37 protein-coding genes and 3 pseudogenes (1 of these 40 only partly in view) are annotated in these 55,073 nt (G+C 43.6%); 19 read left to right on the top strand and 21 right to left on the bottom strand.

All coding sequences use genetic code 11. From position 1 onward, the window contains the following. The 3 genes from rtxA to BCU75_RS11525 all read right to left on the bottom strand — a co-directional run. Positions 1 to 8,426: MARTX multifunctional-autoprocessing repeats-in-toxin holotoxin RtxA (gene rtxA / locus BCU75_RS11535; RefSeq protein WP_241905373.1), on the bottom strand; the 8,426-nt coding region annotated here is incomplete at its 3' end. 20 nt (positions 8,427 to 8,446) lie between these two features. After that, positions 8,447 to 8,908: an RTX toxin-activating lysine-acyltransferase RtxC gene (rtxC, locus tag BCU75_RS11530; RefSeq protein ID WP_076679266.1), complete on the bottom strand. Its 462-nt coding sequence runs from the start codon at positions 8,906 to 8,908 to the stop codon at positions 8,447 to 8,449. A 26-nt stretch (positions 8,909 to 8,934) separates the two neighbouring features. Then, positions 8,935 to 9,279: a peptide chain release factor 1 gene (locus BCU75_RS11525; RefSeq protein WP_076679267.1), complete on the bottom strand. Its 345-nt coding sequence runs from the start codon at positions 9,277 to 9,279 to the stop codon at positions 8,935 to 8,937. A 429-nt stretch (positions 9,280 to 9,708) separates the two neighbouring features. On the opposite strand from BCU75_RS11525, the gene BCU75_RS11520 reads away from it, so the two are divergent. The 7 genes and pseudogenes from BCU75_RS11520 (at position 9,709) to glpD (ending at position 21,301) form a co-directional block, all read left to right on the top strand. Beyond that, positions 9,709 to 11,832, top strand: a complete 2,124-nt coding sequence (locus BCU75_RS11520; protein WP_102473941.1) for a peptidase domain-containing ABC transporter — start codon at positions 9,709 to 9,711, stop codon at positions 11,830 to 11,832. Then, the gene (locus tag BCU75_RS11515; protein WP_198593417.1) at positions 11,829 to 13,190 is read left to right on the top strand and encodes an HlyD family type I secretion periplasmic adaptor subunit; all 1,362 of its coding nucleotides are present in this window, start codon (positions 11,829 to 11,831) and stop codon (positions 13,188 to 13,190) included. The genes BCU75_RS11520 and BCU75_RS11515 overlap by 4 nt, the downstream gene beginning before the upstream one ends. Before the next feature lie 86 nt (positions 13,191 to 13,276). Beyond that, positions 13,277 to 15,370, top strand: a pseudogene (locus BCU75_RS11510) (type I secretion system permease/ATPase); the annotation flags it as partial. A 587-nt stretch (positions 15,371 to 15,957) separates the two neighbouring features. Next, positions 15,958 to 16,812: an MIP/aquaporin family protein gene (locus BCU75_RS11505; RefSeq protein WP_076679411.1), complete on the top strand. Its 855-nt coding sequence runs from the start codon at positions 15,958 to 15,960 to the stop codon at positions 16,810 to 16,812. Between the two features lie 59 nt (positions 16,813 to 16,871). Then, positions 16,872 to 18,392 (top strand): glycerol kinase GlpK, encoded by a 1,521-nt coding sequence (gene glpK / locus BCU75_RS11500; protein WP_076679410.1) that lies wholly within the window; start codon positions 16,872 to 16,874, stop codon positions 18,390 to 18,392. A 293-nt stretch (positions 18,393 to 18,685) separates the two neighbouring features. Further along, entirely contained in the window at positions 18,686 to 19,471 is a 786-nt protein-coding gene (locus BCU75_RS11495; RefSeq protein WP_004732237.1) for a DeoR/GlpR family transcriptional regulator, read from the top strand. Positions 19,472 to 19,741: 270 nt separating this feature from the next. Continuing rightward, on the top strand, positions 19,742 to 21,301 hold the full coding sequence (gene glpD, locus BCU75_RS11490) for a glycerol-3-phosphate dehydrogenase (protein ID WP_076679408.1): 1,560 nt from the start codon (positions 19,742 to 19,744) through the stop codon (positions 21,299 to 21,301). Between the two features lie 119 nt (positions 21,302 to 21,420). Here the strand turns inward: glpD and BCU75_RS11485 are convergent, their stop codons facing one another. Then, on the bottom strand, positions 21,421 to 22,305 hold the full coding sequence (locus tag BCU75_RS11485) for a LysR family transcriptional regulator (RefSeq protein ID WP_065111555.1): 885 nt from the start codon (positions 22,303 to 22,305) through the stop codon (positions 21,421 to 21,423). 294 nt (positions 22,306 to 22,599) lie between these two features. Here BCU75_RS11485 and BCU75_RS11480 point away from each other — a divergent pair, with 294 nt between their 5' ends. From BCU75_RS11480 to BCU75_RS24735, 3 genes and pseudogenes are all read left to right on the top strand, one after another. Further along, positions 22,600 to 23,817 carry an adenosylhomocysteinase gene (locus BCU75_RS11480; protein WP_102473938.1) on the top strand — a complete coding sequence of 406 codons (1,218 nt, stop codon included), beginning with the start codon at positions 22,600 to 22,602 and terminating at the stop codon, positions 23,815 to 23,817. Positions 23,818 to 23,922: 105 nt separating this feature from the next. Next, positions 23,923 to 25,188 carry a NupC/NupG family nucleoside CNT transporter gene (locus tag BCU75_RS11475; RefSeq protein WP_102473937.1) on the top strand — a complete coding sequence of 422 codons (1,266 nt, stop codon included), beginning with the start codon at positions 23,923 to 23,925 and terminating at the stop codon, positions 25,186 to 25,188. 315 nt (positions 25,189 to 25,503) lie between these two features. Next, positions 25,504 to 25,724 (top strand): annotated as a pseudogene (locus BCU75_RS24735) (hypothetical protein); the annotation flags it as partial. Positions 25,725 to 25,910: 186 nt separating this feature from the next. Here BCU75_RS24735 and BCU75_RS11465 read toward each other — a convergent pair. From BCU75_RS11465 to BCU75_RS11435, 7 genes are all read right to left on the bottom strand, one after another. Beyond that, positions 25,911 to 26,147, bottom strand: a complete 237-nt coding sequence (locus BCU75_RS11465) for a YdcH family protein (protein ID WP_102473936.1) — start codon at positions 26,145 to 26,147, stop codon at positions 25,911 to 25,913. A gap of 647 nt (positions 26,148 to 26,794) precedes the next feature. Then, positions 26,795 to 27,490, bottom strand: a complete 696-nt coding sequence (locus BCU75_RS11460) for an aspartate/glutamate racemase family protein (protein ID WP_102473935.1) — start codon at positions 27,488 to 27,490, stop codon at positions 26,795 to 26,797. Between the two features lie 267 nt (positions 27,491 to 27,757). Next, on the bottom strand, positions 27,758 to 28,741 hold the full coding sequence (locus BCU75_RS11455; RefSeq protein ID WP_102473934.1) for an HAD family hydrolase: 984 nt from the start codon (positions 28,739 to 28,741) through the stop codon (positions 27,758 to 27,760). Positions 28,742 to 28,915: 174 nt separating this feature from the next. Continuing rightward, complete coding sequence (locus BCU75_RS11450; protein WP_102473933.1) at positions 28,916 to 30,181, bottom strand: RidA family protein; 1,266 nt, start codon at positions 30,179 to 30,181, stop codon at positions 28,916 to 28,918. Positions 30,182 to 30,357: 176 nt separating this feature from the next. Further along, on the bottom strand, positions 30,358 to 31,404 hold the full coding sequence (gene argF, locus BCU75_RS11445; RefSeq protein WP_102467059.1) for an ornithine carbamoyltransferase: 1,047 nt from the start codon (positions 31,402 to 31,404) through the stop codon (positions 30,358 to 30,360). Between the two features lie 126 nt (positions 31,405 to 31,530). Further along, on the bottom strand, positions 31,531 to 32,622 hold the full coding sequence (gene aguA, locus BCU75_RS11440; RefSeq protein WP_076679394.1) for an agmatine deiminase: 1,092 nt from the start codon (positions 32,620 to 32,622) through the stop codon (positions 31,531 to 31,533). Between the two features lie 16 nt (positions 32,623 to 32,638). Further along, positions 32,639 to 34,075, bottom strand: coding sequence for an APC family permease (locus tag BCU75_RS11435; protein WP_102473932.1), 1,437 nt, complete (start codon positions 34,073 to 34,075; stop codon positions 32,639 to 32,641). 399 nt (positions 34,076 to 34,474) lie between these two features. On the opposite strand from BCU75_RS11435, the gene arcC reads away from it, so the two are divergent. Further along, the gene (gene arcC, locus BCU75_RS11430; RefSeq protein ID WP_102473931.1) at positions 34,475 to 35,383 is read left to right on the top strand and encodes a carbamate kinase; all 909 of its coding nucleotides are present in this window, start codon (positions 34,475 to 34,477) and stop codon (positions 35,381 to 35,383) included. Between the two features lie 146 nt (positions 35,384 to 35,529). Beyond that, positions 35,530 to 36,156, top strand: coding sequence for a TetR/AcrR family transcriptional regulator (locus BCU75_RS11425; protein WP_102473930.1), 627 nt, complete (start codon positions 35,530 to 35,532; stop codon positions 36,154 to 36,156). Between the two features lie 73 nt (positions 36,157 to 36,229). On the opposite strand, the gene BCU75_RS11420 is transcribed toward BCU75_RS11425, so the two are convergent. From BCU75_RS11420 to BCU75_RS11400, 5 genes are all read right to left on the bottom strand, one after another. Continuing rightward, positions 36,230 to 37,705, bottom strand: coding sequence for a DUF1254 domain-containing protein (locus BCU75_RS11420; protein ID WP_102473929.1), 1,476 nt, complete (start codon positions 37,703 to 37,705; stop codon positions 36,230 to 36,232). A 12-nt stretch (positions 37,706 to 37,717) separates the two neighbouring features. Beyond that, on the bottom strand, positions 37,718 to 38,395 hold the full coding sequence (locus tag BCU75_RS11415) for a hypothetical protein (RefSeq protein WP_102473950.1): 678 nt from the start codon (positions 38,393 to 38,395) through the stop codon (positions 37,718 to 37,720). Positions 38,396 to 38,465: 70 nt separating this feature from the next. Next, the gene (locus BCU75_RS11410; RefSeq protein WP_102473928.1) at positions 38,466 to 40,004 is read right to left on the bottom strand and encodes a sulfatase-like hydrolase/transferase; all 1,539 of its coding nucleotides are present in this window, start codon (positions 40,002 to 40,004) and stop codon (positions 38,466 to 38,468) included. Positions 40,005 to 40,190: 186 nt separating this feature from the next. Continuing rightward, complete coding sequence (locus tag BCU75_RS11405) at positions 40,191 to 41,087, bottom strand: LysR family transcriptional regulator (protein ID WP_102473927.1); 897 nt, start codon at positions 41,085 to 41,087, stop codon at positions 40,191 to 40,193. Between the two features lie 17 nt (positions 41,088 to 41,104). Continuing rightward, entirely contained in the window at positions 41,105 to 42,256 is a 1,152-nt protein-coding gene (locus tag BCU75_RS11400; RefSeq protein ID WP_102473926.1) for an anaerobic sulfatase maturase, read from the bottom strand. Positions 42,257 to 42,498: 242 nt separating this feature from the next. Between BCU75_RS11400 and BCU75_RS11395 the strand changes: the two genes are divergently transcribed. The 3 genes from BCU75_RS11395 to nfsA all read left to right on the top strand — a co-directional run bounded on the left by BCU75_RS11395 (position 42,499) and on the right by nfsA (position 46,141). After that, positions 42,499 to 43,899 carry a DUF1254 domain-containing protein gene (locus BCU75_RS11395; protein ID WP_102473925.1) on the top strand — a complete coding sequence of 467 codons (1,401 nt, stop codon included), beginning with the start codon at positions 42,499 to 42,501 and terminating at the stop codon, positions 43,897 to 43,899. 188 nt (positions 43,900 to 44,087) lie between these two features. Further along, positions 44,088 to 45,200, top strand: a complete 1,113-nt coding sequence (locus tag BCU75_RS11390) for an OmpP1/FadL family transporter (RefSeq protein WP_102473924.1) — start codon at positions 44,088 to 44,090, stop codon at positions 45,198 to 45,200. A 218-nt stretch (positions 45,201 to 45,418) separates the two neighbouring features. Next, positions 45,419 to 46,141: an oxygen-insensitive NADPH nitroreductase gene (nfsA, locus tag BCU75_RS11385; RefSeq protein ID WP_102473923.1), complete on the top strand. Its 723-nt coding sequence runs from the start codon at positions 45,419 to 45,421 to the stop codon at positions 46,139 to 46,141. 107 nt (positions 46,142 to 46,248) lie between these two features. Here nfsA and BCU75_RS11380 read toward each other — a convergent pair whose 3' ends face one another. Both BCU75_RS11380 and BCU75_RS11375 read right to left on the bottom strand, forming a co-directional pair. Further along, positions 46,249 to 47,778 carry a phospholipase D family protein gene (locus BCU75_RS11380; RefSeq protein ID WP_102473922.1) on the bottom strand — a complete coding sequence of 510 codons (1,530 nt, stop codon included), beginning with the start codon at positions 47,776 to 47,778 and terminating at the stop codon, positions 46,249 to 46,251. Positions 47,779 to 47,984: 206 nt separating this feature from the next. Then, positions 47,985 to 48,554: a TetR/AcrR family transcriptional regulator gene (locus BCU75_RS11375; RefSeq protein WP_102473921.1), complete on the bottom strand. Its 570-nt coding sequence runs from the start codon at positions 48,552 to 48,554 to the stop codon at positions 47,985 to 47,987. A gap of 60 nt (positions 48,555 to 48,614) precedes the next feature. Between BCU75_RS11375 and BCU75_RS11370 the strand changes: the two genes are divergently transcribed. The 3 genes from BCU75_RS11370 to BCU75_RS11360 all read left to right on the top strand — a co-directional run bounded on the left by BCU75_RS11370 (position 48,615) and on the right by BCU75_RS11360 (position 50,305). Further along, positions 48,615 to 49,181 carry a dihydrofolate reductase family protein gene (locus BCU75_RS11370; RefSeq protein ID WP_102473920.1) on the top strand — a complete coding sequence of 189 codons (567 nt, stop codon included), beginning with the start codon at positions 48,615 to 48,617 and terminating at the stop codon, positions 49,179 to 49,181. A gap of 127 nt (positions 49,182 to 49,308) precedes the next feature. Further along, complete coding sequence (locus tag BCU75_RS11365; protein ID WP_102473919.1) at positions 49,309 to 49,806, top strand: hypothetical protein; 498 nt, start codon at positions 49,309 to 49,311, stop codon at positions 49,804 to 49,806. Between the two features lie 208 nt (positions 49,807 to 50,014). Next, a complete protein-coding gene (locus BCU75_RS11360) occupies positions 50,015 to 50,305 on the top strand; it encodes a putative quinol monooxygenase (RefSeq protein ID WP_076679371.1) in 291 nt (96 codons plus the stop codon). Between the two features lie 120 nt (positions 50,306 to 50,425). Here the strand turns inward: BCU75_RS11360 and BCU75_RS11355 are convergent. Continuing rightward, positions 50,426 to 50,869: pseudogene (locus BCU75_RS11355) on the bottom strand (LysR substrate-binding domain-containing protein); the annotation flags it as partial. A 225-nt stretch (positions 50,870 to 51,094) separates the two neighbouring features. On the opposite strand from BCU75_RS11355, the gene BCU75_RS11350 reads away from it, so the two are divergent. Continuing rightward, a complete protein-coding gene (locus BCU75_RS11350; protein ID WP_076679369.1) occupies positions 51,095 to 51,736 on the top strand; it encodes a response regulator transcription factor in 642 nt (213 codons plus the stop codon). A gap of 49 nt (positions 51,737 to 51,785) precedes the next feature. Here BCU75_RS11350 and BCU75_RS11345 read toward each other — a convergent pair whose 3' ends face one another. Both BCU75_RS11345 and BCU75_RS11340 read right to left on the bottom strand, forming a co-directional pair. Then, the gene (locus BCU75_RS11345; RefSeq protein WP_133148291.1) at positions 51,786 to 54,311 is read right to left on the bottom strand and encodes a carboxypeptidase-like regulatory domain-containing protein; all 2,526 of its coding nucleotides are present in this window, start codon (positions 54,309 to 54,311) and stop codon (positions 51,786 to 51,788) included. A 171-nt stretch (positions 54,312 to 54,482) separates the two neighbouring features. Further along, on the bottom strand, positions 54,483 to 55,073 hold the 3' portion of the coding sequence (locus BCU75_RS11340) for a fimbrial biogenesis chaperone (RefSeq protein WP_076679366.1). The gene runs 222 nt beyond the window's last position; the window shows 591 of its 813 coding nt (coding positions 223-813); its start codon lies off the right edge, out of view; its stop codon occupies positions 54,483 to 54,485.

The raw sequence follows: 55,073 nt of genomic DNA, 5'->3' as shown, positions 1-55,073 counted from the left end.
TCAAGAATCCCCTGCATGGTGGTACTATCACCAACTGTCGGCTTATAACTCGCTAGTGTGCTGCCATCCATCACCACCACGCGGTTGAAGATCGCTTCACCTGCGTCGTTTTTAACCAGCTTGTAGCTTTGAGCCATGTTCAGATCGGACTTACCGAAGAAACGCGTTAGGTAAGCGCCAAATTTCTCTGCTGACGAGAACTCAACGATGCCAGCATTTGGATCATAGAAGCCGTAAACACGTTCGTCACCTGAGCCTTTTGCCCAAGCCGCCATCGCGTGATCCGGAGCATCAAGTTCCAACAACACAGGTTTACCGTTAGCTGATACATCGGTGATCTTCTCAACCACACCGTTTACGGTCAGCGCTTGTTTCCCTTCCAGCTTTTCCTGCCACACTTTCATCGACGTATCATGCATTGGATTCTTCGCATGAATAGCCGCTAAGCTGCTGAGCAACTTGCTTGCATTGACTTTTTCACTGTCTGAGTAAAGCGTTGGATTGCTCAGCACCGCCGCCGCAGAGTACATCTTCTCCAGCAGTTGTCTTGCAACGCCGACTTGACCATCGTTTTCTAGCTGTTTAGCGACCAGAACAAGTTTAGAAAGGGGATCACAGCGTCCACCAAAACCGTCGTTCGATAGGTTCAACAGCATTAACTGTGGCGCAAGTTGCTCGGTCGCTTTCGCATCCACCACTCCAGCAGAGGCAATCTCACGGAACAGTCGGTTGTACTTCTCAGATTTGTTCTGGAACGTCACTTTCAGTGCACGACTTTCGATTTCCCAAGCAAGCGCACCTTTTTGCTCTGCACTCCAGTTGCCTTTAACAAACAGATCCACCAGTTGCTTGATACTCATATCTGAGTGGAAGCCATCAACGGTGTCTTTCGCATGGTCGTTTTTGTAACCGTTTAGGAAATCTTTGGTGGTACGAATGTCTTTCGATTTTCCTGGTACGTTAGTATCCGGTTTCAGCGCGTCGCCATAGCGTTTAAAGTCTTCCTGTAGTCCTTTAAGCACTTCGCCCGTATCTACCGCCGTTTGTGTTGACGTGCTCGTCTCATTACTTTCGATATAAGGCGCGGTAATTTTTGCCCATTTATCAGCATACTGCGTCATCAGCCATTCGGCTTTGTGATTCGCAGAAGCACTGGATTTAGGTTTTTTAACTGGCGGCTGGCCTTTACTTGCCCGATACTCTTGATACCAAGCATCGAAATCATCACTGCCACTAACCAAAGCGTTCACTTCAACAACGATGGCTTTACGGCTTGCAGAGTCAAAATGATCAAGTGCCTTCACATCAACTTTTGCCGTGGATTCGGTTTTAGGTACAAATTCACTTAAAACGCTCGGCACGCTGCGGAACTCAAACAAGATAGCTGGTTCAGGCTGCTGCACACTTCCTGTTGTAGCGTTGTTGATGCCATGCCCTGCCACTTCACCGCCATACTGGAAGTATTCAAATACGCTCTTGGCAAGGCTTTCTGAATATGAACCTTTCAGCTTCTCAATGATTTGTTGTCTCACGTATCGTGAGTCATCTGCACTTAGAAGTTCCAGCATTTTGACAGGCTTAGTTCTTGGCAAAATCTCCCAAGCATTTTTCACTTTCGGATCGGTTAACCCTTGAGCGTTTGGAGAGAAACCCTCAGATGCAGGATCCCAATCATTGATGTAGATGCCATACTCTTTGGCCAGATCTGCAGTTTTGGAATAGACCGATGTGAGATAGGCATACACGTTTTGCGCAGCCGCCGGATCATCTAATTTGTGTTCATTAGAGTTGGCTAAAAACTCATTTCTAAGTCCCGACTGATACCACGGTGCAGATTCCAAAAGTTTCACTTCGTCTGACGATCCTGTACCAAAATCTTTAGCACTAACCGCCATAGAAGCCTGTTGACCGCTAGGTGTCATACCAATCGTCTGACCTTGGGCTTCAATTGATATACCATTGCCAGCAGCAATCAAATGGTTAGAGTTTGAGATAGCCAAGGTAAAGCGACCATCCTCACTTACTAGGTTGGACAAGCTTTTATGATTTGATTGATTAATGTGGCTGGTAAACTCCTTTGCCAACCAAAGCATCGCATCTTTACGGCTCTCAACAGCAACTTTATCTCGGGTTTCGCTCGGATAAGTGACTAACTCAATCGTATGTGTCTGCCAATTACCAATACCTTTGATGTCAGTAATACCAGCGGGATTAGTGTAGCTGCCCTGATTCATGTCTTTCGTCAACATGAATAGAGGGTTACCCTCTGAATCATAGACATAGCCAAACTTCTGTGTAGAGTTACTAGGTAAAGCGACTACCAACCCTGACAACTCATTTTCAATACCAATAGAAGTAGTCTCAAAGTGACTTCCAAATTCAGGGACAATGACAGCTCTAGGTTTCGGTCGCCCTTCTTGCCTTCCGAGCCCCTCTAGCCCAACACCTGAAATACGAATATCTTTTCGGTTTACATCTTGTGATGCTCGATCTGAAACAATGATGCTATCGGCATTGCTCTCAGTGAACAGAGAAGTAATTGAGCTTCCAGTATTTTTAGAACGAACACCTGCATTGATTTGTAGTCGATTGACGGCTTGAACCGCACCGTCTAGCGCTTCTTGTTCTTGATCGGTTAATCCTTCGCTGAATCGACCGTCGGCACCCTGTGGATTTACCGTATCGACATCACTACTTATCGTTTCTTCATTTTGAATAGAGTGATTTGCATTAGATAAGCCGCTGCCTGAGGCACCTTGACGATCAGGGCGATCATTTTCATTTTGCTTAGAACCTTTGGCGTCCGCTTTTGCTTGACTTGCTTTATTTTCAGCATTTCTTGCATCACTATGACCACGAGCTTCAGCGTCTCTAGCTGCATCATTGGCATTCAATTCAGCTTGTTTAGCTTCATTAGTTTTCGTGGTAGCTTCTGCTTTACGCGCATCAGCATCGGCTTTAGCGTTCGCTATATCTTGCTCTGCCCCAGCGCGATTCTGTTCACCTTTGGCAACACCTGCTTCTGATTTTGCCACCGAATCTTTGACGTTCTTTTGACTATCTTCATAGCTCTTTTTCGCAGCAGTGATCTGCTTACCAGAAACTTCTTTGGCTTTATCTAATTGAGTTTGAACATCATCTAAAAGACCTCCGGCAAAACGCTCACGCCAATGGTCACCAGATTCGCCCATATATTTAGCTTTGTCATCGAGTACTTTAAGGCCTTGAGCCATTGCCGTCAGGTCTTTAGTTACCGCTTCAGACTCTTCGTTTACAGCATCGCGCTGCGCTCGACCGTTGTTCTCTAATGCTTTTTGATCGGTTGATTCTAATTGAGCCTGAGAACCCGATACAGCTTCAAGTTGTTTCTGTTTTTCTTGTTCTAAGCGCTGGCGATCAGCTTCCGCTCGTTCTTTGTCAGACATTGCATTTTTTGCAGCTTGATTTTGCTCTGCACTATCGGCAATAGTGTTAGCTTCGTCAGACATCTCATCAGGTTGATAAGATAGTTCGGATACCTGCAGTGGAGTACCAACGGTTTCGATGATCGCTTCAGATTTCGCCACAACATTATCTAAAACATAACCTCGCCCATCGTTATGGCCAGTACCTTTAAATTCTATTTTGTTACTGCCGGAGTTTGCAGTCAATTTCAGTATTTTGTGTTGCCAAGCGGTCTTATCACCAGAGGTTGAGAATACAACATCACCGTTCCAGAGAACCTCTATGCCTTCGTTGCTTGAAATACCCGCACGTCTTGCGAAATCAAAGCTAACAGCAATGACTTCACCTTCAGTTAAGGCAGATAAATTTTGAAAAATACTAGTATTTTTATCTACATCTAACTCAGTGACACGAGAACCATGGCCACCATTGCTTACACCATAAGCTTTCGCTGAGTGCACAGCTTCAATGCCATGTGTTGACTCCCAACCATGACCATTTTGTTCAAAGTCGCCATTGACGATTAAGTTAGGGGCTTCTTCATTCTTTGAAGAATCTTCGATGTTAGTTTCATTTTTAGTAGTAACAGTAAGTTCTTTTGTTTTACTTAAAGAATCTTCGATGTTGATATTTTCTTTCATGTTACTGAGATCAGGTGCTTCAACGTTCGTCACGCTTCCACTTAAACTGTCTTTTAAGTCGGAGCCTACTTCTTCGATCTCATCCAGCTCAAAACCATCAAGTTTTGTGATTTCAGATGTTGCAATCTCCCCTAGTCCTTTTTGAACGCTTGATGACGAAGCTTCATCACCTTGAACTAGGTAATTAATCGCTTGGCTACCACCGACTCCAAGAAGAGTTTGTTTAATATTGTCAAACAATGTCGATAGTTTGTTGCTGCTGGTGTTGCTAGACGCGACAGCTAGGCTATAAAAATCACCGTTACCCACTTTAATAGCAACGTTATTTCTAGCATAAGAAGCATTGATTCCTAAACCGTCACCTACGTGAACATTCACGTTTGCTTTGCCTTTCATTACCGAAACATTGAGGCCATCGCCCACTTTAGTGTTGACGTTATATTTGCCCCATGAAACGTTAACTGAAGTACCATCACCAATTTTGGTGTTGATATTCGCATCAGCATAGGTCGCCGTCACACTTAAACCATTACCCACGGTTGTCGTAATATTGGCTTTACCTTTCGCTGCAGTAACCTGAATACCATCGCCGACTTTAGTGACAATATTACCTTTGCTCCAAAGCGCGTTGAAGCTATCACCGTCACCCACTTGAGTAACAATATTCGCTTCGCCTTTCGCCAAAACGACATTACGGCCATCACCCACTTTCGTAATGATATTCGCTTTAGCCCAAGAACCGGTATAATCATCGCCATTACCGACGTGTGTGATTACGTTCGCCTTACCTTGAACCACAGAAACTTCTTGACCATCACCCACCTTTGTAATGATGTTCGCGTCACCTTTGGCGAAGTTGTATCGGTCACCGTCACCAACATGAGTGAGGATATTCGCATGTCCCCAAGCCGCATTGACTCCCAGCCCATCGCCCACTTTAGTGACGATGTTTGCTTTACCTCTAACTAAACCGACAGTCGCACCGTCACCAATATGGGTCATGATATTACCCACTTGCGATATCAGTAAACCAACGGTGGTTCCTTCGCCAACTTTTGTTAAGATGTTACCTTTACCTGCCAGTAAGGCTGCAGTTGTTGCATCACCAACATGGGTCACTACGTTTGCTTTGGCAACTGCGACAACACCCATAAAGTCATCACCGACTTTAGTTATGATGTTAGCTTCACTTAGGGCTAACACGCCAGTCAGGCCGTTACCTACGTGAGTCATAATGCTTGCTTTACCAAACATCGCGGCTAAGGTTGTTCCGTTACCCACTTTCGTCATCACGTTTAGTTCGCCAACAAACAAGCCTATACTTGTGTCATTACCAACGTGAGTATAGATATTCGCGTTACCGATCATTAACGCAGCAGTTAAGTCATTACCCACTTTGGTCATGATACTGGCTTGGCCAAGCATTGCAGCAAACGTGCTGCCATTACCCACATGGGTGAATATATTTGCGTTACCTACCATCGCGGCTAGCGAGGTACCATTCCCCACTTTGGTCGCGATATTACCTTTCGCTACCATTAATGCGACTGTTGTGCCGTTACCAATATGCGTAAAGACATTCGCTTCCGCGACCATAAGCGCCAATGCATCATCATTACCAACTTTGGTAAATACATTGCCTAGGCCACCCATTAATGCCCATGCATTCTCTTCACCAACATGAGTGAATATATTGCCTACGCCGATCATAACGGCAATTGAATTGCTGTCGCCGACCTTGGTAAATATGTTACCCGCAGCCCCCATTACGCCAAGTGTTTGGCCATCGCCCACATGAGTCAGTACATTGCCGATACCCAACATAATGCCAGTAGTATCACCATCACCAACCTTGGTTAGAATATTTGCTCCACCAACCATAACGCCAGTTGTTGTGCCATCGCCGATATGCGTAAGTACGTTAGTGCCTCCTCCCATAACCGCAAACGCGTCACCTTTGCCCTTTTTGGTCAGAATATTGGCACCGCCAAGTGCAACTGCTGTCGTGTTTGATGTTGTCGCATCATCACTAATATGAGTAATGATATTGGCACCACCAAGCATACCCGCTGTTAAGTCATCATCACCGACTTTAGTTATAACATTCGCGCCGCCAACAAGTACTGAAGCAATATCGCCCTTACCAATCTGCGTCATGACATTAAAGCCACCACCCGCTAGCCACAAACCGTTACCAGACCCTATTTGAGTGTGCGTGTTGTAGCCACCTAGCATAGCCAAACGGCTATTTCCGTTGCCTTTGTGAACAGAAACATTGCCATAAGCAAGTAAGTGAGCGAGATATTCACCATCACCGATACGAATCAATACGTTGACTGCACCGCCTGCATAAACATCCATTTTGCCTTGCTTACTCTGATGGACTAATACGTTAGCCAGGCCAGCACCACGGAAAATGAGGTTGCCTTCATCGCCACTTTTAACAATAACGTTAGCCGCGCCACCGCCAATAAATTTGGTATCACCAACTTTAGAGCTGTGAAGAACAACGTTAGCAATGCCTCCACCATTAAAATGAACATCACCAAGGGTAACATTGGACTTGATAACGTTACCGCCACCTACTCCAGTAAAATGAACATCCCCAGAGCTTTTACCGCTACCGGTCGCTGGCTTAAACAAGTTTTGATCGGTGTACTCGTCGATATCGGCCACAGTTTCGCTAGTGCTTCTTACCGCGTTCACACTGTAATGCAGATCGCTGAGTGAATAGGCTCCAACACCCTGCGATTTATACTCACTTGAAGACGGTATGTACTCATCAGCCAAGTCGGGAACCTTCGTCCCAAATTCGTCAAACCGATAAGAACCTCGAGCGCGATATTGTAAGCTCCCTGTTTCCTTATCATTCCTAAGTTCAACTGTCACAATTTTAGTATAGCGCCCAAATACTTTGGCAAATATATATGTATTGGGTAGCACATTTGATTTAACACCAGTTACATCAATTAGGCCCTCGCTGATTGCGTAACCACTCATTTTTGCGTCTAATAAAGTAATATCTTTCGCGTCAATAAGCGCACCTTCAGCATAAGTAACCCATTCATGCTCTGTGAGGTCTTTTTCAATACTTTGAATCGTAACCACTTGTTGATGTTCGAGTTCGATATTAGAGAGGGTGTAACCGCCATTGACTGGATTTGACTCAAATCCACCTGAACCAGAAACATCGGAGCGAGCAAGGCTAGCTAAATGATTTCCACGCTTATACCAAGCTTCTGAGTAGTACTTAAGATTTCCAGTTTCCGAGTCGTTATAGAGACGAATTTTATTAATTTTGGTGTAAGTACCATCAGCGATAGCAAACAAGTAAGTATTTGCCTCTCGTTCTGATTTTATTGCCTTAACAGAATGGAACTTATTCCCGTTACCAATCGATAACCCATGCATTTGTGCAGCAGTCAGAACGATCTCACTGGCATTGGCATTGGCTAATCCTTCGCCTTTGAAATCGTTACCAGACCCTTTACGGGTAATCTTGTTGTATGCTCCGCCGCCAGAGAAATGAATATCACCGTGTGCCACATCAGAGTAAATACTGTTGTATCCACCAACACCTACAAAACGAATGTTGCCACATGTTTCCGCATAAACATCATCCGATTGTCGCGTACGTTCAATGCGGTTTGATGCGCCCGCTCCCACGAAAGTGATATCACCGACTTTACCTTTGCGAACGAGATGGTTATCGGCACCCGCCCCACGAAAAATGATATGACCCGTTTCCACTCGCGAGCTAATGCTGTTAGCAGCACCAACACCATTAAATATCACATTACCGCGAGAGCCCTGGTATTGATTGAACCAAGTTCGATCAAGTTTGTTACCGGCACCTGCACCAGTAAAAGATAAGTTACCTTGGTTTGTTTCATGCCAAAGGCTGTTATAGCCACCAGCACCACCAAATGTCACATGACCACTTAGGCCTTTACGAGTTATCCCATTATATGCAGCAACACCGCCATAATTTACGTCACCGCGATTACCCAGATGATCAATAGAAACTCCGCCAGCAGCGCCAACGAATGAAACGTTTCCATCGCCGCTTTTGTCAATGTCCGCATACCCGGCAGCACCTGTTACATTTAGGTTGCCAACAGAATCTTCTACTCTTAGATATGCAGCACCACCTACTACCGTATCATTCCCGCTGCCCGTGTAAACCGTCGCCCCAATTGAACCGATAGTGACGTAATCATCACCTCCACGAGCGTATATTTTGCCGCCAAAACCGATAGCAGCAATTTTATTGTTACCTTCATCGCCGGAATAATTCCCTGTAAAGAAGTATTCAACACTTCTCCAAAATGGTTTTCCCATAAAAAAACTCTAATTTAAGGTTAAATAGAAAACCACTGTACCTTTCTGATACAGCGGTCATTTTGAGCGTCGACCTTGCCACGGACGGTACAAACTTTCTGCCCTTTCCACGGAAGGAATACTCGACGTCGAAGATCATTAACGACCTCTCGACCATGTCCGAATGGCGCTATCATCTCTGGAATATAAATATGTTGACCGGATCGCCAGTCAGATAGAGAGATTTCGCGAGTCCCTGATAGCAACTCATCTCGGCTCGGCTCAGACAAAAACGCCCAATTACAAAATGCAATTGGGCGTCCTTGTTCATCTTCGTAATAGCAAAACTGGTTTAGCTCAAACGCAGGCATAATACGTTGCTGCCATTCAGCAACAACATATCTTCGATGAAGAGGCGAGTGCTGACTTAGCAGCATCACCCCACCAATCAATTTCTGAATTTGCGCTAAGGTAAGATTTGCTGATTGATGCGTAATAGACATATGCCCTATCTCACCGAATACAGCTATTATTTAGCTTTAGAAGCTCTCTTCTTTGGCGCAGGTTTTTCTTCTGTTTGTACTTCTTCAACCTGGTCAACACTAGGCTCACCTGAAGGTAAAAAACCTGCAGCAACCAGCTTGTCAAATTCAGCTGACATGCGAGGGTCTTCGAGCATGTTTTTAACCATTGAAACCATATACATGAAACCAGAAGCTGGCATATGAACCACTTGTTTAAGTTCAAGGTCATCATCATTTTCAGCCATTACGCCGCTAGCCATATTTTTTTGATCTTGACCTACGAAATAAAGAGAAAAAACACCCTTATTGTAATTAACACTAGATACTGTTTGAACAAATTTCTCTGTCATAAATTCCCCGAATTATTTTGTATAAAAATTAGCGGGGTGTTTTCTAACAAAAGAAAGCACCCCGACAACAAGCAAAAAAAGGTTTGATATTAGGCTCAAACCCAAAGATATAATTGTATTTATTATTTTTCGTAAAATATGCTACATCTTATAATATGAACTATCAACAACAATACTAATGAATAGTAGAGTATTCATTCTAAAATCAGATATTTCATATCAATGATGTTATGACAAGCATGAAGTCACTCAAACTATCATTATTAACTAGATTTAACTTTATATTAACTATTTAGCTCAAATTATAAACACAGCCGAACTATTTTCTAACCAGATCTATTTTTTAATTCTTGATTGAACGTTATAAAAAGTGGTGATAGCATGCCGAACTTTTAAAAATGCTGTAAAAACATCAGCTAAGAAAAACCTATGACTGAAAAAGAAAACCTTACGCTGGTATGCATACAGTTTTATTTAAATATTGTTGGTAACAACGAAAATAACAATCCAGACAATACTAAATTAGATGAAGCTAATAAATTAGATAAAGACAATTCATTAATAGATAATATAAAAATAATACAACATAAAAATGGAGTTAAAATTTCCACAAAGCATTCTAGATTTAAGGAAATAAAAAAAATAAAAACTCCTGCCATTCTATTTGACAGTCAAGATTCACCGTTTATTTTAGCTAAATCTAATAAAGATAAATGTTTAATACAAAGGCCTAATAAAGAGGCTCCTGAAGTAATTTCTTATAACGAACTCAATTCAATTTGGAACCACAAATGGATAGAGATAAAACAAGCTCAATCACGTTTTGATATCACATGGTTCATTCCTGAGTTTCTAAAGCACAAGAAAATACTGGGAGAGATTTTCTTATTCTCTTTTGTGCTGCAAATACTCGCCTTAATCTCACCACTATTCTTCCAGGTTGTTATGGATAAAGTGCTCGTACATCAGGCTTGGTCAACTCTTGATGTGCTTGTTATAGGACTTGTGATAACGGGAATTGTCGAGGTTATACTTCGCGGCTTACGTGAGTATCAATATGCACACACAGCCAATAGAATTGATATTCAATTAGGGCTTAAGTTAGTAAAGCACTTGTTTGGCCTTCCTTTGATGTTTTTCAAAACACGCCAAGTAGGAGCCATCGTAACTCGAGTGCGTGAGCTTGATACAGTGCGAGAATTCTTAACAGGCTCAATGTTTACTTTAACGGTCGAGTTCTTGTTCATGTTTGTCTTTCTCTACGTCATGAGTTTGCTTTCACCTCCTCTCACGTGGCTATTTATTGCAACCATCCCTCTTTATGTATTTCTCGCTTGGTGGCTTACACCTCGAATGCAAGCGGCGGTAGAAGAGCAATTTACGCACGCCGCTGCAAATACCTCTTTTCTCACAGAGACAGTAGCTGGCAGTGAAACTCTAAAAAGCTTAGCCGTAGAGCCTCGTTTTGTTCGCCGTTGGGACGATCAAACGGAAAAAATGGTCTCTACTGGATACGTGGTTCAGCAACTCAACAACCGATCCAACCATATCGTGCAACTCATCCAGAAAGTAACAAGTGTTGGAGTTCTGTGGTTAGGGGCAACAGAAGTACTGTCATTGGAAATGACTATCGGCCAACTGATCGCTTTTAATATGATGACAAACCACATCGCCCAGCCTTTATCTCGTATGGTTGAGTTATGGGGGCAATTTATTCAAACGCGTGTGGCACTAGAAAAGTTGGGAGACATGCTCAATTTACCTGTGGAGCAGCACACAGGGAACGATACGATTGCATTCCAAGGCGCGATTTCGTTCAAAAACATCCTATTTCGTTATCAACCAGATATTCCACCAACCCTAGACAACTTATCGCTTGAGATCCAAGCAGGTGAAACATTAGGCGTTGTAGGAACGTCGGGATCAGGGAAAAGTACTCTAGCTCGATTGCTGCTACGACTCTACAGCCCAGAAAAAGGGTTAATAACGGTTGATAACACACCACTAAATCAAATTGGTATTCAGCAACTGCGCCAACAAATCGGCATAGTTCTCCAAGAAAACTACTTATTTAACAAAAGTGTTTGCGAAAATATTGCCCAATCAAAGCCCGAAGCTAGCTTAGAGGAAGTTATCGAAGCGGCGAAACTCTCTGGAGCTCACGAATTCATCATGAAGCTCCCAATCGGTTATGACACGATTTTAGCCGAAGGTGGGCAATCTCTTTCAGGCGGGCAGAGACAACGGCTTGCGATTGCGCGGACCCTACTTTCAGACCCCAAAATTATGATCCTGGATGAAGCCACAAGTGCACTGGATGACGAATCACAAGCGTTGATTCAATCCAATATGGCAAATATCGCGAAGGGCCGTACGGTCATCACTATCGCTCACCGATTATCCACCGTACGAGATTGCGACCGAATCATCGTTCTACACCAAGGTAATATCGTCGAGCAAGGTAGTCACCAACAGTTAATCACATTGGGCAAACAGTACAAACAATTGTGGCAACTTCAGCAAGAGCTCAAGCAAGAGGATTCAAACGCATGAAAAGTGTCATCAAGCGATTTCTGGCCATATTTAAAATAAACCAGACGACTGAGAAGCATTACGAATTTTTGCCTTCGCACCTCGCCTTGTCACAACGTCCCCCTTCACCATTTGCTCGAATAACGGCTATCACGCTCAGCTTGGGAGTCGTTGCTGTATTAATTTGGGCGTATTGGGGGAAATTAGATATCCAAGCGACAGCTACCGGGCGTTTCGTTGTCTCTGGCCGCTCACAAGTGATTCAATCTTATGAACAAAGCCGGGTTCTCTCTATTCACGTAAAAGATGGACAGCGAGTGACAAAAGGCGCGCCGCTTCTTACTCTTGATACCTTAGGCATCAATCAAGACATTACCCGTTTAATCACTCAATCTGAATTTCAGACTAATGACCTAATTCGATACCAATCTTTGAATAGTGGCCTACCACTATCTAAGGACCTATTGTTTTCGACCTTACCACTCGAACAACAAGCGTTGATCAATGAAAATTTCTTGAGTGAAAAACGTGAATATGAGTCGACCCTCGCAAGTATCAAAGCTGAAATGCAGGTCAACAAAACATCACAAGCAGCTCGTCAAAGTGACATCAACGCATTAATTCAGTTAACCGAAAATATTAGTCAGAGACTCGCGGCACGAAAAACGTTGAACCAAGTAAAAGTCATTGGACACGTGGAGTACCTAGAGCAAGAAAAAGAGTTGTTGGAAGTTCAACGTCAAGTGTCGCAACAACGTGCTGATTTAGAGGTTCTAAAATCGCAATACCATAGCCTTGAAGAAAGGTTGACGGGGTTCAAAGCACAAAAACACAGAGAATGGCTCGAAAAAAGAAAACAAGCGAAATTGCAACTCGTTGGGTTAGCTCAGGAGTTGTCTAAAGTTCGTGAACGTGAACAGTTAGAAATCATCCGTTCGCCCGTCGATGGTACCGTTCAGCAACTCAGTATTTACACGCTAGGGGCCGTACTTCAACCAGCACAAAATTTAATGATTATAGTCCCTGAAAATGCGGTACAGCAGGCAGAAATACAAATTCTCAATAAAGACGTAGGCTTTATTTACCCAGGACAGTCAGTGACAGTCAAAGTGGATGCATTTCCATACACTCGTTACGGTACTATCGAAGCAGAGCTATTGAGCATTTCTCGTGACTCTATTACAGACGAACGCTTGGGGCTCGTTTTCCCAGCCCAAGTTAAGCTCCTGAATAACAACATATTGATCAACGGTAAAAGTATTGAATTGACGCCAGGCATGTCCGTCGTTGCGGAAATAAAAACGGATAAACGTCGTGTCATCGACTATCTGCTGAGCCCAATACGTGAATACCAAGCAGAATCGCTGAGAGAGAGATAAGTATGGATATGACCTTATCAACAACGGGAAATAGCGCTTCTACAGCTCAAGATGCCTCTATCAATCAGGACGTTTCTATCACACAAGATAATTGCGGAATCGACGCCGTCGTTTATGCGGGTAACTATTTCCACAAAAAATCGACCAAGACACAGCTCAAGCATGCTTTAGGCGTCAATCATTCCAATTTAAATGACTTGGAAATAAGGGAAGCTGCAGATTATATTGGCTTGAAAAGTCAAGTGACAAAAGTAAAATCAAACGAGCTAGATACCCTTCCACTGCCCGTGTTAATTGAAATCGACAACAGCTGGAAAGTGCTCACAAAATCAGCTGATGGTTCCTCTCTTTTATATGACCCAGCCACTCAATTAGAGCAACCGAGTGAACTTAGCTCGAGTAGTTACTTATCGACGTACAAGGTAATGTTGGTCGCGGATGAAAGACTAAGCAGCAAAGAGGTAAAATTTGGCCTTAGCTGGTTTGCCCCCTCGATTTGGCGTCAAAAGAGCCAAATGCGAGATGTGTTTTTTTATGCTACTGCCCTACAAATATTTGCACTGGTCAGCCCTATGTTGTTTGAAAATGTCATCGACAAAGTGCTAGTCGGCCGCAGCTTATCCAGCTTACATGTGCTCGCCATAGCGATGCTTGCTCTTGCCATTGCGGAGCCTGCATACAGTTACTTGCGCAATACCGTATTTGGCCATCTCGCAAGTCAAGTAAATGCAGAGCTATCAGGACGCCTTTATCGCCATTTAGTCGGGCTCCCCCTCAATTACTTCAAGCAGCGTCAGACAGGGCAAATCATTGCTCGTGTTCGTGAAATGGCTCAAATTCGCCAATTTTTGACCGGCTCGACGTTGATGTTATTGCTCGATCTCATTTTTGTTACTGTCTTTCTTGCGGTTATGTTCCATTACGCCAAGACTCTGACTTGGTTAGTAATCGGTTCACTTTTTATCTATTTCTTACTTTGGCTTATAGCTGGTCCAATCATAAGAAAGAAAGTGGAATCAGAATACGAATCGGATGCCGATGCCACAACCTTTCTAACTGAAGCGGTAACAGGCATTGAAACCATTAAAACCACAGCAACTGAACATCGATTTTTACATCAATGGCAACATATCCTCAGCCAACAACTGAACCGTAGCTTTGATGCTCAAAAATCAGGACTCATTGCAGGGCAAGGCATCGGGCTAATACAAAAACTGACTGCAGCGCTGCTCCTGTGGTGGGGAGTCAGCGAAGTACTAAACGGTGAGCTCACTCCCGGGCAATTAGTGGCATTCAATATGTTGGCCGGCCACGTGACTCAACCAGTACTTCGACTTGCGCAAATATGGCAAGACTTCCAGCATACTCTCATTGCACTAAAGCGAGTGGGCGATATTCTTGATGAACCAAAAGAAAATGGTAAGCAAGGACTCGCTTCTGTTCCTGAACTCAATGGAGGTATCGAATTTAATAACATTCGCTTTCGTTACCACGAAGACTCTCCCGAAGTGTTGGCCAACTTATCGTTAGAAGTAAAACCGGGGCAGTTTATCGGCATCACCGGGCCATCGGGCTCAGGAAAAAGTACCATCACCCGGCTATTGCAACGCTTGTACGTCCCTCAACATGGTCAAGTTTTGGTCGACGGTATGGATCTCGCGATAGCCGACCCTGTTTCTCTACGTCGTAACATGAGTGTGGTGTTGCAAGAAAGTATTCTCTTCTCAGGGAGCGTTGCAGAGAACATCCGCCTAAGTCAGCCTCAAGCCACTGATGAAGAAATGCGCCACGCTGCGCAGCTTGCTGGTGCTTTGGAGTTCATTGAAGAACTTCCTCACGGGTTTAATCAGCCCGTAGGGGAAAAAGGCGGCTCTCTATCTGGCGGCCAGCGTCAACGTATTGCGTTAGCAAGAGCCCTACTCGTTAACCCTAGGATTTTACTTCTTGATGAAGCAACGTCAGCACTCGACTATAACTCTGAAGCAGCCATCATGAGCAATATGGAGGAGATCTGCCAAGGACGAACCGTAATTAGCATCGCACACCGCCTTAACACCATTCGTCATGCGGATAACATTCTGGTTCTTGACAAGGGCCAAGTCTGTGAAAGCGGAACTCACGATAAGCTGGTTGAGAAAGAAGGGCTCTATGCCAAACTCTGGAAACAACAAATCGGTTAATAGAACCATCGTATTGATTACGAAAGAAAATCGAATTTGGGCCGAACCTGAACATCTGTATTTGATTCGTTCAATATCAAACATCGTCCAATAACTAGAGTCTCTAAAATCTCGCGTAGACAATTAATTATAACTTGTAGCTAATCAACTACGACAAGTTCAAGCCATGAACTTACGAAAATTAAACTGCCAAACTACACCGTAGTTGGCAGTTTATTCATTTATGCATATATGTTCATTTGTTAACGCCCTTGTTACATAGCAAAAACATCACACAGCTCTCCCTTATTAAGTCTAATTATCCGCCACTCACGAAGTAGCATCACAAATCCGAAAACAAACTCCTCGTACCAGTTGCGCATTCATTTACATATAGGTAGTTTGAGCGGCTTCGCAACCTATCAATTCGAGCAATGACGTTCATGCGAGCATCTTTTCCGAGCAAAAGTGTTCGGATTAACATTTCAAGTGACTTTAATTAACAATTTCATGCTCAAACGCTCACTTTTTATGTTCGTTTATTTTCGAGTTCGCAAATATATGCACAATACACGTGCTAGATAAGCAAAACTAAAAAGGACTCGAACATGACAACAAACAAACACCCTTCTTTATTTGGGCAATGCTTGGCTGAATTTATCGGCACAGGATTACTCATATTCTTTGGCGTTGGCTGTGTGGCAGCACTGGTACTAACCGGTGCGACATTCGGACAATGGGAAATCAGCATCATCTGGGGCTTCGGTGTTGCGATTGCAATTTACTGTACTGCCGGTGTTTCAGGCGCGCACATCAACCCTGCGGTGACCATTGCTTTAGCAATGTTCCACGGTTTTGATAAAGCGAAAGTGGTGCCTTACATCATTTCACAACTGCTTGGCGCTTTCTGCTCTGCAGCATTGGTTTACAGCCTTTATAGCAACCTATTCACTGATTACGAAATTGCACACAACTTCGTACGCAGCAGCCAAGATGCACTATCAACAGCAGGTATTTTCTCAACATACCCACATGCTTCACTTTCTTTCTTTGGCGCTTTTGCTGTGGAATTTGTGATTACTGCTGTTTTGATGTTCGCTATCTTAGCGTTAGGTGATGAGAACAACGGCGCATCGCGCGGCGCAATGAACCCTCTACTTATTGGTGTATTAATCGCGGTTATTGGTGGCTCTTTAGGTCCACTGACTGGCTTTGCAATGAACCCTGCTCGTGACTTCGGACCAAAACTGTTCGCTTACTTTGCAGGTTGGGATTTCGCACTAACAGGTGCTCGTGATATTCCTTACTTCATCGTACCAATCCTTGCTCCGATTGCTGGTGCATGTTTTGGTGGTTGGTTGTACCCACGAGTTATCGGTGCTTACCTTCCAGTTGAAGGCCAAGGCTGCACAATTCCAAACCAATGTGAAACAGAAGAAGAAGCTGAACAAGCTCAAGCTTAATACCTAAGCGACCTTACATTTACTAAAATATAAATAACGAGACAAAAAGGATTCTTACCATGACCGAGCAAAAATACATTGTTGCCCTAGACCAAGGCACCACAAGTTCTCGCGCTGTAATCCTCGATCACGATGCAAACATCGTTAGCTCTTCTCAAAGAGAATTCACTCAGATTTACCCTAAAGCGGGTTGGGTTGAGCACGATCCAATGGAAATCTGGGCAACTCAAAGTTCTACATTGGTTGAAGCCCTAGCGAAAGCAGGCATTCGCAGCGATGAGCTAGCGGGTATTGGTATCACCAACCAACGTGAAACCACCATTGTTTGGAACAAAGAAACTGGCAAGCCGGTATACAACGCAATCGTATGGCAGTGTCGCCGTACAGCAGACATCTGCGAAGACCTTAAAGCACGTGGCCTAGAAGACTACGTACGTGACAATACAGGCTTAGTCCTTGACCCGTATTTCTCAGGTACCAAAGTAAAATGGATTCTAGACAACGTTGAAGGTGCTCGTGAAGACGCTGAAGCCGGCAAACTATTGTTCGGTACAGTTGATACTTGGTTGGTTTGGAAGATGACTCAAGGACGTGTTCACGTTACGGATTACACCAATGCGTCACGTACTATGTTATTCAACATCAATGACCTATGTTGGGACCAAAAGCTACTTGATGAGATGGGTATTCCGTCAGTCATGATGCCAGAAGTGAAACGCTCTTCTGAAGTCTACGGTCAAACGAACCTTGGTGGTAAAGGCGGTACGCGTATCCCAATCGCTGGTATTGCAGGTGACCAACAAGCCGCACTTTACGGTCAAATGTGTGTAGAAGCAGGCCAAGCTAAGAATACTTACGGCACAGGTTGTTTCCTTCTAATGAACACAGGCCAAGAAAAAGTAACGTCTAAAAACGGCCTACTAACAACGCTAGCATGTGGTCCTAAAGGCGAACCTGCATACGCACTTGAAGGTGCGGTATTCATGGGCGGTGCATCTATCCAATGGCTACGTGATGAAATGAAGTTACTGGCTGGTGCAGAAGACTCTGAGTACTTTGCGACGAAAGTGGACTCTTCAAACGGCGTTTACGTGGTTCCTGCATTTACAGGCCTAGGTGCACCCTACTGGGATGCTTATGCTCGTGGTACGATTGTTGGCCTAACTCGTGGTGTTAACTCTAACCACATCATCCGTGCAACGCTGGAAGGTATTGCTTACCAAACTCGTGACGTACTAGATGCGATGCAAGCTGACTCAGGCATCAAGCTAGCGAAACTACGTGTTGATGGCGGCGCAGTAGCGAACAACTTCCTAATGCAATTCCAATCAGATGTGCTTGATACCGAAGTTCACCGCCCTGAAGTAACGGAAGTAACTGCTCTGGGTGCCGCTTACCTTGCTGGTCTAGCTGTTGGTTTCTGGGACAGCATTGACGAGCTTCAAGACAAAGCTGTTCTTGACCGCACGTTCATGCCACACCACGACGAAGAGAAGCGTAACCGCCGTTACAAAGGCTGGAAGCGTGCTATCAAGTGTGCACAGGTTTGGTCTGAACTGCACGATGACGACGAAGAGTAACACTGAGTATTCAACTAATCGCCAGTCATCAACCGTTGACCTAAGAACTCAAGCAACCTAATCGTTTAGATTGCTCGAACCCTCAGTAAACGAAACTAAAAAGAGCACTATTTTGTGCTCTTTTTTGCGTTTCAGGCTCAAATTCCATGTTTTGAGCAGCGTTTTTGCGGTTTAGACATGATTCCTTACCATCATTACTTCTCTCTTTTCATCAATTCGAGCACAATAGCGCGAGGTGATATTTAGAATTAAGTGCGCTAAAACACAGCAGCGCGCAGGGAGTGGTAAGTAAAGTGAAGCAAATACCAAGACACCAGCAGATCGTCGACCTGGTAAAAACACAAGGATATGTGAGTACCGAAGAGCTAGTAGAGAAGTTTGATGTCAGCCCACAAACCATCAGACGAGACCTCAATGAACTTGCCGATAGCAACAAAATTCGTCGCTATCATGGTGGTGCAACCATTCCTTTAAGTTCAGAAAACACCTCTTATAACACGCGTAAAGCGCTTAACTTCAACGAAAAAGACGTTATTGCTGACGAACTGGTTAAGCACATCCCTGATGGTGCAACCTTGTTCGTTGACATCGGTACCACGCCAGAATCGGTCGCGCGTGCACTCAACAAGAACCACAAACAACTACGAGTTGTCACCAACAACATTAACGTTGCAAGCATCCTTCTGCCGAACCCAGAGATAAAGGTTATCTTGGCGGGTGGCGAAGTGAGAAACCGTGATGGCGGTATTGTGGGCGAAGCAACACTCGATTTTGTGAAGCAGTTCCGCCTCGATTTCGGCATATTGGGCATCAGCGGCATCGACTTTGATGGTTCACTGCTCGACTTTGATTATCATGAAGTTCGAGTGAAGCAAGCCATCATAGAAAACAGTCGCAGCATCTTCTTAGCCGTCGACCACACTAAGTTTGGCCGCAATGCGATGGTTAAGCTCGGCAATATCTCTCAAGCGCACATGGTATTTACCAACAAACAACCACCAGAAGAGATTCTCAACATCCTTAAAGATTCAGCAATACCATTAGAAGTGATCGATACCGCTCGTCCTGTGAGCGAATAACGCAACACAAGTGCTCGGTAAAGACACTTTCTTAAATGAATCACAATTCTTTATAAAAAAGTTAAAAAAGTTAAACTTGCTCACTACCAGTGTCGCATCTATGCTCGAATTAGACTTATTTGAACCTCTGCTTTCATAATCAGAGGTTTTTTTATGCGTAAATCACAGAAAACGCGCATAAACGAAAATAATAAATGACCGCAAACGAAAGTTCATATAGGATTCAACTATGTTCTAAAATGCTCGTTCGCTCAGAAAGAGGTCAAAACTATGAGTGCTCAACAAAATAATTCAAACAACAGTACATCTTCCACTTTAGACTTGATCGTGATTGGCGGCGGCATCAATGGTGCAGGCATCGCGGCAGATGCAGCAGGTCGTGGTCTAAACGTTGGCTTATACGAAGCAAATGATTTCGCGTCTGCGACGTCTTCTGCTAGCTCAAAACTTATCCACGGTGGCCTACGCTACCTTGAACATTACGAATTTCGTTTGGTTTCGGAAGCACTCGCTGAACGTGAAGTGCTGCTAAGAAAAGCACCTCATGTTGCTCAGCCAATGCGTTTCCGTTTACCTCATCGACCATTTTTACGCCCAGCTTGGATGATTCGCTGTGGCCTATTCCTTTACGATAACTTAGGTAAGCGCACCACTCTTCCTGGAAGTAAAACAGTCAACTTAGCAAAATCAGGTCTATTGAAACCAGAAATGAAGACAGGCTTCGAATACTCAGATTGCTGGGTGGATGATGCGCGTATGGTATTGCTCAACGTGTTGGCAGCTAAAGAAAACAACGCTGAAGTACGTAATTACTGCCGTGTTGAAAAAGCGCACCGTGAAGGTGGTGTTTGGCATGTAACGATCCTAGATGTCATGACAAACCAACGTTTTGAACGTAAAGCAAAAGCACTCGTAAACGCAGCCGGCCCTTGGGTTAAGCAGTTTTTTGATGATGGATTGGAGCAGGCTTCGCCGCGTAATATTCGTTTAATCAAAGGCTCACACATTGTTGTGCCGCGTATACACGACGAACCACAAGCGTACATTCTGCAAAACAAAGACAATCGCATTGTGTTCATGATCCCTTACCTAGACAAGTTCTCTATTATCGGCACCACCGACCTTGAATACAAAGGCGACCCACGTGAAGTTGCCATTGATGATGTCGAGGTGGATTACCTGATTGACATCGTTAACCAGCACTTTGTTAAACAGCTCGGTCGTGAAGACGTGGTTTGGACATACAGTGGCGTAAGACCGCTTTGTGACGACGAATCTGATTCACCACAAGCGATCACTCGTGACTACACGCTGGAGTTAGACGCAGAGCTGGATCAAGCACCACTGCTTTCGATCTTCGGTGGCAAGTTGACCACTTATCGTAAACTTGGCGAAGCGGCACTTAAGAAGCTTGAGCCACATCTAACCAACATGGGGGCACCTTGGACAGCCAACGACACGCTTCCAGGTGGTAACTTTAGTTGCAGCAGAGAACAGCTTGCGAAGATGATCCACACTAAATACCCTTGGGCATCTGAAGCGCTATTGCTTCGCTACGTGACTCAATTCGGTACTTACACTTGGAAGCTACTGGAAGGTGCCAATAGTGAAGCTGACCTTGGCACCCAATTCTCAAGCGAGGCACATGGTGTTTATCAAGTTGAAATCGATTACTTGATCAATCAAGAGATGGCGATGACTGACGAAGACATCTTATGGCGCAGAACCAAACTTGGCCTGTACATGAAAGAGTCAGAGCAGCAAGCCGTGACTGATTACCTGAAAGAGAAGCTACAAAGTAAAGTAGTGAGCTTTTCTCAAGCAGGTTAACCGTTAAGGTTCTGAAATTGTTGATCCTTTAAAAGATCTTACACAAAGCTTAGTGTCCCCCGCACTAAGCTTTTTTTCTTCTAATCTTCTAATCTTCTAAAAAGCTGATTATCGAGTGACTACTCTGCGAGCAAATGATCAATAAAAGTTCTCACTTTATAAGGTGGAACAACGGTGCTTGGGTACACGATATAAAGCTCTGTTGACCAAGTGTAGTTTTGCAACAAACTGACCAATGCTCCCTTGGCTATGTAATCTCGAACAAGGAAATCAAGCGCACAAGAGACTCCAACCCCATTTTTAGCCATCTCAACGAGCATTGCTTCGGAGTCCGAACGAATCGTCGATTTGAGCTCAACAAATTCATGTGAATTATCTGAGTAATTAAATCGCCACTTATCTTTGGTTAAACAACTGCGGTAGTTCATGCAACGATGTTGCTTTAAATCGGAAGGGACTTGTGGTTCTCCGAACTCTCGCACATAGCTAGGGGAAGCGACGACCTGGGTACCAATATCTTTAATTTTACGGCATTTATATGTGCTATCTGGCACCGCACCAATGTGAAAGGCAAGATCGATTCCCTCGTTGAGTAAACCGCTCAGCGTATAGCCATACGTCAGTTCCAACTCTAAATGAGGGTGCTGAATCATGAATTGAGAAATCTTGGCCATTAACTCATGATCGTGTTCGAGTACAATAGGTAAACGAATCTTAAGCGTACCACTCAAGGTTTCGTTTTGCTGATCAAGCGCATCGTGACAATCTTTAATATCATCAATGATCTTCACATATTTTTGATAGAGAAACTCACCCTGTTCTGTCAAGGACAACGTCCTCGTGGTGCGATGAATCAGCGTACATTGCAGCTCATTTTCCAATTGCTTAATCTGTTTGCTGACCACAGATTTTGATAACACTAGTTCATCTGCCGCCATGGAAAAAGAATTGTATTTCACAACCGTATAAAAGGTCACCAACAGGTTCAGATTTAAACTTTTCATTGCATTTCTCTCCACACATTCCCTTCATTATAACAAGCCAAAAACAGTTGTATGCGAAGCTAACTGCAGGATTGTTCTTCTGTGGAAACCAACTATTTCTGTAGATGCACAATGTTATTTCATTCTTGTTAAAATTTTTTAAATATAATAATCAATAAGATAGATAGTAACAGTTGAGATCCGTCACGTTATCGTTTCCGTGAAGAAACACTCTTTGCGATTAACTTTATTTTTCTTCTTGCTGCGTTGTTCCATTCTGAAGGCAACAGAGATCATCGCAGACAGGAAATACCAATGACACAACACAATCACATTACACATGATGTAGCAGATCTAGACCTAGCTCCTCAAGGCACAAAGAGAATTGATTGGGCGCGAGCACACATGCCAATCATGCATAGCCTCATTGAACGTTTGGAACGCGAGAAACCCTTTGCAGGGCTGACTATCGGCATCTGTTTACACGTAGAGGCAAAAACTGGCGTCTGGATGGAGGCGTTAACCAAAGGTGGCGCTAAGGTGGTTATCACTGGCTCTCCAGGCTCAACACAAGATGAAACCGCCGCCGCGTTGGTTCGCGACTACGGAGTGCATGTCTTCTCTCGTCGTGATGAGAGCTTCGACGATCATGTTCGTTACTGCCAAAATGTTCTCAGCTTTAACCCTGACATCATCGCCGACAACGGTGCCGACCTTCATGAACTTGTCTTTACCCACCCTGAATTCACTCACCTCCAAAAGACATTGATAGGTGCTACGGAAGAAACAACGACGGGCGCTAACCGTTTGAGAGAAGACTTCAACTCAAACAAATGGAGTACCTTAATCATCAACGACACTATGTCGAAACGTATTATCGAAAACCGCTTTGGCGTCGGTTCATCTGTGATTGACGGCATTATGCGCGCAACCAACATTATGTTGCACGGCAAGAAAGTGGTTGTGATTGGATACGGCTACTGTGGCTCAGGCACAGCACAACGTCTGCGCGGTATGGGGGCACACGTTACCGTGGTGGAAAGTAACTCGCTAACCAAACTAGAAGCGCACATGGAAGGCTTTTATACCTCGACGCTTGAAAAAGCACTGCCCGATGCCGATATGGTGATCACCATTACCGGTCGCGACAACACACTGCGCAAAGAACATTTCGAGCTGATGCGAGACAAAACCATCATCGCGAATGCAGGCCACTTCCAACGTGAAATTAACCTTTCACAACTGCAAGAACTGAGCTCTAGCCAAGACAAAATACGCCCTCATGTCACAACGTATCACTTCAAAGATCAAGATAAACAATTGTTCGTTTTATCAGATGCCAACCTCGTCAACCTATCTGCAGGAGACGGTAACCCCATTGAAATTATGGACCTAGGGCTCGCACTGCAAACCCTAAGCCTAGAACGTATCGCGTTAAACGCTCAATCCTTAACTCATACTCCGCAGCCTGTTCCTTTTGATATCGAAATGAAGGTTGCTGAACTCGCGTGTGAATACTGGATTAACCATTAAACGCACTATTTAACCTAAGGCGGTACGTTATTCAATAATCAATTATTAGCCCGAAAACACAGCCCTACACTGTGGTGTACCGCCAAGTAATGAAAGGAATTTATCATGCAAATTGTATTCAGCCTACTTGGAATGCTGGCCTTACTCGCTATCGCTTATGGTCTTTCGATGAACCGTAAGTCCATCAACTTTAGAACGATTCTTGGCGCGTTCGCGATCCAATTTATTATTGGTGCTTTCGTATTGTTTATCCCCATAGGAAAAGACGTTCTTCAATACGTCTCTACTGCGATCAATGCCGTACTCGGCTTTTCAGCCGATGGCATCAGCTTTCTGTTTGGAGGCCTCGTCAGTGACAAGATGTTTGAGGTCTTTGGGGGCAGTGGTTTCATCTTTGCTCTTCGTGTGTTGCCCGTAATTGTATTCTTCTCTGCTCTTGTTTCCGTTTTATATTACCTTGGTATCATGCAACTCTTTATTCGCGTTCTTGGCGGTGGTCTTCAAAAAATCCTTGGCACGAGTAAGTTCGAATCCATGTCGGCCACGGCCAATATCTTTGTCGGCCAGACAGAAGCGCCTCTTGTTATCGCCCCCTATATTAAACACCTAACTCGCTCAGAGTTATTCGCCGTGATGTGTGGTGGCCTTGCATCGATTGCAGGTACAGTGCTAGGCGGTTTCGCAGCGATGGGCGTGAATATGGAATACTTAATTGCGGCTTCATTTATGGCAGCTCCCGGAGGTCTGTTGTTTGCCAAAATACTATTACCAGAATCGGAAAACGTATCCGATTTAGGAGTAAAGCGTAATGGCAAAAACATTGAAGAATCATTACAAGTTGCCAAACCGAGTAACGTGATTGATGCCGCAGCGGAAGGTGCATCTAATGGTGTTGCTCTTGCCATCAACGTTGGAGGAATGCTCCTCGCTTTCATCGCGTTAATTGCTTTGCTTAATGGTATTCTCGGTTTACTTGGTGGGCTGGTGGGCTTGCCTAACTTGTCATTAGAATTGATGCTCGGTTACTTATTCTCTCCTCTTGCTGTAATCATCGGAATCCCACTTGAAGAGGCGTTTGATGCTGCGACATTTATTGGCCAAAAACTGGTTCTCAATGAGTTCGTCGCTTACGTCAACTTCACCGAATTCTTAGTCAACAACCCATTATCAGAACGTACAACCGCTATCATTACCTTTGCTTTGTGCGGGTTTGCCAACTTCTCTGCAGCAGCAATGTTACTTGGAGGCTTGGGTGCGATGGCCAAAGAGCGACGTTCGGAAATATCTGGATTATGTCTGTACGCAATTCTTGCAGGCACGCTCTCTAACTTAATGAGTGCAACAATTGCGGGATTGTTCCTGTCACTTTAGCGTCTATCATCTAACTTCTAATTCTTATAACGATTAGAGAAAGGTTTTATAAGGCTCATAAAGCTTTTCTCTCATTTCGAATGATCACTCCTCCCCCCTACTTCGTTAATAACAAAAACTAAATAATGCTTTATGTATCCCGTTAATTATCAACTTCACAAAAGGCTGCTGTTCTTTATCTCAACGAAACATCACACTTAAAAACGCTCACGATGTCATCAAGTTAATAAGGAATCTATTCTATGCTCTATGCAAAAAGTTATTCTGATTACTAATTCTACTGATGGTATCGGCTTCGAAACGGCAAAAGCACTAGGCCCAATGGTTGTTGTGGTCAATCCGGCTTCACTACTAGGTAGTAAAATAGTCAAAGATGCCTACGGAATTGCTGGCGGAAAGTACTTCGGTAATGAAACATGTTTGCTAACCCACATCCAGAGGCTATTTACGATGATAAATCTCAACAAGTTGCCACTAAAATTAAAAAAATTATTGCGAAAATCTTGTTACAGATAAACAGAATTTTATCCCTTTAAGCTTAGCAATCGCTGATACCAAAAAGCCCCGCATTGTGTAATGTAGAACTTTGTTAATGCAGAGCCTCGCCGTAAATCTACTTTTGTTCCCAATACAGTAGGTTTCAACTCCTCTATATTGTTGAGTCAAAAACAAAAAAACTCCCGAAGGAGTTTAATTATTTAAAACGATAGCACTTCGATTAACTAATCTGATAAACGAGCATGCAGTGAATCTTTAAGCTCAGAACGCTCATGTTTTAGTTGGTGCATCGAGCCGTCATCAATGGGTGAATCTTTCAGCTCTAGTTTACGAATCTCTTTATCAAGGTTGTCGTATGTCTTCATATCTTCTGCAAAGCCATCGTCAGTTTTAGCAAGCTCAGCAATTTTGTCTTTCATTTCAGGAAATTCGTGAACAAGAGAGTGATTTTCACCTAGCATAGAAACCTCTTAAGTTGAGTAAAGTGATTGGGTTAGTCTTAAACACATTCACTATTTACCTTAGCAAGTGGTTAAAATAACAAATGAGATCCAGTACACAGCCTAGAATATAGACAGTTCAGATTCGAAAATTTATAACATACACCCAAAAAGTCAGTCGTTTACATAGAAGAAAAAGCCTCACGGAATCGCAAGACTTTTTAGGGGGAACTCTTTATAAAAATAGTAACAAAAGTGATAATAAGAGCAGCTAAAAAGGTGGTTACGCAAAAAGGATTAGCTACTGCACCCTCTGGTATCTATTTTATTCATTTGATCATGTGAAGATGTATCAGAGCCTGTTGATTGGCACCCTGCCACAAACAATAGCGTTACAGATAAGATAAGCCATTTCATAATTAATCCTCTTTGGGTCATGACTAAAAGCATAGTGCTTGTAAGCGAAGATAGCTCAGTTATTAACTAAAGCCTTACCTACCGATAAAGCCTTGGTTAATGAACAAAGCATCGCTTCATTAATTAACGACCTGTCTTCGTGCAAAAAACTTTCATTTAACTGAATAAAAATCACACAAGAATTAAAAATGACAGGAACACTCCCTAAGTTAGGAGCCTGCGATTAGCCTCAGCTTGCTGAATCCATGTTGCTAATCTTTGGTCGCCAAACGCACCGCTGCCTCTGCATGTATAGCAGTGGTATCAAATAATGGCACATCAGTGTGTTGCTGTTGAATCAATAAGGCTATTTCGGTACAACCAAGAATAACCGCTTCAGCACCTTGTTGGCTTAGCTTCTCAATGATTTTACGGTATACAGATCGAGATTCTTCTTTTACTTCACCTCGACATAACTCTTGATAGATGATGTTGTGAACTTTTACTCGGTCACTCTCATCAGGAGTCACAACATCGATACCGAATTTATCGGTTAAACGCCCTTTATAGAAATCTTGTTCCATGGTGAAAGCTGTACCGAGTAATCCGACTTTCTGTACACCCTGTTCAAGTAGCTTCCGCGCCGTGGTATCAGCGATATGTAGGATAGGAATCGTGATCTTCTCTTCGATCTCAGGCACAACCTTATGCATGGTATTGGTACAAATCAGGATGAAATCAGCCCCGCCCTTCTGTACCGATAAAGCCGCGTCCGATAAGATGTCAGCCGTCTCCGCCCAACGACCTTGATGTTGCAGCTTTTCTATCTCATCGAAGTTCACGCTGTACATACAAATTTTTGCAGAGTTAAGTCCACCGAGATTGGCTTTAACACCCTCGTTAATGGATTTGTAGTAGCTCATTGTCGACTCCCAACTCATCCCACCAAGCAATCCGATCGTTTTCATATTTCTATCCCTTTATTTTTCGACTACCGATTAAACCGTCATGAGTTAAGAACTTATAGTACGTTCTTGCTCAGAGCGAGACATTAAGCCTTGCTGCTTTCAATGCTATTACTTTTAATGGCATAGTTTTTAATGACATTGCTTTTAATTGCATAGCTTTCAAACCGTTCATTCCCAAAAACTTCCGTGAACAAAAACCTCCGCTCACAAAAAAGCTCGAATTAAAAACCCGAGCTTTTGTGCTTTTGACCAAAGGTAAATTAGGCGTTAGTACACCTCACACCAATCTGACTTCATATCGATCAGCGTCCAATCATCTCTGGAATTCGCTTCGTCTAGCGCCTTATCCAACTTACCAACGTGAGACTCACGATCGTACTGCCACTCTCGCTCGGCATCAGTATGATGAACGATCATTGCCATTGAGTTTGGTTGGCTTGTTGCCCACTGCATCATCGCTTGGTCACCGTCTGAGTTACCTACCGCTAAAATAGGTTTTTTGCCAATAATATGCTGAATGTTAGTGACCTTTCCGGCTTTATCATCAATGGTCAAAATGGACGAATCTTTAGTAACCGTCGGCTTACCATCGTTGTAACTGTAGTTGTATTTAAGCGCGCTACCGATGATTTGTTCTGTAGGAATATTGTAAGCTTGTGGAGCCCAAGCTCTCATGAAATCAACGCCTCCGCCTGACACAATGTAAGTCTTAAAGTTATGATCTTGCAGGTAAGTCAGCATTTCTTTCATTGGCTGATAAGTCAGATCTGTATACGCTTTATTGAAGCGTTTATCTTTTGCAACCGCCAACCATTGTTTAACGTCTTGTTGGTATTGTTCAACTGTCATACCAGAATGTGTCGCCATGATGATTTTCAATAACCCTTCTTCACCGCTGCCAAGAACGCTCTCAATATCATCTTCAAGTACAAATTTAAACGGTGCTTCCGTTGTCCATTCAGGGTGCTCAGACGCCATCTCTTTTACACGGTCTAATGCAAAGGCCAACTGGAAGTAGTAAGGCTTTTCAGACCAAAGCGTACCGTCGTTATCGAACACGGCGATGCGATCTTCAATTGCCACATAAGTTTTGGATTCAGCTTTGGTAGCTTGGCTTACAAAGTCGACGATGGCGGACTTACTGTCACTGTCTTTCCAAGAAGGCAACAATGTAGGATCACAATCTTTAGCAAAAGATGAAAAAGAAAAGCTAGATAATATCGCGAAAGACAAAAGAGTTATTTTCTTCATAGCACTACCATGTTGTTGAATTAATTAACGGGTTTAATTTAATTCATCCTAGTTGGTCTACTCTGATTTTCCACTTATGGACACTATAACCAATACTCATGTTGTCATTAGGCCTATCGTAAAAAAGGGTTGGCCTCACAGCCAACCCTCGTTTTCTAATGCCAGATAGTAAGCTTAAAGGCTCGGTGGAGTCCCTTCACCATTGGAAGCAATCGCATCGATTTGTACCAAAGCGCCCATCGGAATATCAGACACACCGATAACCGTGCGCGCAGGCAATGGGCCTTCAAAGTAATGCGTACAAACGTCATTGAGCACATCTAAATCAGCCATATCTCTTAATTGGATATTAAGCTTCACGATGTCATCCATGACATGACCAACACTCTCAATCACTTCTTTAATGTTATTCAAGCACTGCATCGCCTGCTCTTTAGCACCATGTGTCACAATTGCACCTATTCGAGCGTCAAGCGGCAGCTGAGCAGAGATATTGTTGTAATGAGAAAAAGCCACGGTTTGCGTTGAGTGTTCACTGATTGGCGCAGCTTTGGTATTGTTCGCCTTGATCACGATGCCATGTCGATCTTCAACCGCTTGTGGTGGAGTTCCATCGCCGTGTGACACAGTCGCATCCATTTGCACTAACGATCCCATCGTTAAGCCTTCAACAACCGTCACCGAGCGTGCTGGCATATAAGCGACAGTCCTTGCAATCGCAGAGTCAGGGAAGAAGGTGGTATACACTTCATTGACGGCAGCAAGGTCATCAAGGCTTCTCACATGGATATTCACCTTCACGATGTCATCAAGCGGTACATCAACATTTTCCAGTATTGATTTAATGTTTTTGAGGCATTGAATCGCGTGCTCTTTTGCTCCACCAACAACGATGTTGCCCGATTGTGGGTCAATAGGTAGCTGAGCTGAAATGTGATTATAGTGAGAAAAAGCAACCGTCTGAGTCGATAAAGAACTGACTGGTGCGTATTGAGTATTTCGCGCGATTTTAACTAGCTCACACGCCGCTTGTGGGTAAGTGCCTTCATCATTCGAGATCACCGCATCCATCTGCACTAAAGCACCTTCTAACGGCAATGCAGAAACCGAAAGCACGGTACGAGTTGGGAAATATCCATGGAAGAATGATGAATACACTTCATTAACCGCATCGATATCCTGAATATTCTTTAGGTACACATTCACTCTCACGACATCGAACATACCGTGGCCGAGACTTTCGACAATCGCTTTAATGTTAGTCAGACATTGCTGAGCCTGTACTTTCACATCACCTAAAACTAACTCTCCTGTTTTAGGGTTCACCGGTAGTTGAGCTGATAGATTGTTGTAGTGAGAAAATGCCACGGATTGAGTTGAGAAAGGGCTCAATGGTGCATCTTCAGTATTTCTTGAAACTTTAATAATATCGGCACTCATGTCGATACATCTCCTGTTTGAGTATTGATGTCAGATAGAGCCAATCGGCCACGTGTTTATCGACACTTCAAAAATAAAAGGCAAAAAATAGCTGAACCAACAAATCGAGAACAATACTGGTTCAGCTTAATTCAGAGCTACACAGTGGAGGTTCTTACACCCCCACAAATAAACCTCTACAGAGTGCTTAGGAAGCTGCTGATTTTTTCTTCGTGATGCTTAACGGTTTCTTGTGTTGGGATAACCGCATCTTTGTGTGTGAAGTACACTAGAATCGCCATCTGAGCAGTGAGTCGGTTTTCGGCTTCATCGAACGCCACTGAGTATTCACTTTCTAGTGCGCCGCGAGTTACTTCTTCTTTGTCATTTGCAGGTAGGCAATGAAGCAGCATTGCACCTGGGCGAGCTTTAGCCATTAGCTCTTCAGTGATCACATAGTTAGGCATGAATGCAGCAAGACGCTCTTCTTTCTCGTCCATTTGAGTCACCCAGTAAAAGCTATCGCCGTATACCACATCACAATCACTAATACGTTCTACATCATCAGTTATTTCAATCGTGCCGCCCGACTCTTCACAGAAGTTCAGTGCCATATCGATCCACTCTTGCTCCATGTGGTATTTCTTAGGACCAATTTGCTTAAAGCCCATACCGTACTTAGCACACGTCAGCATCAATGAACGACACACATCCGTCGCATCACCCATGAATGCCAAGGTCAGATCAGACAGCTTACGTCCATCAGTGATGTGTTCTCTGATCGTGTAGAGATCCGCCAGCATTTGAGTTGGATGGAAACGCGTATCAAGGCCATTGATCACTGGCACTGTCGACATTTTTAGTAGGCCATCAAGTGTTTCAGGGCTATTGGTACGAGCCATGATGATGTCGCACATACGAGACAACACACGTGAAGTATCATCAATCGATTCTTTACCGCCTAAATGGATATCTTTTGGTGACAAGAACAACGCGTGTCCACCCAACAGTGTTGCGGCGACTTCAAAAGAGACGCGAGTACGTGTAGAGCCCGCTTCGAAGATCATGCCAACCGATTTACCTTTGAACAACGGCGGAATTGCATTGTCTTTTCGCGCTTGTTTTAGGTGAGTCATCAGTTCCATCATGTTATCCATCTCTTCGACAGAAAAGTCTTTCATAGACACCATGTGCTCAAGATTTTTTTTGTTCAGTTCAGTTGCGCTAGAAGAAGGTAATTTCATAATCAGTTCCTATTTATCATTAGTTTGCACGTTTTCTTTTGAGTAGATCTCGTGCTTATTGAGTTACATACTTTGGATTTAATGCGTTTCTTTTTTGCTTATCTTTATTCGAGTTATTGCTTCAAATTAAATGCTTGGTACCTGTTGAGTGATGCAATGAATGTTGCCGCCTCCCAGCAAGATTTCTCGAGCAGGAACGCCATTCACGTCGTACCCAGGATAGATTTTTTCCAACATGCCAATCACATCGTTGTCGTAACGTTGATCGAGCAGCGGCAACACAATCTGATTATTAGTAATCAAATAATTTGCATACGATGCCGCCAATCGTTCACCCGCTTCACGCTCCATACCTTCAGCAATATCGATCCCTGCAGCTTCTTCAGCCGACATATACAAAGGTCCGGGCATGGGTAATTTGTGTACCTTGATTTGGCGTCCTTTTGCATCGGTTTGGCTTGTGATGTAGTCGTATGCTTCACGACTAATCTCATATTGAGGGTCACTTTCATCATCACACCAGGTCAACACCACTTCACCAGGCTTAACAACGTGAAGAATGTTATCAACGTGGCCGTTGGTTTCGTCGTTATACAAACCACGCGGTAACCAAATCACTTTCTCAACATTAAGGTGTTCGCAAAGTACAGCTGTGAGCTCTTCTTTGGTCATGTCTGGGTTTCTACTTTCGTGTAACAGACACTCTTCAGTGGTATAAAGCGTACCTTCACCATCAACATGGATTGATCCACCTTCTAAGACGATCGGCGCTCGATATCTTGCATCGCGAACGGTTTCACACATTTTTTGTGCTACTTGGTTGTCTCTGTTCCAAGGTGAGTACAACCCGTCCACAAAACCGCCCCACGCATTAAACTCCCAATCAACACCACGACGTTCACCCTCGTCATCAACAACATAGGTAGCGCCAATATCACGCATCCACGAGTCATCTGTAGAAACTTCCAAGACACGAATGTCTTCAGGTAAACGAGAAACGGCATTGTCATATTGAGCAGAGCTCGCCAACATCGTTACCGGTGTGGTTTGGCTGATTTGTTTCGCGACATCTGCAAACACTTTCTGTGCAGGTTTTGCACCATCTCGCCAGTTATCTGTACGCTCAGGCCAAGCCATCCAAATTTCATTGTGTGGCTCATGCTCACCCGGCATTCTGAAACCGTCGTGCTTTGGTGTCGTATCAATTACTTTTTTCATGGTTGTGTCCCTTAAATTAAGCTTGAGCTTCTTCTTGGTCTTGCGTATTTGTCGCTTGTTCGTCTTTTATGCCTTGTTCTTTCTTGCGTTTTAATGCGCCGAACAGAATCCATTCACCCGCTAGAATCGTCGCTATCACACCAATCAAAACAGGCCCTGTGTATCCCCAATCAGCAACCGTTAAATCAAGTGCTTCAGGGAAGATAAATAGGATTACCGCTTGAGCAACCACCAAGAAACAAACAATAGACATCACCCATTGAGCCGCCATACCACCGGGCACTCGGAATGGTCGTTCACGCTTGCCATCAACCACACGAAGCTTTAGGTATGCAGGGAACATGAACAGGTAAGGAAGTAGGAAAATGCAGCTAGAGAAAGCAAAGATTGACCAGAACAGATCATCATTACCTTGGGCAAACAATGCGTAAGACAAGATTACGACCGTTGATACTGTGCCTGTAATGTTGTTTGCGCCAACTGGAGAGCCTTTCTCAGGCACTTTAGCGACAGGGGCTGGAAGTTCGCCCTCTTGAGCAGCTTCAGCGGCCGCTCGACTGGCACCCATAGTCCAGCTCACCATATTGCCGATCAGTGTTAACAAAGCGAACGTACCAAAGATATAAACCATCGCTGTGCCAACTACACCATTGCCGAAGAGCGTTTTGAAGGTGTCAATTAGGCCAGAAACCAGACCAATACTTTCAACAGGCAGAGCCATCAGGATGCCAACAGTACCGAAGATGTATAAGAAAGCGGTGATACCAATTGATAAGAAGACAGCTTTAGGCATGTCGCGTACATCTTTCATTTCCTTGGTCATCGTCGCAACCAATTCAAAACCCATCAGATTGAAAACAATGGCAGGTAAGAAAGAAACCGCAGAATCAAGTGAAGGCATCATTGCAGGCAATGTAAATTCGTTTGCTACCCCATTTTTCATTGCATATATAAAGCCACCAACACCTAGTGTGCTAATAACAATAATTTTTAATATCGCACCAATATTTGTTACCCAAACACCAATATCAGCAGATACATTACAAATCCAAACCGTTATCCAGGTTAGTAATATACAAATCGCTATTTGTCCCCATAAAGACAAATCGGGCATAAATAATTCAGAAAACATTCCGGCAAACATGATATATACTGCTGGCATCCATAAACCAACGTTAATCCAATAAAACCAAGTCGTTCTCACTGCCCACTTGAAATTGAAGGCTTGTTTTACCCAATCGTAGATACCCCCTTCGCCTGGGTAAGTAGTACTTAATTCTGACGTTATCAACCCATATGGGATAACAAAGAAGATCAACATCAATACCCACCAGCCAATGGCACTTACACCGATACTTGCTGACGCGGTTAACGTATCGACCACCAATACTGCACATAATGTAAAGAGTGCAATACCAGTGACCCCCATTTTCCCTTGCGTTTCGTTACTCATCTCATAACTCCTTAATCTCTAATTCGGGATTAATTAAACGGCAAAGTGATTAAAGGAACTGAGATGAAAATTGAATATCGGTTTTGTTCAAACGAATTAACGTAACAAATAAAATAAGGCCTACAAAAAAAAGGTAAATATAATCAAAATACTGAATTGTTGATTTTCATCAATAAATGTCTCGTTTTATATCTAGATGTCTAATATCAAATTAAGATCACATATCTGACTGAATGAGCGATTATTTCTATTTTCTGTGATGATCAGGTAACTAAGTAATCACCGACTAATACATAAATCGAATTGTGATTTTTATCGCCAATCGAATGCCCACATTTCAATACAGTGTCTCTATCTTACTTGGCAAAATATCCAAGTTATTTCTATGGAGAATTAGATATGTTGAAACCTATTATTGTTGTTGCTGTAGGTGGCAATGCGTTACTGCAACGCGGTGAAGTCATGAGTTGTCAAAATCAACAGAAAAGTATTGATAAAACAGCCAGTTCACTTGCTGCTTTAAGTAAGGATTATCGTTTGGTTGTTGTACATGGCAATGGCCCACAAGTTGGTTTACTCTCCCTACAAAACGACGCCTATAAAGATTGCCCTCCGTACCCATTTGACGTGTTGGGCGCAGAAACACAGGGCATGATTGGCTACCTCGTTCAACAAGGGCTAAATGCCGCGATTGAAGATCGCTTCACAACCACTATCCTGACTCGTATCGTTATTGATGAGAATGACCCCGCTATCGCTGACCCAAGCAAGTTTATTGGGCCTGTCTATACTGAAGAGCAAGCAAAACAGCTAGCAGAGGCTAATCAATGGATAGTGAAGCCAGACGGTGTTCACTGGCGTCGTGTCGTACCTTCGCCATTACCGAAAGAAGTGCTAGAGATAAGAGCAATTAAAGATCTTCTAGAAAAAGAGCATCTTATTATTTGTGGCGGTGGGGGTGGCGCGCCTGTGATAGAAAAGGCTGGAGCTTATGTCGGTTTTGAAGCCGTGATAGACAAAGACATGACAGCGGCTCTTATCGCCGAAGAAATTGGGGCTGAACACCTGTTAATCCTTACAGATGGAACGCATGTTTGCTTAGATTGGGGAACACCTCAAGAAGAGAAACTTGAAAATGTATCTGTGAAAGAAATGAAAGGATACAACTTCCCTGCAGGTTCAATGGGGCCAAAAGTCGATGCATGTTGTAAGTTCGTACAGAACACAGGTAAACATGGTTACATTGGCGATCTATCATGCGCGTTGGAGATCATCGAAGGGACATCAGGCACACATATCCAAGCCTAATATTGATCAAGATCGGTTTTTATTTGAACAATAAAAGTGTTCAGAGCAAAGGGTTGGCAAAGTCTGATTTCATATTGATAGAATTGATTTTTGACTAACGACCCTTTATGTTTTTCATCCGCTTTGATTGAAGTGAACAAAACTCTATGCGAAAAGTAAAAACTCAAGAGAAGCTACATAAGATTCATCACGCTGTAGCTCAACTAATGGAACGTCGCGAAGCGACTGATATATCAATGTACGATGTTGCGAAAGAGTGCGGTATGGCAACCTCTACTGTTTATCACCATTACCCTAACATCGAAAACTTATTCCATAGTTTGTTAGATGATGTCTTTACTGACTTCGACGCATTATTGTATCACTGCATTGATGTGGAAAAAGTCACGCATTGGACCGATATCAATCGAATGATCGAAACGGCCTATGTGGATTACTACAACAATAACCCGATAGCTAGAAAGCTAATTTTAGGACGCCACACATTTACCGAGCTTGGCCACGCAGACACTGAGCATGATTTGGTACTTGGCAAAGAAGTAGAAGCCATTTATCGCAAATTCTTCGACGTTCCTCAATTAACAATACCGATTAATGTTTTTGCTATTTCATTGCAAGTCGCCGACAAAATTTACTCTTTATCTTATCGCCAGCACGGCAGCATTACCCCTGAACTTGCCAATGAAGCTATCCGCCTGACTGAATCTTACCTTCAGCTGTATATACCTCATATTTGTCAAAGGTCCGATCCAATTACGGAACTTACACACTGAGTATAAAAAAGCCAGCTGCATAACAGCTGGCATTGAACGATGATAAAAAACCTTAAACAGGCGATTTAAATGATCACTTAAGTGTGGCTTTTTTGACCTTGGTGAACGGTGTCGATTTCCATTTATCGGTTATGACCTCTTCACCAGGTGTGTACATGCGTAACACTGAATACCATTGGTGATTGGGGATAGGTAGGAAGTTAGGATCGTCTTCATGCCCATTTACATCACTGCTCATGTAAATGGTGTAACTGCCATCAGCATTGGGGGTTAACGTTCTGTCTCCACGAGAATGACGGTTTAAGTCGTTTTTCTCCATCAGTCGGGTTTCACCACTGTAGGCCGTGTATGACCAAAAACCACCCTCTTCTAATGGTGGCGCGTTGAAGGTCACCGTATAGTCATACTGTCCGCCATCTAACGCATCCCCTTCATTATCAAAGAAGTCACCGCTATACATGGTATGCTTTGCAGGTAGCCCCCATTGGCCCATTAGCGTGCCGTAGGCGTGTTGAAAGCTTGGTACCTTTGTCATTTCATCGCGAGTGCCCAATACGTCACGTGAATCATCAAAGCCCGCATTAATGATTCGTTCTAGCCCCTCTTTTTGGCCAGACTCGATCATACGAAGCTGCTTTGTCGTAAATGGATGATTGGCTTTGCCTAAATCAGAGTCACCTAAACCAAGTCGATTAAATTGATCAATCAGCTTTTGGTCATGCGCCTTCATCGTTCCTTCAGACAAAATGAAATTGGTCCGCTCGACCCAATTAGAGTCTTCTGGATCTGGATACTCGCGAACAACGGAATCTGGACCTTTCTGGCCCAAGTATTCAGATAATGTTCTGATGTTCCATTGGTCCATAAGCTTTTGAGCGGTTGCAGAATCGTCACCGCCAAGATCCATGATTCGCCCCATCATCTTCACTAGAGGATGCTCAACATAGATGACCTCGTCGACACTCGCAGGAACTTCACCGTCCCACCCTTCAACTGCATACATGAAACTGCCACCTTTTGTGCCTCGCTGCGGAGAGCCAAAAGCCGAGTCAGTAAAGTGCTGCATATTCATTGTATGGAACAGCCAATACCTATCTTCATCATGATCTGGAATCGTAATGATGACCGGCTCTGCTGCTAGGTCCATCCACCCCATCAAGTGTAGCGTGTCATTGTTAATCGTCGGATGCGCAGTGTAAGTGTCGTCAGCAAGTATTCGAATATTTTGAAATTGGTTTAAAGGGTAACCTTGCTCAACAACGGTTTTGTAAAAATATTTGTAGGCTTCATCTATCGAGTACGCATACTCATAGGCCAGTTGTGCCAATAGCTGATTGTCTTTTTCGAGCACTGCTAAGTTCGCTATTTCAACGGGTAAAGTCTCCGTTTTTATCGCCATAGCTGTGTTGGTTGTTTTTGTTGCCATAACTGTTTTTGTTACTAAAGCTACGCTCGTAGCGTCCACTGGTTGGCTCGCTAATACCGTAGACGGAAGTGCAACCATAAAAGCACAAGCCAGTGCAGTCACTAGTCTATTTTTTTTCATCATTTAATGTCCTAACTAAAAGCGAGTCCGGTAGGTGATCCAGGTGTTATTGTCAGTATCACCGCTAAAGATGATGATATTGTCACTATCAACCTTGTAACCTAGCTGCATTTCAGCAGAGAAATCTCGCGTGTTCTCACCATCCAACCCGTAAGTGTATTGAGGGGCGAACTGGAGATAAAATTGATCAGCAAAGTCGTACTTTAGGTAGTTAATACTGCTGATGATTTGAGTATCTTGAAACTGGTTGTTCTCTTCCCACATCCTTCCATATGTTAAAGCGCTATAAAGTTTAAATTTGTTACTCAACTTAAATGCTTGCATCACACCAAAAGAGGCGTAGTTCGATGTTAGGTCGTCGTTGGAAAAGTCGTGTCCAGCATCGATGAATAAGCCGGTACCCGTTTTCTTGTTGGGTGTGAAGAATCGTGCTCGATAGTTTTCAAAGTTATTTTTACCTTCCAGCTTACCCAACACGCCCCAGTCACCACGATTCACGCCAAATTGAAAGGTGGCACCAAGTCCTTTATTGCCCGCAATAAGTTCACCTCCCGTATAAACGGCCATTGGGTCAGCCATATCACTGGCTGGGACTTCTTGTGCGGAAACAGAAAGTGAAAAAGTGGTAAGTACGAAGAGAAAAGGTGTAAAAGCGGGGAAAGTACCCGTGAGTAGACATAATGGTTTTTTCATATTGTTGTCCGGCAGTAAGGTGTACTGGTTACAGCACACCTTGTATTCCTTGCATTAGTCGTATTTGGCGTTAGTCAGTAACCACTGATTTATCTGCCATACCAATACCACCGGCTTTCTGTCTTGGTGGGAACGCTTCAAGAGACTTTTGATATTTCGCAGCTGCTTTGTGCAATTTTGGTAATACCCAAGACTTCTCTTTCATCCATAAGAACCAACCTCGCGTGTCAGGGCTGCGCTCGTAAGGATCAGCCTTGATGTTAATCAGCATCCCTAGAGGCCACTCTTCAGGAGGCGCAATCCACTCCGTTTTGGTTTTTAGGTGTACTTTCCAGTCATCTACTCGGAACGCATTCAAATCTTGTTCGTTGTAGAAGAAGAACTCATGACGTTGACTCGGTTCACCTTTGGTCAACATGTCCAGTTGGTTATAACCATCCAAATGAACTTGATAGCGGTCGCCGTTTAACTCTTTTCCTTCAAGTAATTCTTGCTTAATGTCGCTTTCACCCACGGCAGCCATGATGGTTGGCACCCAGTCTTCTGATGTCATGAAACCATCGGTATATGCACCTTGAGGGATTTTATCTGGCCAGCTCACCAACATAGGTACACGGAAACCGCCATCCCATGTTGTACCTTTTTGTCCTCTGAACGAGGCAGAGCCGGAATCAGGCCAATGATCAAGGTTTACGCCATTGTCAGACGTGAAGAGAATGATGGTGTTATCGATTTCGCCTAAATCTTCAAGCTTGTCGAGCAACACGCCGATCTGATCATCAAGTTCGATCAAACCATCGTAGTAGGTGTTGATTTGGCTCGCGCCTCGATACTCCGGACGAACGTGTGTTTTTTGGTGCATACGAGTCGGGTTGTACCACATGAAGTAGGGTTGTTCGTCTTTCTCTGCTTCATGCTTATCAAGCCAGTCCGTAGCAAAATCCAAAAACTCGCCATCAATGGTTTGCATACGCTTAGCACCCAAAGTGCCCTTATCTTCAATGGTTTGTTTACCAACCACGCCAAACCTTGGGTCTTCTTGCATGTCCGCACTCTCGGTAGCCACGGTATGAATGACATTGCGAGGACGACCTCTGAAGTTAGGGTCTGTTGGGAATTCCGGCTGTTCAGGCATCTCCATGACATTGAGGTGGTATAGGAAACCGAAGAATTCATCAAAGCCGTGTACCGTTGGTAGGTGGCTATTATTATCTCCTAAGTGACTTTTACCGACATGCACGGTCGCATAGCCTTTGTCTTTTAGCATTTCGGCTAAGGTTGGATCTTCTTTTTGAAGGCCAAGTGAAGAGCCCGGCTGACCAACAGACGTTAAGCCCGTGCGAAATGGATACTGACCAGTGATAAAAGCAGAGCGACCTGCTGTAGAGCTGCCTTGTGCGTAGTAATCACTGACCATCATGCCGCGATCTGCAATTCGGTCAATATTCGGTGTGTCCACCGCACCTAAGCCTCGATGGTAGGCTGACAGATCAGTGGGGCTAACATCATCAAGCATAATGGCAACCACATTGGGTTGGCTCGCGGCATGTAAATTGACGCTCGCCAGCACCGAGAGCGCCAAAGCGGATTTAACAAAAGACTTATACATTTATAACCCTCATTCACTATGGGTAAATCGCTGAAGTCACACTGAAATTTATGTATGTCTCAAGCGAACCGTTATTGAGGTAAATGGTATAAGAAAGACGCCAAAAATGGCTTGATAACCACTATTACGATTTTTAATAGTGGCTGCTAGAAGGGAGCGTTGTTTAGAGGAAAGAGTTTCGTGAAGCTAGGAGTGAATGATCGACGTAATTTCTTTTTGAAGCCAATCGGTGAACGGGTTATTCCGGTTTGCTTGGTGAGTAAATAGAGCCAACTCTCGACGATAGGTGTCTTTTAACAGTTCAGGCGGTAACTCAATACTGCGATAGGATTGATCAAGCAAATAACGACATTTCGTCGATGTAATATAGATAAAGTCACTGTCCTTAACGATCTCCAACATCAAGTTCATGTTGTTGCTTCGAAGGGCAATATGCTTATCTAAATCGTACTTTTTGATCAACATTTCTGTCTTAGATGGCTGAATGTAACCAGGGATCATGTTGATACAGAGTGGGTACTTCAGCACGTCCTCAAGGGCATTACCTTGAACAGGGTGATCAGCTCTTAGCACCAACATAAACTTATCAAAGCCAACCGGGCGCTCAGTCAGCGTTTTATTCACATCCATAGGAAGATAGCTCACCCCCCAACACGTTCGATTGGTCTCTAGAGACTGCACACCATTGTCTAACCAAGGCGAACATTGAAACGTAACTTGCGGCGCTTCTTTGGTCAGTTTTTTAATTAATGGCACACCCACTGGAACCAACAAAGGAGAAGGCAGCATGATTTGAACCTCTCCTCTTAGATCTTCCAATCCCCACTCTTCACTAGGTATATAAAGATTGTCGAGTTGCTCTAATAACAGAGGTAAGGTTTCGATGAGTTCTAAACATTTTGGAGTTGGTTCAAGCTTTGCTTTATCTCTAACAAACAATTCATCATCAAATTGCTCTCTTAGTTTACGAAGCATGACACTGATCGTCGGCTGACTCACGTTCAAGGCTTTTGCAGCAGTGACCGTTTGGCGAGTTTCATTGAGCACCAAAATAAGCCGCAGTAAGTTTAGGTCTTTGGTCATGCCCGACTCCAAGTGATTTAGAAAAGTGGAAAGTACGCTGGCGAATACCCTTTTTTCATCGCTTCTACCATTGGTAATAATTTGGGTAATGCGTGACGAAAAAACATCTCGTACCCTTGGCATAAATGATTCATCGCGCTGCCATCTTCGGTTGTTGCTATTCTATTCTTAGGGCAGCCACCTTGGCAAAGCTCAACAAAATCACAACCTCGACAAGTGCTGTTCAGTTCATGATATTTGTTGGTGCCAAACGCTATTTGTTCAGGTGAACTCGCCATGGTTGCAAGCTTATCACTATTCACAGTACCCAGTTGATGATCTTGATACCCATAATGGTCACAACTGTAAACATTGCCGTCATGCTCAACCATTAGTTGCTGCCCACAAGTCGCGCTGTGGTGGCACATTTGGCTTGGGTAGCCCATCAATACCATTAAACAGTTCTCAAAGAACTGGATATAGATTTTACCGACATCTTTGGCACTCCATGCATCAAACAAGTCACAAAGAAATTGCCCCCATTGCTCACCCGTTAACGACCAGTCATGCCCTGTTCGCCTATCTAATTCATGATCGATACAAGGCTGAAACTGCATATAACCACTGCCATTTTCAACCAAAAACTGATAAATCGTTTTACCGTGTTTGTAGGTTTTATTATTCACGACCGTTAACGTATTAAACTCAACATCATGCTTTTTCAGATAAGACATTCCACGCATTGTGCGCTCAAAAGACGACTGACCATTTTTATCAATCCGAGCGATGTCATTCAGAATGTTGGGTCCATCGATACTGATGCCCATCATGAAATTGTGTTTAGCAAAGAAGCTGGCCCAGCGATCGTTAATCATAGTGCCATTGGTCTGCATAGTATTCACGACACGCTTTTTTGTGGCTTTGCTTGTCTGTACTTTTATAGCAGTTTCATAGAAATCGAGCCCTCTTAACATAGGCTCGCCACCATGCCAGATAAAGTCCACTTGCTGAGCTTTAATTGGCTGCGCGTCGATATGAGCACCGACAATTCGCTCCATCATGTCCAGAGACATCGAAGACCTTTGTTCACCATCTTGTCTATTGAGATAATAGCAGTAGCTACAATCCAGATTGCACTGAGCCCCTTCTGCTTTAATGAACAAGCTAAAAGGATGAGGTGATGTGTTCATATAGATTCCCGTACTTTTTTGTCAACATATCAACCGAAAATCAATCAAACAATAGCGCCTCAGCCACCCTATCTGCACACGTCGTAGATACACCTAACCAACCGAAATAAAACCAATTTAAAACAATAGCTTGAAATGAATATTAGGAGTATTAACATCCTTAATATCGGCTATTACACTCCTTAATCTCACTTACTCATATGATAAATGCTTAACTCTGTTCCTACGATCTAAGGTGTTCCATGAGAAAGCTGCTCTATAAGAAAAGTGTACTAACCAGCTTAGTGTGTTCTTTATCCAGTATTATCGCGATGCCATCCCTTGCCCAACAATCTATTAATCCTGAAGAAGAGCTCGCTTACAATCTAGGTGTTCAAGCATTTATCTATGGTACAGGGCCATTAACCGTGTCTGCAGTTAGGCAAACGACCACATCTGTTGACGCGCCAATGGACAACGCCATGGCACCATTGAATGAGATGGGTAAAACACGCGTTCTGTCCGGCCCTCAGGATAGAATTGTGCCTACCGTCAACAACGATACGCTCTACTCACAAGCTCACTACGATCTGGATTTATCTGGCCCAATGGTGATTGATATCCCTCGCACCGATAACCGTTATTACATTGTTCAGTTATTGGATGCGTACTCAGATTCGATTGAAGATCTGCACGTGAAGAATGTCGGAGACCAAGGTTCCAAAGTACTTTTGGTCAACAAAGGATGGGCTGGCGAAGTACCTGAGGGAATTGCTCGCGTAGTAGAGTCTCGCACTCCGATGGTTTGGTTAATTCAACGAACAGGCGTGTTTGGCGAGCAAGATCTTAATGATGCGTTGGTTGTTCACGATAAATTCCTCAGCTACCCACTCGATCAATTGGGCTCAGAGCATGACATCGTCGAGCTTAAAGCTTCGACAGGTCGCATCCCACCCATGGCGAGGCCTGAAGGGTTAGAGTGGTATTCGCTAATTGACCGTGAGTTACGTAAAAATCCGATTCCAGAAGATGCCGCCATCGTTGATCAATTCCAACAAATTGGTATTGGAGGATCGACACCCTTTAACCCTGAAGCGCTATCTTCAGCACAAAAAAAAGGGTTAATGCGAGCGATTGACTCTTCACAACAGATCATTCAATACGCAGGTCGAAGCATCGGTGATGTCAATAATGGTTGGTCGATGATGTACGAGGGAGGCCGCTACGGGAATGATTACCTGAGCCGAGCGAGCATCAATATGCGAGCGGCTGGTTTGAATGTGCCAGAACGAGCTCTTTATCCAAACCGATACACGGACTCCAATGGCGAACAGCTGTCAGGAGATAATCAATATCGAATGACCATGCCTGCCGATGCACCCGCTGAGGCCTTTTGGTCGTTGACCATGTATGACGCTAAAAACCTGTTCATGATTGAGAACTTCATTCAACGCTACTCCATCTCAACCAATCGTAAGGATGAGCTGAAATACGCAGAAGACGGCACCTTGCCAATATGCATTCAATACGTAAAACCGTCCGATCCGACGTGTAACTGGCTACCTGCACCTCAAGATGACTTCTATCTTCACATGCGTCTGTATGAGCCGACTCAAGCCGTTCTCGACAATGAGTATCCACTTCCACAAGTTGAAAAGCTCTAGCCTCAATTAGGTTAATTACGTCGATTAATCCAACTAAGGCAATTAAGTCGATCAAGTCAATTGCCACAGTGTTCTTAGTGTTCGGTCGTGGCAATGACTTCAATCTCCAAAAACACCACTCATATCGCTAGGAGCACGACTCAAATTACTGGAAATATGACTCATACACTGAAAATGGGGTTCTACTCTTGAAAGCACATTTCATCACACTGTCTCTGTTAATAACAGGGATCGTCAGCTCTCTCGCACATGCGGGAGGGTTAAACCTATCTCAGATTGCGACGACCAAAAGCGTTGGCACAGCAGGAACAGGGAACGTAACAGCGAGCGACGCATCAGCCGTGATCACCAATGCTGCGGGGTTATCGGCCATTGAAGAAAGCGCTTGGATTCTTGGTGTTCAATACCTCGATGTTGAAACCACTTTTGTCCGTGACGATAATTCGGCTTCGACCACGGGAAGCAGCGCGGATGTTCTCCCTCATTTGTCTTACGCCTCAAGGGTTAATGACCAATGGGTCGTGGGCGCAGCATTACACGCAGCAGGCGGCACTGGCGTTGAATACTCACACGGTGTTGGAGCAAACCCTGCTTTATTGATCAAAGAAAACAGCATTTCAGCGCTCAACTTAACCTCATCACTGTCATATCAAGTCAATGAACAACTGTCTCTTGGCGGCTCTTTGATATTGCAGCACGCAGCGCTTGAGACTCAAGCCTTGAACGGTCGAGAGCTCCAAGGAGATAGTCTTGATTTAGGGTTTGGCTTGAGTGTCTATCACCGAATAAGTGACAGCACACAGTTGGGTGTCAGTTATCAGGGCCAATTTGATCACGACCTTTCTCTTGATACCGCTAACGCTTTTGGAATTAGCTCTGAACTGACTTGGGTTCGAAGCTTAAATCTGGGGTTGAAGCATTCATTGAATGAGAGCTTAAACCTTCTATTCAGCTCCAACATGGAGACATGGCAAGATTATGATGACAAATACTCGACCACCTATTCTCTTGGCGTTGGTGTGGAATACGCCTATCAGGATTGGTTGCTGTACAGTGGCATAAGTGGTGACACGAGCCCTGTAAGTAGTCAAAACAGAGATGTATTACTCCCGCTCGATAAACAGTGGCGTATCGGATTTGGCGCTGAGAAGAAGATATCCAATGACTTACATCTTGGACTGAGCTACCAATACCAAGATCTAGGCCATGGTGAAATCAATGCTGACTCAGGAATATTTCAGCCTTCTGGCAGCTATTCGACCAACAAAGTTCACTTCATCACTTTATCTCTTCGCCATTAAAGCGAACTCTTAAGCGTTATTAGCTTCTAGCTTCTAGCTTCTAGCTTCTAGCTTCTAGCAAAAAACGATACGAAAAAGGATTGGCTAGAGAGCAATCCTTTTGATTTCATGAATATCATTTTGCCAGACAGAAAGGCTCAAACACCCTTTACGCTCATAGCAATTATCGTTATTGTGACTCTCAACGTCATCATCACAACAAGGATTGTCTGAGAGTTATGAACAGCACGATTGAAACTATTCTGGGGCACCGCTCCATTCGTCAATATACAAATCAACCGATTGAAAAAGCACAACTCGATGTGATTATTCAGGCTGGTCTCGCGGCTTCATCATCGAGTTTACTGCAGGCTGTTTCTATCGTGAGAGTGACAGACAAAGAGAAACGTAAGCTGCTAGCCGAATACGCAGGCAACCAAGCTTACGTTGAGAACGCGGCTGAGTTTTTGGTGTTCTGTATCGACTATCAACGCCACGCCCAGATCAATCCTGAAGTGAAAACCGACTTTACTGAACTGACACTGATTGGCGCGGTAGATTCTGGCATCATGGCGCAAAACTGCATGCTCGCTGCTGAATCTCTTGGATTAGGTGGCGTATATATTGGTGGTTTGCGTAACAGTGCTCAGCAAGTCGATGAATTGCTAGAACTGCCCCAACACACAGCCGTTTTATTTGGGATGTGTTTAGGTCACCCAGCACAGCAACCAGAGGTCAAGCCTCGCCTGCCTGCTCACGTGGTGATGCACGAAAACCAATACCAACCGCTGAGCTTAGATGAAATCACGAGCTACGATGAATCAATGCAAAGCTATTATGCCAACCGCTCAAGCAATCAAAAGCAGAGCAGTTGGTCACAACAGATCACGCAGAAGCTGTCTGGTGAATCTCGCCCACACATTCTGCCTTACTTGAACAGTAAACAGCTGACCAAGCGTTAAGCCGTTAAGCCGTTAAGAAATTGCAGCAAACCACAGTAAACAGCAACACAAACAAAAATGTCAGCGTATTATGCGCTGACATTTTTATTTATCCGGAGGCAATTAGCTTACAGATACTTCTCGATCGGCAGTAACTGTAGGAAACCTGACTGCATTCGTTCCCACTTACCGGTTTCAGGTTCACTATCCCAACTTTGTTCACCGGAATACCAATACACATCACCGTCTTCAAGCTCTAAACGCCAGCTATTATCTTCACTCATGGCTTGCTCAATGGTGTTTGCTAACGTTTCAGCAATCTCTTTATTCTCGATGATCAAAACTGATTCTGTATTGAGGTAGGTAGAACGTAAGTTGAAGTTAAATGAGCCTATGCTCGCGATGCTGCGGTCAAATACGACAGATTTAGCATGCAAGCCATAAGCCGTCTCAGGCGCACATTTAGATATGTCATGAGTCGATGCTTCACAAAGCTTCGATTCTGGTTTTAGCTCAAACAGGTCAATGCCGTGATCCAACATATCGTAACGTCTACCCGCATAAGCAGAGTGGTTGGTCACCAAATCATTAGAGGCCATTGAATTGGTCAGTGCCTTAATCTCGACACCCTTATTATTCAATACTTGCCATTCATCTAGCTGACCATCATCGAATACAAGGTAAGCCGATTCCAACAAGATCTCTTGTTTCGATTCACTGGCTAGTTGCCCTAAAAGAACCGCCGTTGCTTTGGGTTCATTAGTATTATCTGAATCGACAGGTACAGGGCGATCGTAAGCAAAACGAGCATTCACCCAAGTCATCTCACCAAGCACCGCTTTCAACAGGCTATCTGCTGCTTCACTATTTAATGGTAATTCAGGGTAGTTTTTGTATTTTGGAACGGTGATATCGCCAATCTTTGAAAGATCCGGTTGCTCCTCGTCACCCAACATAGCGACAGGATAAGACCAACGGCTGTCCCAATATTCAATAAAACTGGTTTGGATGGTGGTAACGACTGTGCCCATCACCAATACATCACGATCTCGGAAATTGATCTCGTCTGAAAGGTCAAAATATTCATCACCTATATTACGCCCGCCAACAACAGACAAGGTGCCATCTACGGTAAACGATTTGTTATGCATGCGGCGGTTTAAGCGAGAGAAGTCGCCAAGGAAACTTAGCCATTTACTGAAGCCACGGCGTGTGGGTGTTGGATTGAATATTCTAATCTCAACATTCGGGTGTGCATCCAATGCCGATAACAACCCTTCACGTTCGTTGAGATTGATATCATCTAGCATCACCCGCACTTTAACGCCGCGATCAGCCGCTGCTAATAAACGGCTGGCTAGGTATCTGCCCGATTCGTCAGAGTTCCAAATGTAGTATTGAATATCAATGGTGTGCTCTGCACTTTCAACTAATGCTAAGCGCTGCGCTAAAGCATCCCAACCGGATTCTTGTAAACGAACAGCGCTAGTCGCTTGCTCTGATACGGGTTGATATTCGTCCGCTAAAACCGATAAAGTGCTTGGTCCATGAGAGGTGTAAGGTTCTGCGGGATGGTCGATGCCTTCAGGTAGCGAAGAACAGCCGCCAAGAATAGCGACTAATAATAAGGTTAAGCTGATGCGTTGGAGCACAGGCATGTGTCTGACTTCCTTTTCACGATGACGTCTTTAGAAACTCTCCCGACAGCTTGCGACTCACAAACTGTTCAGGGCTATTCATTGATTATTACTGCTAAAGCCTGAAATTTATAGGTAATTATCCAGTATAAGCAAAACTTAGCGACTTCATCGTAGGGAACAGAGCACCAAATCCCCCTATTTACACATCAATCTTTGCTACAAGATCACGATGATTTCAATTGCTCGATGGCCAAACAATAGAGGCCTAGCGGCTTTCTCACCATCTCAACCGTAATCTCTGTTCTGTCTGGATTACAGTTCAATGCAAGCGCATAACCGTGTAAATAGTCCACCAGTAAATGAAGCGCACCTTCGGTTTGTTCTGATGTGAGATTCAGCGGATTCACTACCGCAGCAAAGCGCTCACCAAACACCTCGACAGGCCCAAGCGCCTTCATCGTTAGCAGAGTTTCTAGCAGACCACGGTAGTCATTCAACACCGATAGGTAACTCACACTAAGCTGATAAAGGTTCTCTTGCCACACTTGGTTTGGCTCAGGCAGTGCCACTTCACTAACCAAAGAGACAGTAATCGATTCTAAGAGGCCATTTTTGTTTTTGAAGTAATGGTATATCGCCATAGCATCGACACCGAGCTCTGTGGCTAACCCTCTAATGCTCGGTACTTTACCCCCTTCGCGCATCATGCTTTTTGCCGTCTCTAAGATCTTTTCAGCACTCAATTGACTTGATCCACTCTTGGGCCGACCTCGTTTTTGATCCTTGACAGTCATATCTCCACCTCTTAAACTAAATTTCTACACTGTAGAATATTTTAATTTAATACAGTGAGAATGCCAAGTTCCAGTTCAATTTCGGAGTTAACAATGTCAAATATTGTCTTTATCGGTGCGAGTCTTGATGGTTACATTGCAGACAAACAAGGTGGTCTAGATTGGCTACAAGCCATCCCAAATCCAGAGGGGAATGACATGGGGTACAACGCCCATATCGATCGTATTGATGCTTTGGTTATGGGCCGAAACACAATGGAGATGGTGCTGAGCTTCGGTATTGATTGGCCTTACACAAAACCAGTATATGTATTGAGTAACACGTTGACGGAAGTGCCTAAGGAACTCGAAGGCAAAGTCTTCTTGATAAAGGGCGAACTCACTCAGATCATCGAAGACCTGAACAGCAAAGGCCTTAACAATCTGTATATTGATGGCGGCGTGACTATTCAAAATTTCCTGAAAGAAGACTTGATTGATGAGCTGATCATCTCGACGATTCCGATCGTTCTTGGTGGTGGTTCTCCATTATTTGGTGACTTAATTTCTCCTCTCAACTTTACACTGAAAGGCGTCACGACTCACCTAGACGAGATAGTCACCACTCACTACCTACGTAAACGCTAGAATGGTAATCGGGTTGTACCAACTTCGAAATCATTGTTCACGTTACACACGAACAGCCGCATCTATTCAAGACTACCCAAAAGTAGTACCATTTATCGTATCTCATTCTTAATGGTATCTAGGTCTTATGAAACTTATAGTCGATCGCACTGGTGAACAGTTTTTAGAAATTCTGGAAGAATCAGGAGACAAACTGACGGTTCAGTTCATTAGTAATGAAGGCAATCGAAAGGGTAAACCCTTCCAAGATAGTTTGAGTGGCTTGTTCCTCACAGGTTGGAAGCCACGTACTACCTCAACTGCAATAGGTTTAGAGCGCTTTAAACAAGGCAAGCTTGAAGACCCTAAAGTGAGTTTCGCGCTTCACCAGCTCTACCCGCTCGGCCGAGATGTAAAATTACCTTCTGGTGATATCGCAACAATCGCGAGTTACGCGAACACACATGCCGATGGCTACTACATGTTTGTTCGCCTCAACGATGAGTTAACACGACTCAAGATTACACCAGATTGGGAACTGCAACCTTCCGTTGAAAGATTGGCGCTGCCTTATTACCGTGCCCCAAGAACTAAGGAAGAGCTCGACAATATTGACGATTTTGATGCATGGGCTGGCGGCTTTTAAAGTTTCATTAACCTACGCCTGGTAGCACGTAATCTACAAACTATTATCAATTAATTTTTGATAATAATTCAAATGTCACACTGTTTATCGTTTCAAATATTCCGACTATTATTTATCCATCGACACAGACTGCAGCTCAATAAACAAAGAGTGGCGCTGTAAAAACAGACAAATCACCATTTCGGTGAAAAATAATATAGGTACGAACATGACTCAACTAACTATCGTCGCAAATATCATCGCTAACGAAGACAAAATTGAATTGGTTAAAGCAGAGCTACTAAAACTGATAGATGTTACTCGCGCTGAAGAAGGCTGCATCAACTACGACCTTCACCAAGATAATGAAAACCCTGCTCATTTCACTTTCTATGAAAACTGGATGTCTCGCGAACTTTGGCAAACACACATGGGTAACACTCACCTTGCTGAATACATGGCGGCAACGGAAGGCAGTGTTGCAACGTTTACCCTAAATGAGATGACTAAGATTGCTTAAGTAAAGTCCAATAACCTTTTACGAGTAAGTACGCTTACAAGCTATCGAGTAAGATTTGAAAGCCCTGCTGCACTTCAGCGGGGCTTTTTCATTTGAGTAACGTTCGTAAGGTTGCCTTAACTAAAGCTTCAAACGGGGCTGAATAAAATCAATAAACGCCGAGATACGTTTAGAGACAGAAGACGACTTATAGTAAACGGCATTCACTCGTTCTCAGTCTGTATTGGCAAGTTTATCTTGTTCCAAAATAGGGATCAGACGCCCTGCTGCCATATCTTCCTGCACCATAAACCCCGATAAACAAGCAATCCCATTTCCAGCAAGCGCGAGTTGACGCACTGTTTCGCCATTACTGGCTGTCACAGTTGGCGCGACATAGCTTTGGTTTGGCAAAGGCCAGTGATTAAGTACCTTGTTTCCTGCAAAACCGATGATTTGATGCCAACTTAAATCTTCTGGTTTGGTGGGCACCCCACGCTTAGCAAGATAATAAGGCGACGCTACGATGTGGAGTAAGCTTTTACCTAAAGGGCGGGCATGAAGTGTTGAATCAGATAACTTATCCAACCCAAGAACCAACGAAGGACTCAACAGCATTGGCGATTTTTATGCATAAATGGTGGTTTTAACGCTTAAAACACATCCTAATAACGTTAGAAATTGATCTAAAACAATCTACACTGCCTATTCTGTCTAACCTAACCCAATCGGGTGATGTGCATGTAATTACATAAAAATATGATGACATATACCGAATACAAGATTTTATATGGACGTCAGCGAGTTAATATGGAAATTACAGCGCCAGAAGACCACATCGTATTTCATATCCTTGGGTTTACCCCGCTTCAAGAGTCAGACATTACACAACATATATGCCTTTGTTATCAAAGTAAGCCACCTTACCAGGTTCCAACTTACACGAAAGACCGTTATCAGCATCTCTTTCTCGTGCACGATAGCTCAGCAATGCGATTTCTAAAACAGTACCCAAACCAGAATTGCTCAAATGATATCTGCCTCTTAGTCAATAGTCCTACTAGTCAAGTTGAAGTGCTAATAGAGCATTTGCAGCATGGTTGGCGTGGGGTATTGAACACCGGGTGTACTAATAACGACTTAATGAAAGCTATTAATATTACATTGAATGGCGGTTTATGGTTCCCACGTAGAGCCTTGGACTACTTCATCATCAACACGATAGATCATTACTACCATCAAGAGTTTATTCAAACTGTCTCCAAAAGTTTCGATCTTACGAAAAAAGAGCAAGCTGTCATGCATCACCTGTTGCACGGATACAGTAACAAGCAAATCGCCTCACAAATGTTTATTAGTCTTAACACCGTGAAGACTCATATTAAGAACATCATGATGAAAACAGATTGTCATTCCCGGCATGCATTTATCAACAAGGTAGCGCAGCTATAACGAATCCATTGGACTAAGTAAAAGCACTTAACGGGGCCAATATCTAAGGTCAATTGCTAACAACAAGCTCTATTCGGATTGGCCCTACAAAGTCACCGGAATTTTGTAGAGTAATCTGATGCTCAGGGATTGGCTTTAGATTGAGGCGTTGTACCTGTTCTGGGTCGACCCTTAATCGATAGTCACCTAAAGGGACTTTATCCATGAAGAAAAAGCCGTCATATTCAGAAGTGCGCTCACTTATAACTCGACCTTTCTGATCAACCAATTGAATTTTTGCCCCAGCGATCGGTTGAAACTCCCCATTCTTAAACAAATAAGCGTCACCATCTACTTCTCCAGTAGCGATAAACGGATAATCAAAAGTTTGGATAATACCGGGACGTCCTAAAGCACTCAGACCTTCAATCGTTGGGTATAAATAAGGATCCTGCATCTTTTGATCATCAATATAGATATTCTTGCTTTCGGTTGTGCTCAGGTCTGTCATTAACAACACACCGCTTTCGGTAGCTTTGCCATTATTGAATGCTATATCTGAAAGCAATTGCTCGCTTGAATCAAATATTCCATTGCCATTAGAGTCATTAAAGGCTCGTACTTCTACCCCTCCAGTCGTCGCTAACGTGTCAGAACGAACATATAGGTGATTGGTCTTATTGACATAACCTACACTAAACGCCATCGAAAGGTGCACGTCGTAGTCTCCTTCATCATCACCATTGGCTTCAATACCAAAATCAATATTCTTATACCGTTTACTAACACGGAAACCGTAATCAGTACTCTCATTCTCTGTATCATAGCTAGTATCTATACCAACACTGTATCCGTTGGGTGAACGCCAACTTGCATCAACGCTGTAGCTAGTGATATTGCTTTCTGGCTCTAGATCATAATCAACCGAAGTTCTAAAGGTCCAATCAAACAAACGCTTAGTCAACGCAACATCCCCACTAAATTGACTCTCGCGCGAATAATACAAATCATAATTTAAAGTGTTTGACGTTTGAAAATAGCTTGTCGAAAGTGAGGTTCGTTGCTCCACGCTATATTGGTCTTTTGCATAATCCGTATCCGTTCTTTGTTCCAATTCTTCACGGCCAACGGTCAGACTGAGCCCTAAAGGGCCAAAACTATCATCTAACCGAACCTCAGATTGGCGAGCATACTCATAGACATCACGTGGCAAATCTTGTGTATCTAATCCCCAAAACTCTAAATGTTTGAGGTTAACATTAGTCGAGAGCAAGCGAGTTTGAAGTTGCCAGTCCAACCCATTGTTTTGGTCATTATCTACTAACCAATTAACTTGATTATATAGCCCCCAAAACCCTCCCGTAGCGCCGATACTGAACATGTTCTGTCGCAAACGATCATCTTGATCGTAAAGCGAGACATACCCAAAATTCATCGTCAGATTCTGGCTAACCCCGTATTCAAGACGTGTGCTGAAATGCAACTCTCCATTTGGATCGGAATACTGATCAACGCTGGTTAGATCAATGACTGGAACATCGGCTTGATTCACCCCGACTTGATAGGACCATTTTCCTGGGCTTAGCTGCTCTGAACCAATATAGATCACGTCAACTTGTTCTTGTTGCTGCCCCTCTGGACCATAAAAAACAAGTTTTATCTCATTGCGGCCAAACAACAAATTAACGTCTGAAAACTCATATAAGCCATCATTCCGGTCGTTTGCTGTCTGCATACTTATTAATTGGTTATTAACGTACAGCTCAACTTCCCAACCCGTAGTCAATGAACCACGTAAGGTCGTTCTATCAAACTCTGTCGCACTGGATAAATCTGTATTTGCTAAATACACGCCTCTACCTTCAGAGCTACTACTAAGATGCTCGATACTAGGTGTAAAGACATCACCGATCTGAAACTCTGTCGTCCCCAAAATTCCTGTATCTTCTGGGTGACGTCTGCCCAAAGACCAACGACTACTCGTTACACTTCCTTCTGAGAGCGAACCTGCAAGATAGAACTCACTCGTTAACTTTGCTAAATCACCACTGGCAAACACACTGTAGTCGGTATCCCAACGATTATTTGAGTCAAGATAGGTATCTAGCGTGATATCCATTAATGGAAATGACAACCACTGATAATCCCCTTCAATCAAAGGATATGTCGCTTGATTAGTACTGTTGTTGCTCAGGTTTCTTGCCCTTTTTTCACGCTCTATTTGTTGTTCTAAAGGAAGTGGCGTTCTTGAATTCACGTACAGAGCTAAATCTGACAGTTTTAAGTCTAGATCGATAGGGAACCACTCTTCTATCAGAGCCTTTTTGATGTATATGTCATCAAACTCTTTCAGATAATCAGCATCCGATAGGATGTAAATATCGTCATTAACAATCACTTCATTGCGCGCGAGATCTAGAGAAAAACTTTGGTCTTCTCGAATAAACCAACCTTCGGCTACACCTGCCCCCAGATCAACATCAATCGCTAGCTTTAAAGAGCGAGATAGCTCCCCTAATGGGATTAGTAATGTCCCCTCTCTTGGATACACCAACACAGCTTCATTCAACACTCTTCTTGCAAGGTGTAGTTCCAAAATTATGGGCTCATCATCTATCAGCTCATTAGCGACCGCTTGAGCTGATATGATGTATATGAGCCATAACGTAATGAGAACTAGCAGCTTTGAAAAAAGAGCGAGAAGTGACCTCTGCTTATAATTAATCACTTCCGCCCAAAACCACCTCATGGCTGGCCACCCCGCTGATCAATGTATAGCAGCGAGAGCGGACACTAAACTAAGATCCTCACTAACAAAGATCTGCTCAGTTTCGTGTCTCTTAACAACTAACTTCAACGGACTATGCCCATCCCATTTATCCAGATTCAAGTTAACCGTGCGTTGAGTTAGCGGATAGTAAAAACCCATACTTCTGAGCATCGCAATAGGCTCGTTATCCTTATCAGCATAAACATCGATGTCAGAATACACGCTCGTATTACCGTATCGATTGAACTGCATGCTCAATGACAACTGATTGTCTTTTTTAATAAAAGAATACGAATCTAGCGCAACTTGGGTATTAATTGATGGGACTTTTCGAACGAAGACAGGAATAGATAAAGACGTCGTCATGTGCAGCCCAACACTGACTTCATCATCACCCAAACTATTTTCAAGCGCTTGATTAATATCGTTGGCAGTCTCTTTGGGAACCTCAGTTAACAGAAGGTGACTTCTAAGCTCTCCTACATCTAATCTATGGCTATTTCTGGCTAGTAATTTAATGGTTTGATTTCCATTTGGCGCAATTTTTATCTGCCTTGGCGATATCCTTACATATTTTTTGGCAGAGTT

Source organism: Vibrio splendidus, assembly GCF_002873455.1.
In the GTDB taxonomy this organism is placed as follows: Bacteria; Pseudomonadota; Gammaproteobacteria; order Enterobacterales; family Vibrionaceae; genus Vibrio; species Vibrio splendidus_J.
The sequence above is the reverse complement of the archived record's forward strand: the minus strand, read 5'-3'. Positions and strand labels throughout refer to the sequence as shown.

Bases quoted from the DNA above. Each gene is read 5' to 3' on its own strand.
- rtxC (WP_076679266.1), bottom strand. From the start codon at position 8,908: ATGTCTATTACGCATCAATCAGCAAATCTTACCTTAGCGCAAATTCAG.
- BCU75_RS11525 (WP_076679267.1), bottom strand. From the start codon at position 9,279: ATGACAGAGAAATTTGTTCAAACAGTATCTAGTGTTAATTACAATAAG.
- BCU75_RS11520 (WP_102473941.1), top strand. From the start codon at position 9,709: ATGACTGAAAAAGAAAACCTTACGCTGGTATGCATACAGTTTTATTTA.
- BCU75_RS11515 (WP_198593417.1), top strand. From the start codon at position 11,829: ATGAAAAGTGTCATCAAGCGATTTCTGGCCATATTTAAAATAAACCAG.
- BCU75_RS11505 (WP_076679411.1), top strand. From the start codon at position 15,958: ATGACAACAAACAAACACCCTTCTTTATTTGGGCAATGCTTGGCTGAA.
- glpK (WP_076679410.1), top strand. From the start codon at position 16,872: ATGACCGAGCAAAAATACATTGTTGCCCTAGACCAAGGCACCACAAGT.
- glpD (WP_076679408.1), top strand. From the start codon at position 19,742: ATGAGTGCTCAACAAAATAATTCAAACAACAGTACATCTTCCACTTTA.
- BCU75_RS11485 (WP_065111555.1), bottom strand. From the start codon at position 22,305: ATGAAAAGTTTAAATCTGAACCTGTTGGTGACCTTTTATACGGTTGTG.
- BCU75_RS11480 (WP_102473938.1), top strand. From the start codon at position 22,600: ATGACACAACACAATCACATTACACATGATGTAGCAGATCTAGACCTA.
- BCU75_RS11475 (WP_102473937.1), top strand. From the start codon at position 23,923: ATGCAAATTGTATTCAGCCTACTTGGAATGCTGGCCTTACTCGCTATC.
- BCU75_RS11465 (WP_102473936.1), bottom strand. From the start codon at position 26,147: ATGCTAGGTGAAAATCACTCTCTTGTTCACGAATTTCCTGAAATGAAA.
- BCU75_RS11460 (WP_102473935.1), bottom strand. From the start codon at position 27,490: ATGAAAACGATCGGATTGCTTGGTGGGATGAGTTGGGAGTCGACAATG.
- BCU75_RS11455 (WP_102473934.1), bottom strand. From the start codon at position 28,741: ATGAAGAAAATAACTCTTTTGTCTTTCGCGATATTATCTAGCTTTTCT.
- BCU75_RS11450 (WP_102473933.1), bottom strand. From the start codon at position 30,181: ATGAGTGCCGATATTATTAAAGTTTCAAGAAATACTGAAGATGCACCA.
- argF (WP_102467059.1), bottom strand. From the start codon at position 31,404: ATGAAATTACCTTCTTCTAGCGCAACTGAACTGAACAAAAAAAATCTT.
- aguA (WP_076679394.1), bottom strand. From the start codon at position 32,622: ATGAAAAAAGTAATTGATACGACACCAAAGCACGACGGTTTCAGAATG.
- BCU75_RS11435 (WP_102473932.1), bottom strand. From the start codon at position 34,075: ATGAGTAACGAAACGCAAGGGAAAATGGGGGTCACTGGTATTGCACTC.
- arcC (WP_102473931.1), top strand. From the start codon at position 34,475: ATGTTGAAACCTATTATTGTTGTTGCTGTAGGTGGCAATGCGTTACTG.
- BCU75_RS11425 (WP_102473930.1), top strand. From the start codon at position 35,530: ATGCGAAAAGTAAAAACTCAAGAGAAGCTACATAAGATTCATCACGCT.
- BCU75_RS11420 (WP_102473929.1), bottom strand. From the start codon at position 37,705: ATGATGAAAAAAAATAGACTAGTGACTGCACTGGCTTGTGCTTTTATG.
- BCU75_RS11415 (WP_102473950.1), bottom strand. From the start codon at position 38,395: ATGAAAAAACCATTATGTCTACTCACGGGTACTTTCCCCGCTTTTACA.
- BCU75_RS11410 (WP_102473928.1), bottom strand. From the start codon at position 40,004: ATGTATAAGTCTTTTGTTAAATCCGCTTTGGCGCTCTCGGTGCTGGCG.
- BCU75_RS11405 (WP_102473927.1), bottom strand. From the start codon at position 41,087: ATGACCAAAGACCTAAACTTACTGCGGCTTATTTTGGTGCTCAATGAA.
- BCU75_RS11400 (WP_102473926.1), bottom strand. From the start codon at position 42,256: ATGAACACATCACCTCATCCTTTTAGCTTGTTCATTAAAGCAGAAGGG.
- BCU75_RS11395 (WP_102473925.1), top strand. From the start codon at position 42,499: ATGAGAAAGCTGCTCTATAAGAAAAGTGTACTAACCAGCTTAGTGTGT.
- nfsA (WP_102473923.1), top strand. From the start codon at position 45,419: ATGAACAGCACGATTGAAACTATTCTGGGGCACCGCTCCATTCGTCAA.
- BCU75_RS11380 (WP_102473922.1), bottom strand. From the start codon at position 47,778: ATGCCTGTGCTCCAACGCATCAGCTTAACCTTATTATTAGTCGCTATT.
- BCU75_RS11375 (WP_102473921.1), bottom strand. From the start codon at position 48,554: ATGACTGTCAAGGATCAAAAACGAGGTCGGCCCAAGAGTGGATCAAGT.
- BCU75_RS11370 (WP_102473920.1), top strand. From the start codon at position 48,615: ATGCCAAGTTCCAGTTCAATTTCGGAGTTAACAATGTCAAATATTGTC.
- BCU75_RS11365 (WP_102473919.1), top strand. From the start codon at position 49,309: ATGAAACTTATAGTCGATCGCACTGGTGAACAGTTTTTAGAAATTCTG.
- BCU75_RS11360 (WP_076679371.1), top strand. From the start codon at position 50,015: ATGACTCAACTAACTATCGTCGCAAATATCATCGCTAACGAAGACAAA.
- BCU75_RS11350 (WP_076679369.1), top strand. From the start codon at position 51,095: ATGGAAATTACAGCGCCAGAAGACCACATCGTATTTCATATCCTTGGG.